This is a genomic window from Pseudomonas sp. B2M1-30 (assembly GCF_025447575.1).
Taxonomy (GTDB): domain Bacteria; phylum Pseudomonadota; class Gammaproteobacteria; order Pseudomonadales; family Pseudomonadaceae; genus Aquipseudomonas; species Aquipseudomonas botevensis.
This window is the reverse complement of the sequence record NZ_JAOEJT010000010.1, coordinates 167,402-224,125: the sequence shown is the minus strand read 5'-3', so window position 1 is coordinate 224,125 and position 56,724 is coordinate 167,402. Positions and strand designations below refer to the sequence as shown.

General features: G+C 56.0%; 55 protein-coding genes and 3 pseudogenes (2 of these 58 only partly in view). 35 read left to right on the top strand and 23 right to left on the bottom strand.

Annotated features, from left to right (window positions below):
- Positions 1–1,064 carry the 3' portion of an HlyD family type I secretion periplasmic adaptor subunit gene (locus tag N8H74_RS20170; RefSeq protein ID WP_262149759.1) on the top strand. It extends 298 nt beyond the left edge of the window, so 1,064 of the gene's 1,362 nt are visible here — the last part of the coding sequence; its start codon lies beyond the left edge, outside the window; its stop codon occupies positions 1,062–1,064.
- A 42-nt stretch (positions 1,065–1,106) separates the two neighbouring features.
- On the opposite strand, the gene N8H74_RS20165 is transcribed toward N8H74_RS20170, so the two are convergent.
- Together N8H74_RS20165 and N8H74_RS20160 are read right to left on the bottom strand one after the other, a co-directional pair.
- Positions 1,107–1,703: a DTW domain-containing protein gene (locus tag N8H74_RS20165; protein WP_262149757.1), complete on the bottom strand. Its 597-nt coding sequence runs from the start codon at positions 1,701–1,703 to the stop codon at positions 1,107–1,109.
- A gap of 13 nt (positions 1,704–1,716) precedes the next feature.
- The gene (locus N8H74_RS20160) at positions 1,717–2,613 is read right to left on the bottom strand and encodes a LysR family transcriptional regulator (RefSeq protein ID WP_217831330.1); all 897 of its coding nucleotides are present in this window, start codon (positions 2,611–2,613) and stop codon (positions 1,717–1,719) included.
- 277 nt (positions 2,614–2,890) lie between these two features.
- Here N8H74_RS20160 and speB point away from each other — a divergent pair, with 277 nt between their 5' ends.
- From speB to N8H74_RS20130, 6 genes are all read left to right on the top strand, one after another.
- Positions 2,891–3,841, top strand: a complete 951-nt coding sequence (gene speB / locus N8H74_RS20155) for an agmatinase (RefSeq protein ID WP_217831331.1) — start codon at positions 2,891–2,893, stop codon at positions 3,839–3,841.
- 10 nt (positions 3,842–3,851) lie between these two features.
- The gene (locus tag N8H74_RS20150; RefSeq protein ID WP_217831332.1) at positions 3,852–4,274 is read left to right on the top strand and encodes a nuclear transport factor 2 family protein; all 423 of its coding nucleotides are present in this window, start codon (positions 3,852–3,854) and stop codon (positions 4,272–4,274) included.
- Positions 4,275–4,329: 55 nt separating this feature from the next.
- On the top strand, positions 4,330–5,832 hold the full coding sequence (locus N8H74_RS20145) for a cytosine permease (RefSeq protein WP_262149754.1): 1,503 nt from the start codon (positions 4,330–4,332) through the stop codon (positions 5,830–5,832).
- A gap of 91 nt (positions 5,833–5,923) precedes the next feature.
- Positions 5,924–7,303 (top strand): sodium:solute symporter, encoded by a 1,380-nt coding sequence (locus N8H74_RS20140; protein WP_217831334.1) that lies wholly within the window; start codon positions 5,924–5,926, stop codon positions 7,301–7,303.
- 83 nt (positions 7,304–7,386) lie between these two features.
- Positions 7,387–8,112 carry an MBL fold metallo-hydrolase gene (locus tag N8H74_RS20135; RefSeq protein ID WP_262149751.1) on the top strand — a complete coding sequence of 242 codons (726 nt, stop codon included), beginning with the start codon at positions 7,387–7,389 and terminating at the stop codon, positions 8,110–8,112.
- Between the two features lie 44 nt (positions 8,113–8,156).
- On the top strand, positions 8,157–8,405 hold the full coding sequence (locus N8H74_RS20130) for an acyl carrier protein (RefSeq protein WP_262149749.1): 249 nt from the start codon (positions 8,157–8,159) through the stop codon (positions 8,403–8,405).
- A 108-nt stretch (positions 8,406–8,513) separates the two neighbouring features.
- Here N8H74_RS20130 and N8H74_RS20125 read toward each other — a convergent pair whose 3' ends face one another.
- Positions 8,514–8,642: a PA1414 family protein gene (locus N8H74_RS20125; RefSeq protein ID WP_007914492.1), complete on the bottom strand. Its 129-nt coding sequence runs from the start codon at positions 8,640–8,642 to the stop codon at positions 8,514–8,516.
- A gap of 142 nt (positions 8,643–8,784) precedes the next feature.
- Positions 8,785–9,678 (bottom strand): LysR family transcriptional regulator, encoded by an 894-nt coding sequence (locus tag N8H74_RS20120; protein ID WP_217831337.1) that lies wholly within the window; start codon positions 9,676–9,678, stop codon positions 8,785–8,787.
- Between the two features lie 104 nt (positions 9,679–9,782).
- Here N8H74_RS20120 and N8H74_RS20115 point away from each other — a divergent pair, with 104 nt between their 5' ends.
- On the top strand, positions 9,783–10,964 hold the full coding sequence (locus N8H74_RS20115; RefSeq protein ID WP_262149746.1) for an MFS transporter: 1,182 nt from the start codon (positions 9,783–9,785) through the stop codon (positions 10,962–10,964).
- Here the strand turns inward: N8H74_RS20115 and N8H74_RS20110 are convergent.
- The 3 genes from N8H74_RS20110 to N8H74_RS20100 form a co-directional block, all read right to left on the bottom strand.
- On the bottom strand, positions 10,909–11,841 hold the full coding sequence (locus N8H74_RS20110) for a DMT family transporter (RefSeq protein ID WP_262149744.1): 933 nt from the start codon (positions 11,839–11,841) through the stop codon (positions 10,909–10,911). The genes N8H74_RS20115 and N8H74_RS20110 overlap by 56 nt on opposite strands.
- A gap of 208 nt (positions 11,842–12,049) precedes the next feature.
- Complete coding sequence (locus N8H74_RS20105; RefSeq protein WP_262149742.1) at positions 12,050–12,454, bottom strand: DUF2177 family protein; 405 nt, start codon at positions 12,452–12,454, stop codon at positions 12,050–12,052.
- A gap of 44 nt (positions 12,455–12,498) precedes the next feature.
- Positions 12,499–13,335 carry a S1-like domain-containing RNA-binding protein gene (locus N8H74_RS20100; RefSeq protein WP_262149740.1) on the bottom strand — a complete coding sequence of 279 codons (837 nt, stop codon included), beginning with the start codon at positions 13,333–13,335 and terminating at the stop codon, positions 12,499–12,501.
- 358 nt (positions 13,336–13,693) lie between these two features.
- Here N8H74_RS20100 and N8H74_RS20095 point away from each other — a divergent pair, with 358 nt between their 5' ends.
- The 3 genes from N8H74_RS20095 to N8H74_RS20085 all read left to right on the top strand — a co-directional run bounded on the left by N8H74_RS20095 (position 13,694) and on the right by N8H74_RS20085 (position 15,739).
- Positions 13,694–13,873, top strand: coding sequence for a hypothetical protein (locus N8H74_RS20095; protein ID WP_217831342.1), 180 nt, complete (start codon positions 13,694–13,696; stop codon positions 13,871–13,873).
- Between the two features lie 205 nt (positions 13,874–14,078).
- Entirely contained in the window at positions 14,079–14,795 is a 717-nt protein-coding gene (locus tag N8H74_RS20090) for a TorF family putative porin (protein WP_262149738.1), read from the top strand.
- Positions 14,796–14,872: 77 nt separating this feature from the next.
- Entirely contained in the window at positions 14,873–15,739 is an 867-nt protein-coding gene (locus N8H74_RS20085) for a DUF6279 family lipoprotein (protein WP_262149737.1), read from the top strand.
- Positions 15,740–15,786: 47 nt separating this feature from the next.
- Here the strand turns inward: N8H74_RS20085 and N8H74_RS20080 are convergent, their stop codons facing one another.
- Positions 15,787–16,179, bottom strand: a complete 393-nt coding sequence (locus N8H74_RS20080) for a transcriptional regulator (protein ID WP_217831345.1) — start codon at positions 16,177–16,179, stop codon at positions 15,787–15,789.
- Positions 16,180–16,353: 174 nt separating this feature from the next.
- Between N8H74_RS20080 and N8H74_RS20075 the strand changes: the two genes are divergently transcribed.
- From N8H74_RS20075 to N8H74_RS20060, 4 genes are all read left to right on the top strand, one after another.
- Complete coding sequence (locus N8H74_RS20075; RefSeq protein ID WP_262149735.1) at positions 16,354–17,088, top strand: thioredoxin family protein; 735 nt, start codon at positions 16,354–16,356, stop codon at positions 17,086–17,088.
- A 112-nt stretch (positions 17,089–17,200) separates the two neighbouring features.
- Complete coding sequence (locus tag N8H74_RS20070) at positions 17,201–17,476, top strand: hypothetical protein (RefSeq protein WP_217831347.1); 276 nt, start codon at positions 17,201–17,203, stop codon at positions 17,474–17,476.
- A gap of 215 nt (positions 17,477–17,691) precedes the next feature.
- Complete coding sequence (locus tag N8H74_RS20065; protein WP_262149733.1) at positions 17,692–18,282, top strand: papain-like cysteine protease family protein; 591 nt, start codon at positions 17,692–17,694, stop codon at positions 18,280–18,282.
- A 12-nt stretch (positions 18,283–18,294) separates the two neighbouring features.
- On the top strand, positions 18,295–18,894 hold the full coding sequence (locus tag N8H74_RS20060; RefSeq protein ID WP_262149731.1) for a hypothetical protein: 600 nt from the start codon (positions 18,295–18,297) through the stop codon (positions 18,892–18,894).
- A gap of 62 nt (positions 18,895–18,956) precedes the next feature.
- Here N8H74_RS20060 and N8H74_RS20055 read toward each other — a convergent pair whose 3' ends face one another.
- Positions 18,957–20,309, bottom strand: a complete 1,353-nt coding sequence (locus tag N8H74_RS20055) for a DEAD/DEAH box helicase (protein ID WP_262149729.1) — start codon at positions 20,307–20,309, stop codon at positions 18,957–18,959.
- 191 nt (positions 20,310–20,500) lie between these two features.
- Here N8H74_RS20055 and N8H74_RS20050 point away from each other — a divergent pair.
- The 10 genes and pseudogenes from N8H74_RS20050 to N8H74_RS20005 form a co-directional block, all read left to right on the top strand.
- A pseudogene (locus N8H74_RS20050) lies at positions 20,501–21,205 on the top strand (mechanosensitive ion channel family protein); the annotation flags it as partial.
- Between the two features lie 411 nt (positions 21,206–21,616).
- Positions 21,617–22,150, top strand: coding sequence for a hypothetical protein (locus tag N8H74_RS20045; RefSeq protein ID WP_262149727.1), 534 nt, complete (start codon positions 21,617–21,619; stop codon positions 22,148–22,150).
- A gap of 1,137 nt (positions 22,151–23,287) precedes the next feature.
- Positions 23,288–24,493 carry a site-specific integrase gene (locus tag N8H74_RS20040; protein ID WP_262149725.1) on the top strand — a complete coding sequence of 402 codons (1,206 nt, stop codon included), beginning with the start codon at positions 23,288–23,290 and terminating at the stop codon, positions 24,491–24,493.
- Between the two features lies 1 nt (position 24,494).
- Positions 24,495–26,387, top strand: coding sequence for a hypothetical protein (locus tag N8H74_RS20035; RefSeq protein WP_262149723.1), 1,893 nt, complete (start codon positions 24,495–24,497; stop codon positions 26,385–26,387).
- Positions 26,384–28,432 carry a hypothetical protein gene (locus N8H74_RS20030; RefSeq protein ID WP_262149721.1) on the top strand — a complete coding sequence of 683 codons (2,049 nt, stop codon included), beginning with the start codon at positions 26,384–26,386 and terminating at the stop codon, positions 28,430–28,432. Before N8H74_RS20035 ends, N8H74_RS20030 begins: the two co-directional genes overlap by 4 nt.
- Positions 28,433–28,441: 9 nt before the next feature.
- On the top strand, positions 28,442–28,870 hold the full coding sequence (locus N8H74_RS20025; RefSeq protein WP_262149719.1) for a hypothetical protein: 429 nt from the start codon (positions 28,442–28,444) through the stop codon (positions 28,868–28,870).
- Positions 28,871–28,897: 27 nt separating this feature from the next.
- A complete protein-coding gene (locus tag N8H74_RS20020; protein WP_262149717.1) occupies positions 28,898–29,098 on the top strand; it encodes a hypothetical protein in 201 nt (66 codons plus the stop codon).
- Positions 29,099–29,904: 806 nt separating this feature from the next.
- Positions 29,905–34,374, top strand: a complete 4,470-nt coding sequence (locus N8H74_RS20015) for an ATP-binding protein (protein ID WP_262149715.1) — start codon at positions 29,905–29,907, stop codon at positions 34,372–34,374.
- A 324-nt stretch (positions 34,375–34,698) separates the two neighbouring features.
- A complete protein-coding gene (locus tag N8H74_RS20010; protein ID WP_262149713.1) occupies positions 34,699–35,004 on the top strand; it encodes a hypothetical protein in 306 nt (101 codons plus the stop codon).
- Positions 35,004–35,510: a hypothetical protein gene (locus N8H74_RS20005; protein ID WP_262149711.1), complete on the top strand. Its 507-nt coding sequence runs from the start codon at positions 35,004–35,006 to the stop codon at positions 35,508–35,510. The genes N8H74_RS20010 and N8H74_RS20005 overlap by 1 nt, the downstream gene beginning before the upstream one ends.
- Positions 35,511–35,569: 59 nt before the next feature.
- Here the strand turns inward: N8H74_RS20005 and N8H74_RS20000 are convergent, their stop codons facing one another.
- The 4 genes and pseudogenes from N8H74_RS20000 to N8H74_RS19985 all read right to left on the bottom strand — a co-directional run bounded on the left by N8H74_RS20000 (position 35,570) and on the right by N8H74_RS19985 (position 37,302).
- Positions 35,570–36,508 carry a hypothetical protein gene (locus tag N8H74_RS20000; protein ID WP_262149709.1) on the bottom strand — a complete coding sequence of 313 codons (939 nt, stop codon included), beginning with the start codon at positions 36,506–36,508 and terminating at the stop codon, positions 35,570–35,572.
- 120 nt (positions 36,509–36,628) lie between these two features.
- Positions 36,629–36,685: a hypothetical protein gene (locus N8H74_RS19995; RefSeq protein ID WP_262149777.1), complete on the bottom strand. Its 57-nt coding sequence runs from the start codon at positions 36,683–36,685 to the stop codon at positions 36,629–36,631.
- 20 nt (positions 36,686–36,705) lie between these two features.
- Positions 36,706–36,999, bottom strand: a pseudogene (locus N8H74_RS19990) (DNA polymerase V subunit UmuC); the annotation flags it as partial.
- Positions 36,986–37,302, bottom strand: a pseudogene (locus tag N8H74_RS19985) (S24 family peptidase). The pseudogenes N8H74_RS19985 and N8H74_RS19990, both read right to left, overlap by 14 nt.
- A gap of 544 nt (positions 37,303–37,846) precedes the next feature.
- Here N8H74_RS19985 and N8H74_RS19980 point away from each other — a divergent pair.
- From N8H74_RS19980 to N8H74_RS19960, 5 genes are all read left to right on the top strand, one after another.
- Entirely contained in the window at positions 37,847–38,677 is an 831-nt protein-coding gene (locus N8H74_RS19980) for a hypothetical protein (protein ID WP_262149707.1), read from the top strand.
- A gap of 69 nt (positions 38,678–38,746) precedes the next feature.
- Positions 38,747–38,881 carry a type II toxin-antitoxin system Phd/YefM family antitoxin gene (locus N8H74_RS19975; RefSeq protein ID WP_081322808.1) on the top strand — a complete coding sequence of 45 codons (135 nt, stop codon included), beginning with the start codon at positions 38,747–38,749 and terminating at the stop codon, positions 38,879–38,881.
- 406 nt (positions 38,882–39,287) lie between these two features.
- On the top strand, positions 39,288–39,557 hold the full coding sequence (locus tag N8H74_RS19970) for a hypothetical protein (protein WP_262149704.1): 270 nt from the start codon (positions 39,288–39,290) through the stop codon (positions 39,555–39,557).
- Between the two features lie 19 nt (positions 39,558–39,576).
- Positions 39,577–40,974 (top strand): hypothetical protein, encoded by a 1,398-nt coding sequence (locus N8H74_RS19965; RefSeq protein ID WP_262149703.1) that lies wholly within the window; start codon positions 39,577–39,579, stop codon positions 40,972–40,974.
- A gap of 59 nt (positions 40,975–41,033) precedes the next feature.
- The gene (locus N8H74_RS19960) at positions 41,034–41,840 is read left to right on the top strand and encodes a DUF4238 domain-containing protein (protein WP_262149701.1); all 807 of its coding nucleotides are present in this window, start codon (positions 41,034–41,036) and stop codon (positions 41,838–41,840) included.
- Between the two features lie 64 nt (positions 41,841–41,904).
- Here N8H74_RS19960 and N8H74_RS19955 read toward each other — a convergent pair whose 3' ends face one another.
- Positions 41,905–42,822 (bottom strand): CAAX protease, encoded by a 918-nt coding sequence (locus tag N8H74_RS19955; protein WP_262149698.1) that lies wholly within the window; start codon positions 42,820–42,822, stop codon positions 41,905–41,907.
- Between the two features lie 328 nt (positions 42,823–43,150).
- Here N8H74_RS19955 and N8H74_RS19950 point away from each other — a divergent pair, with 328 nt between their 5' ends.
- On the top strand, positions 43,151–43,723 hold the full coding sequence (locus N8H74_RS19950) for a hypothetical protein (RefSeq protein ID WP_262149696.1): 573 nt from the start codon (positions 43,151–43,153) through the stop codon (positions 43,721–43,723).
- Positions 43,724–43,830: 107 nt separating this feature from the next.
- Here N8H74_RS19950 and N8H74_RS19945 read toward each other — a convergent pair whose 3' ends face one another.
- The 3 genes from N8H74_RS19945 to N8H74_RS19935 all read right to left on the bottom strand — a co-directional run bounded on the left by N8H74_RS19945 (position 43,831) and on the right by N8H74_RS19935 (position 45,526).
- On the bottom strand, positions 43,831–44,829 hold the full coding sequence (locus N8H74_RS19945; protein ID WP_262149694.1) for a DUF4238 domain-containing protein: 999 nt from the start codon (positions 44,827–44,829) through the stop codon (positions 43,831–43,833).
- Between the two features lie 101 nt (positions 44,830–44,930).
- Entirely contained in the window at positions 44,931–45,140 is a 210-nt protein-coding gene (locus N8H74_RS19940; protein ID WP_262149692.1) for a hypothetical protein, read from the bottom strand.
- Entirely contained in the window at positions 45,140–45,526 is a 387-nt protein-coding gene (locus tag N8H74_RS19935; RefSeq protein WP_262149690.1) for a hypothetical protein, read from the bottom strand. The genes N8H74_RS19940 and N8H74_RS19935 overlap by 1 nt, the downstream gene beginning before the upstream one ends.
- Positions 45,527–45,937: 411 nt before the next feature.
- On the opposite strand from N8H74_RS19935, the gene N8H74_RS19930 reads away from it, so the two are divergent.
- Both N8H74_RS19930 and N8H74_RS19925 read left to right on the top strand, forming a co-directional pair.
- Positions 45,938–46,378: a 3'-5' exoribonuclease gene (locus N8H74_RS19930; protein ID WP_262149688.1), complete on the top strand. Its 441-nt coding sequence runs from the start codon at positions 45,938–45,940 to the stop codon at positions 46,376–46,378.
- 141 nt (positions 46,379–46,519) lie between these two features.
- On the top strand, positions 46,520–49,117 hold the full coding sequence (locus N8H74_RS19925) for a hypothetical protein (protein ID WP_262149687.1): 2,598 nt from the start codon (positions 46,520–46,522) through the stop codon (positions 49,115–49,117).
- 49 nt (positions 49,118–49,166) lie between these two features.
- Here N8H74_RS19925 and N8H74_RS19920 read toward each other — a convergent pair whose 3' ends face one another.
- Complete coding sequence (locus N8H74_RS19920) at positions 49,167–49,376, bottom strand: hypothetical protein (protein ID WP_262149685.1); 210 nt, start codon at positions 49,374–49,376, stop codon at positions 49,167–49,169.
- Positions 49,377–49,463: 87 nt separating this feature from the next.
- On the opposite strand from N8H74_RS19920, the gene N8H74_RS19915 reads away from it, so the two are divergent.
- Positions 49,464–50,081: a histidine phosphatase family protein gene (locus tag N8H74_RS19915; RefSeq protein ID WP_262149683.1), complete on the top strand. Its 618-nt coding sequence runs from the start codon at positions 49,464–49,466 to the stop codon at positions 50,079–50,081.
- Positions 50,082–50,149: 68 nt separating this feature from the next.
- On the opposite strand, the gene N8H74_RS19910 is transcribed toward N8H74_RS19915, so the two are convergent.
- Both N8H74_RS19910 and N8H74_RS19905 read right to left on the bottom strand, forming a co-directional pair.
- Positions 50,150–50,869 (bottom strand): DNA-binding protein, encoded by a 720-nt coding sequence (locus N8H74_RS19910; protein WP_262149681.1) that lies wholly within the window; start codon positions 50,867–50,869, stop codon positions 50,150–50,152.
- A gap of 20 nt (positions 50,870–50,889) precedes the next feature.
- On the bottom strand, positions 50,890–51,024 hold the full coding sequence (locus N8H74_RS19905) for a hypothetical protein (protein ID WP_262149680.1): 135 nt from the start codon (positions 51,022–51,024) through the stop codon (positions 50,890–50,892).
- Between the two features lie 790 nt (positions 51,025–51,814).
- Here N8H74_RS19905 and N8H74_RS19900 point away from each other — a divergent pair.
- A complete protein-coding gene (locus tag N8H74_RS19900) occupies positions 51,815–52,009 on the top strand; it encodes a hypothetical protein (protein ID WP_262149678.1) in 195 nt (64 codons plus the stop codon).
- A gap of 191 nt (positions 52,010–52,200) precedes the next feature.
- Here the strand turns inward: N8H74_RS19900 and N8H74_RS19895 are convergent, their stop codons facing one another.
- The 3 genes in view from N8H74_RS19895 to N8H74_RS19885 are tightly spaced (at most 4 nt apart) and all read right to left on the bottom strand, a layout consistent with a single transcriptional unit that may run on beyond the window.
- Positions 52,201–52,989: a YkgJ family cysteine cluster protein gene (locus tag N8H74_RS19895; RefSeq protein ID WP_262149676.1), complete on the bottom strand. Its 789-nt coding sequence runs from the start codon at positions 52,987–52,989 to the stop codon at positions 52,201–52,203.
- Positions 52,986–56,102, bottom strand: coding sequence for an efflux RND transporter permease subunit (locus N8H74_RS19890; protein WP_262149675.1), 3,117 nt, complete (start codon positions 56,100–56,102; stop codon positions 52,986–52,988). Before N8H74_RS19890 ends, N8H74_RS19895 begins: the two co-directional genes overlap by 4 nt.
- Positions 56,103–56,106: 4 nt before the next feature.
- Positions 56,107–56,724: the 3' portion of an efflux RND transporter periplasmic adaptor subunit gene (locus tag N8H74_RS19885; protein ID WP_279309373.1), read on the bottom strand. Its footprint extends 558 nt past the window's final position; only the last 618 of its 1,176 coding nucleotides appear in the window; its start codon lies off the right edge, out of view; the stop codon is at positions 56,107–56,109.

Below are 56,724 nucleotides of genomic sequence, written 5' to 3'. Positions count from 1 at the left end.
TGGTGAACAAGGGCGACACCCTGCTGCGCCTGGATGACACGCGGTTTCTGTCGAACAAGGGCGAGAGCGAGGCTGATCGTTATGCGTTGATGGCCCAGGTCGAACGCCTGTCGGCGGAGTCCGAAGGCCGGCCGATGAAGCTCTCGGACGAAGTCACCGGCAAGGCGCCGCAAGTGGCCGAAGACGAACGGGCGCTGTACGACCAGCGCCAGCGGCGGCTCGCCAGCGAGCAGCGCACCCTCAGCGAACAATTGCGGCAGAAGACGCAGGAGCTGGCGGAGTTTCGCTCCAAGCAGGGCCAATACAGTTCCAGCCTGGCGCTGCTGCAACAGGAAATGAACATGTCCGAACCGCTGATCAAGACCGGCGCGGTGTCGCCGGTGGAGATCCTGCGGCTCAAGCGCAGCGCGGTGGAAATCCGTGGTTCGCTGAACGCCACGACCCTGGCGATTCCCCGGGCCGAATCGGCGATCAACGAGATCAAGAGCAAGATCGACGAATCGGAACAGACCTTCCGCTCCGAGGCGGCCAAGGAGCTGAACGAGAAACGCACCGACCTGTCGAAAATCACCGCCTCGAGCATTGCCATCGACGACCGGGTCAGCCGCACCACCGTGACCTCGCCGGTGCATGGGGTGATCAAGCAATTGAAGGTCAACACCATCGGCGGCGTGGTGCAGCCGGGCAGCGACATGGTGGAAATCGTACCGCTGGAAGACAACCTGCTGATCGAAGCCAAGGTGCGTCCGCAGGACGTGGCGTTCCTCCATCCGGGGCAGCGGGCGATGGTCAAGTTCAGCGCCTACGACTACACGATCTACGGCGGCCTCAGCGCCAAACTCGAACTGATTGGCGCCGACACCATCACCGACGACAAGGGCAACAGTTTCTACCTGATCCAGGTGCGCACCGATAAAAACCACTTGGGCGGCGATGTGAAACCGCTGCTGATCATTCCGGGGATGGTGGCGACCGTGGACATCATCACAGGCGAGAAAAGTGTGCTGGATTACCTGCTCAAACCGGTACTGAAGGCGCGGACCGAGGCGATGCGCGAGCGCTAGGCTGCTTCGGGCTTGTCCGCGAAGCGGCCGGACGGGCAACGCTCATCGGTCGCCATGATTCTTCTGAAAAGTCTCCTCCCCCATCGCCGCAATCTGCCCCTCGATCAACGCCTCGAAGGGCTTGAGCAGCGGCTCGAACGATGCCGACGCCTCCAGCGTTTGCAACGCCTGCACAATCGCCTCGATGGTCGACAACGCCCCCGGCCCCGGCGCCTTGCGCAGCCGATAACGGGAAACCCCGCCCTGTGCCAGCGTCACCCGTGGCAAGGCCGCGAGCAGCGGGTTGAGGTGCAGCATCTTGCGCGCCTTGCGCCAGGTGCCGTCGGGGACAACCAGCAGCAGGGGTTCGTCGCTGGCGGTGTAAGCCTGCAGCGGCTGCGCGTCGTCGGCGGGAAACAACAGCCGCGCCCGATAACCGGGGCGATTCAACAGCGCCGGCAGATCCTCGAACACCTCCCCGACAATCAGTTCGGCATTGTTCAAACCGAGCGCCGCCAGACGCGCGGTGTTGAGCGCGTGATTGACCTCGCTCGGGTGCTGCAACAGCAAGATCCGGGTGCGGCTGTCGAGGCTCGGAATCAGCTCGCACAGGCAATGGCTTTGCGGGCGCAGGCAGCGAGGGCATTGGGGTCTGGACATGCGTGCGGTTCCTTTATCCAGCCTGGTTGAGCTGGGCCTTGAGCAAATCGCGGAAGGTCTGGATCAGCGGCTCGCGGCTGCGGCCACGGCGCATGATCATCGAAAACGGTGCCTGATAACCGAAGGTCGCCGGCAGCAGCACGCGCAAGTCGCCCTTGTCGGCCCAGGCCTGGGCGTAGTGTTCGGGCAGGTAGCCGATGTAGGCGCCGGACAGCACCAGAATCAGTTGCGCCTCCATGCTTTCCACGGTCGCGGCGCTGTGCTTGAAACCGTGCCGGGCCAGCTCCGCCTGGCTCCAGTAACCCCGCCCGACCATGCGCTGCTGGGTGATGACCTGCTCGGGGATCCGCCGCTCGTTGAACAGCGGATGACGATTGCTGCAATACAACCAGTGCTGTTCGCGGTAAAGCGGCATGTAGACCAGCCCGCTCATGCGCGTGGAAAACGCGCCGATGGCCAGGTCCAGGCGGTTGTCCTGCACGCCGAGTTGCAGTTCGTAAGGGCTCATCACCGACAGGTGCAAATGCACCGCCGGGTGTTCCTGGCTGTAGGCGCCGATGGCTTCGGCGAACGGCAGGGCCTTGTCGCTGACGGTGGAGTCGATCACCCCCAGGTTGAGCGTGCCGCGCAGTTCCCCCTTGAGGGCGGCGGCGTACTGCTCGAAACCTTCGAGTTCGGCCAGCAGGCGCAGGGTTTCCTGATGGAACAGCTCGCCCTTGCTGGTCAGGCTGAACCCGCCCCGTCCGCGATGGCACAGCACCAGACCGAGCGCGGCTTCGAGCTGGCTCATGTAGGTGCTGATCGCCGAGGTCGACAGGTTGAGTTCCTGTTGCGCGTTGGCGAAACCCTGATGGCGCACGACGCTGACGAAGATGCGCAAAAGTTTCAGGTCGGGTAAAGCGTTGGCCATGGGTGACTCCCGGCTGTAGAGATGTGTCGCTTGATAAGCCCCCCTCCCTCCGGGAGAGGGCCGGGGTGAGGGCGGCAATCTCCCGCCGAACGACATCTTGAGAAGCGCGAAGTCTATCCCGCGCCTCGCCATTAGTTTAGAAAAATCTGAACTAAGTTTTTGTCCGTAGCGATTCTTCCGCCCCACTACATTTCGCAGAATCGGCCCCACAGCGGTGCCCGACCTCCCGTGAACGGCGCGCCGACATAAATAAAACAAAGACGATGAGGCCTTACCCGTGGACAAGATTCTTCACCAACCACTGGGCGGCAACGAAATGCCGCGCTTCGGCGGCATCGCCACCATGCTCCGACTCCCCCACGTACCGACCGCTGCCGGCCTGGATGCTGCCTTTGTTGGCGTGCCGCTGGACATCGGCACTTCGCTGCGCCCCGGCACCCGCTTCGGGCCGCGCGACATCCGCACCGAATCGGTGATGATCCGCCCGTACAACATGGCCACCGGTGCTGCGCCGTTCGACTCGCTGTCGGTCGCCGACATCGGTGACGTGGCGATCAACACCTTCAATCTGCTCGACGCCGTGCGCATCATCGAAGAAGCCTACGACAACATCCTCGAGCACAACGTGATCCCGATGACCCTGGGTGGCGACCACACCATCACCCTGCCGATCCTGCGTGCCATCCACAAGAAGCACGGCAAGGTCGGTCTGGTGCACATCGACGCCCACGCTGATGTGAACGATCACATGTTCGGCGAGAAAATCGCCCACGGCACGACCTTCCGTCGCGCCGTCGAAGAAGGTCTTCTGGACTGCGACCGCGTGGTGCAGATTGGTCTGCGCGCCCAGGGTTACACCGCTGACGACTTCAACTGGAGCCGCGATCAGGGCTTCCGCGTGGTGCAGGCCGAAGAGTGCTGGCACAAGTCGCTGGAACCGCTGATGGCCGAAGTCCGCGAGAAAGTCGGCGGCGGCCCGGTGTACCTGAGCTTCGACATCGACGGCATCGACCCGGCCTGGGCGCCAGGCACCGGCACCCCGGAAATCGGTGGTCTGACGACCATTCAGGCGATTGAAATCGTGCGTGGCTGCCAGGGCCTCGACCTGATCGGCTGCGATCTGGTAGAAGTCTCGCCCGCTTACGACACCAGCGGCAACACCTCGCTGCTGGCCGCCAACCTGCTGTACGAAATGCTCTGCGTACTGCCAGGCGTGGTCCACCGCTGAGGGTCGGGTCATGAACGAACGTGATCAGGTTCTGAAAGCCGCCGCCGATCTGGTGTCAGCCTTCGCCCGCAATGATCGCGAAGCCTACTTCGGCGCGTTCAGCGCCGATGCGAGCTTCGTGTTCTACACCCTCGAACAGCCGTTGCTGTCGCGCGATGCCTATCAGGCGTTGTGGGACAGCTGGCGCGCCGAGGATGGCTTCGAGGTGCTGTCCTGCACCTCGAGCAACGCTTTCGTCAGCCTGCAGGGTGACGTGGCGATCTTCATCCATGACGTGGCCACCGAGCTACGCATGCAAGGGGAGCAACACTTCAGCCAGGAGCGCGAGACGATTGTTTTCAAGAAACAAGCGTCGAGCCTAGAACAACAAGGCCATTGGCTGGCCTGCCACGAACATTTGTCCGCAATGCCGGAAGGGCTGCCACCCCCTTAGCCAAAACAGGTGACGCTCACGCACGATGAGCGCGCCTTTATGATCGGAGCAGATCATGAATAACAACAACAACGACCAAAGCCTTACGCAGATTGAAACCCACGGGGTCGAACAGATCCCGGATCACGAACGCACCGCAGGCCCGACGGACTTGTTCCGGATGATCTTCGGTGGTTCCAATACCTTTGCCACCGCCGTGCTCGGCAGTTTCCCGGTGCTGTTCGGCCTGTCGTTTCAGGCGGGCGCGGCGGCGATCGTGCTGGGCGTGCTGCTGGGTTCGCTGATCCTCGCGCCGATGGGCCTGTTCGGCCCGCTCAACGGCACCAACAATGCCGTGTCGTCCGGTGCGCACTTCGGCGTCCACGGGCGAATCGTCGGTTCGTTCCTGTCGCTGCTGACCGCCATCGCCTTCTTCTCGCTCTCGGTGTGGAGTTCGGGGGATGCGCTGATCGGTGGTGCGAAACGTCTGGTGGGGCTGCCGGAAACCGATCTGACCCTGGGCCTGGCCTACGGTCTGTTCGCGGTGCTGGTGCTGACCGTGTGCATCTACGGCTTCCGCTTCCTGCTGTGGGTGAACAAGATCGCGGTGTGGAGCGCCAGCCTGCTGTTCCTGCTGGGCATCTTCGCCTTCGCCGGCCCCTTCGACGTGCATTACGCCGGCACCGTCAGCTTCGGTCAGCCGGGCTTCTGGGCGGCGTTCATCGGGGCGGCGCTGGTGGCCATGAGCAACCCGATTTCCTTCGGGGCGTTCCTCGGCGACTGGTCGCGCTACATCCCGCGTGACACCTCCAAGCAGCGCATCATGGCGGCGGTGGTGCTGTCGCAGATCGCCACGTTCATTCCGTTCCTGTTCGGCCTGACCACCGCCACCATCGTCGCGACCCAGGCGCCGGACTACATCGCCGCCAACAACTACGTCGGCGGCCTGCTGGCGGTATCGCCGAGCTGGTTCTTCCTGCCGGTGTGCCTGATTGCGGTGATCGGCGGCATGTCCACCGGCACCACTTCGCTGTATGGCACCGGGCTGGACATGTCCAGCGTGTTCCCACGGGTGCTGTCGCGGGTCAAGGCGACGCTGCTGATCGGCGTGCTGTCGATTGCCTTCATCTTCATCGGGCGCTTTGCGGCGAACCTGGTGCAGAGCGTGTCGACCTTTGCCGTGCTCATCATCACCTGCACCACCCCATGGATGGTGATCATGATCATCGGCCTGGTGGTACGTCGCGGCTTCTACTGCCCGGATGACCTGCAAGTGTTCACCCGTGGCGAACAGGGCGGACGCTACTGGTTCAACCACGGCTGGAACTGGCGCGGTCTGGGCGCATGGATCCCGAGCGCGGCGGTCGGCCTGTGCTTCGTCAACCTGCCGGGGCAGTTTGTCGGGCCGCTGGGCGAACTGGCCGGCGGGATCGACATCAGCCTGCTGGTGACCCTCGGCATGGCCTCGCTGGTGTACGTGATGCTGCTCAGCCTGTTCCCGGAACCGGCGGCGGTCTACGGCCCCAAGGGCTCGCGTAGCGAAGCCGCAGCAAAACCTGAACTGCGTCAGGCCGCCTGACACGGCTCCACCCTGTGGGAGCGAGCTTGCCCGCTCCCACAGGGAACTGAATTCAGCCTCACATAAAAAAGACAATCGGAGACACGCCATCATGGCTTTGGATTTATTCGTCGTCCTCATCTACGCCGCCGGCATGCTCTTGCTCGGCTATTTCGGCATGCGCAAGGCCAAGACCAACGAGGACTTTCTGGTCGCCGGGCGCAACCTCGGCCCGAGCCTGTACATGGGCACCATGGCCGCGACCGTCCTGGGTGGCGCGTCCACCGTCGGCACCGTCCGCCTGGGCTACGTGCACGGCATCTCCGGTTTCTGGCTGTGCGCCGCGCTGGGTTGCGGCATCGTCGCGCTGAACCTGTTCCTCGCCAAACCGCTGCTGAAACTGAAGATCTACACCGTCACCCAGGTGCTGGAAAAACGCTACAACCCGATGGCTCGCTCGGCGAGCGCGGCGATCATGCTGGCCTACGCGCTGATGATCGGCGTGACCTCGATCCTGGCCATCGGCACCGTGCTGCAAGTGTTGTTCGGTCTGCCGTTCTGGATCTCGGTACTGCTCGGCGGTGGCGTGGTGGTGGTGTATTCGGCCATCGGCGGCATGTGGTCGCTGACCCTGACCGACATCGTCCAGTTCATCATCAAGACCGTCGGCCTGATGTTCATCCTGTTGCCGATCTGCCTGTACCGCGTCGGCGGCTGGGACGAACTGGTGCTGAAGCTGCCGGCGGCGGCGTTCAACTTCACCACCATCGGCTGGGACACGATCATCACCTACTTCATGATCTACTTCTTCGGCATCCTGATCGGTCAGGACATCTGGCAACGGGTGTTTACCGTCAAGAACGAAAAAGTCGCCCAGTACGCCGGCAGCTTCGCCGGTATCTACTGCATCCTCTACGGCCTGGCCTGCGCCCTGATCGGCATGGCGGCCCACGTCCTGATCCCGGATCTGGACAACGTCAACAACGCCTTCGCCGCCATCGTCAAACTGTCGCTGCCGGACGGCATTCGCGGCCTGGTGATCGCCGCTGCGCTGGCGGCCATGATGTCCACCGCCAGTGCCGGCCTGCTCGCGGCGGCCACTACCCTGACCGAAGACCTGCTGCCGAAACTGCGCGGCGGCAAGCCGTCGAGCCTGGGCATCAACCGCCTGTTCACCCTGCTGACCGGTTTCGTCGTGCTGGGCATCGCCCTGGTGGTGAACGACGTGATCAGCGCCCTGACCCTGGCGTACAACCTGTTGGTGGGCGGCATGCTGATCCCGCTGATCGGTGCGATCTTCTGGAAACGCGCGACCACCGCCGGCGCCATCGCCAGCATGGGCCTGGGCTTCGCCACGGCGCTGCTGTTCATGGTCAAGGACGGCCTGGACGCCAACACCCCGATCTACTACAGCCTGGCCGTGGGCCTGGTGAGTTTCGTGGTGGTCAGCCTGTTCTCCCGCCGCCCGGCTTCGGTGGCGAGCGCGATCTAAGCTAACGTAACGACTTGATGCTTTCTTCGACGGGTGTGGCGTCGGTTGCCACACCCGTTTTTTTCGTCTGGAGAAAATGATTCATGAAGATCGTTTCCCGCGACCAGTGGTTCGAGGTGCAGCCCCTGAGCGACGGCATCCGCCTGATTCACGAGCCGTACATCCGCCCGTTCTACCGCTGCAACCTGTGGCACGTTCAGGGTCGCGACAAGGACTTGCTGCTCGACAGCGGCTCCGGGCTGGTCAGCCTGCGCGAGCAACTGCCGTGGCTGACCGAGCGGCCGTTGGTGGCGGTGGCCAGTCATTGCCATTTCGACCATATCGCCGGCCATCACGAATTCGCCGAACGCCTGGTGCATCCGGCGGAGGCCGACATCCTCGCCGCGCCCGACGGCGAGAACGACCTGAGCCGCGCCTTCGTCGGCGACGACATGTTCGAAGCCCACCCGGACTGCCCGCTGTGCTACGCCGAATATCGGGTCAAGGCCGCGCCGGCCAGCGGTTTCGTCGAGGATGGGGATGTGCTGGACCTGGGCAATCGCACGCTGCAAGTGCTGCACACGCCAGGGCACTCGCCGGGCGGGATCAGTCTGTACGAGGCGGCCAGCGAAACCCTGTTCAGCGGCGACATCATCTACGACGGGCCGTTGATCGAAGACGCCTACCACTCCAATCTGGATGACTACGCCGCCAGCCTTCGACGCTTGCAGGCGCTGCCGGTCCGTACCGTGCATGGCGGGCATTTCGGCAGTTTTTCCGGTGAGCATTTACGGACGATGATTGACGAGTGGTTGCGCCGACATCGTTGAGGCCTGCTGTACTCCAATCAGGCCCACCCTCCTGAAGAGCCGCCATGAGAAGAGCTGCCGTGCGTGCCGCCGTACACCGGTTCATCCAGCGTCTGCTGGACGGCCGTGAGTTCGATGACAGCACCAGCCTGGCGCAATTGGGACTGGAGAAAGCGGATATCGAGGATCTGATCTTTCATCTGGAAGATGAATTCGGACTGACGGCCTTCACCGCCGAAGAGGATCGCATGCTCAAGACCGCCCGGACCGCCAATGACTTGAGCCGCTTTCTGCTGGAAATCGGCCGCCATTGAAAAGCAAAAGATCGCAGCCTTCGGCGGCTCCCGCATCATTTCATGCAGGAGCCACCGAAGGCTGCGATCTCTTGGTCTTCAAATCGTCCGGGCCATGAGCCCGGGGCATCAGCGCCGACGCTGCTGACGGCGACGTTGTTCGTCATCCGTGCGAATCGGGACCGGTTGCAGAGGCGGTTCGATCAAGCCGAGGGCAACACCCAGATCGTGCAGCCAGTTTTGAATTTTCTCTTTCATCGTCATGCCCCCTTCAGGGTGGTGCTGAGCGGCCGGAATTCTGAGGTCGCTTCGCACTGATAATAGTCCGAAGTCCTACGCATTGCTCGGCGAAATCCGCAATGATCTGTTACTGAATTGATCCAAATCCCTGACCGATCGTTCAAGCTGTTTCCCGCACCTCTTCGCCAGCCACGGGATAGAGCGCCTGTTGCTGCTCGATCCACGCATTGAGGTTGGCGCCGACCATGCCCCGGCGCCACATGAGCCATGTTGTCGCACTCGCGAACGGCTCGGCCAACGGGTGTACCGCCACGCTTTCGCGCCCCGGCAGGCTGGCGAGCATCGATTCGGACATCAGCGCCACGCCGCTGCCGGCAATCACACAGGCGAGCATGCCCTGATACGACTCGATTTCCATCGCCCGGCCCATCGCCGCCTGATAGTGGGCAAACCACGACTCGAGGCGCGCACGATACGCGCAACCATGACGGAAGGTGAACACCGCTCGTCCCTCGACATCCCTGGCACTGAGAATCGGCGGATGATCGGCCTCGCTGATCAGCACCAGCCGTTCGTTGCACAGCGGTACACCGTCGATGCCGGCCAGTTGCGGCGGGCCGTCGACCAGTGCCGCATCGAGCCGTCCGGTAAGCAAACCTTCGAGCAACTCGCCGCTCGGCCCGGACTGCACTTGCAGGTTCACCGCCGGATAACGCTTGTGATAACGCGCCAGCAATGCCGGCAAATGGATCGCAGCGGTGCTGTACAACGTGCCGAGCACGAAATCCCCGGCCGGTTGCCCGCCCATCACCGCCGCGCTGGCCTGATCGCGCAGGGCGAACAGCTTGCCGGTGTAGTCCAGCAGGACTTTTCCCGCAGGCGACAACTGCAAACGCTGACGTTCACGGACGAACAGTTCGACGCCCAATTGCTCCTCAAGCTGTTTAAGCCGGGTCGACAGGTTCGACGGCACCCGATGCAGGCGTTCGGCGGCGCGGGTGATCGAGCCCTCCTCGGCCACGGCCTGGAAGATCCGCAGTTGGCTGAATTCCACCACCATTCTCCACAACAGAACAAGTTACTCACTATTATTCAATTTTAAGGAAAGTCAATCCGTCTTAGCCTGACGGTCATCGCTCCCCGAACGGAATGCAGACCATGTCCCCGCTGATTCGCTTATCCGCCAGCTTCATTGCCCTGATGATGGCCATGGGCATCGGGCGTTTCGCCCTCACCCCACAACTGCCGCACCTGCTCAGTGAGGGGCAGATCGACCTGACCGCCGCCGGTCTGATTGCAGCGGCCAACTACCTGGGCTACCTGCTCGGCGCGGTGGACGCGATGTTTTCCCGTCGACCCGAGCAAGTGCAACGACGTCTGCATGGCGGTTTATGGCTGTGCGTGCTGCTGACGCTGGGGTCGTTCTGGGCCAGCGGGTTCTGGTCGCACTTGTTGCTGCGTTTCGGCACCGGGGTGGCGAGCGCCTGGGTGCTGGTGATGATTACCGCGCTGAGCCAGCCGCTGGCTGCAGCGGCGGGTCGTCCACGTTTGGGTGCCTTGGTGTTTGCCGGGCCGGGACTGGGGATTTTTCTCACGGGGTTGCTGGCGCTGGTCTCACATCTGTTGCAGCAGACGTCCGCGACCCTGTGGCTGATCTACGCCGCCGTGGCGCTGGTGATGTTGCTGGGGATCGTGCGGATCCTTCCGCAACCGGTGGCCGCCGCACCGCTTGCCGCTGCGGCCGTGAGCCCGTCGAATCGCGGGATTCCGCGTCTGGCGGTGGTGTATGCACTGTACGGCGTGGGCTACATCATCCCCGCCACGTTCCTGTCACAGATGGCCAACGCGCAGTTTCACGGGCAATGGCAGGCCGATCTGTTCTGGCCGTGCTTTGGCCTGGGTGCCGCGATCGGTGTGCTGCTGGTGAGTCTGCGCCGGCACGATCCGGATACCACCCGTCACTGGCTGATGGCGACGTTGTGGCTGCAAGCGGCGGGCGTGTTTGCCTGCTTGCTCGGCAGCGGCCTCGGTCTGGCATTGGGCGTGATGCTGTGCGGCACGCCGTTCCTGGCCTGCATGCAACTGGTGATGCAGCGCTCGCGGGAGCTGGCGCCCCACGCCACCCAGCGCAACGCCGGGCTGCTGACCGCGTGCTTCGCGGTCGGCCAGCTCAGCGGCCCGCTGCTGGCAGCGCTGAGCAGTCACTTCAGCGGTGGCTTGCAACCGGCGCTGGTGATCGCTGGCAGCGGCCTGCTGATTGCCGGTGGCCTGGCGTGGAAACCGCTTACGGCTGGCCGAGCGCTTTGCGCAAGCGTCGACGCACCCACTGTTCCGCGCTGACAAAGGTGATGCCGAGCAACACCAGCACGGCACCGATGATGAAGTTCACGCTCAGGTCTTCACCGAGCAGCACCACGCCGAACGTGACGCCGAACATCGGCGTCATGAACGAAAACACCGCGAGGTTGGCGGCCAGGTAACGGCGCAGCAGCCAGAACCACGTCAGGTAGCTGAAGAACGACACCACCAGCCCCTGAAACAACACACTGGCCACCGCCACGCTGGTCAGGCTGACATGAGTGACCTGGCCGCTGAGCAGCGCAATCAGCAACAGGCCGAGGAAGCCGACGATCAGTTGATAGAACAGGGTCAGGGTCACCGGTGCCTCCGACAGCCGCGAGGCTCGCACCACCACGGTGGTCGCGCCCCAACTGGCGCCCGCGAGGACACCGAGGGCGTCGCCCAGCAGCATGCGGCGGTCGAGGTTGTCCCAGGAAACGCCACCGGCGAAGGCGATGGCGATCCCGATGAACGCGAGGATGATCCCCAGCCATTGCACCGGTCGCAGGCGCTCGCTCGGCAAAAGAAAATGCACCCCCAGCGCAGTGAAAATCGGCGCGGTGTAGAGGAACACCGACATATGCGCCGCCGTGGTCAGTTGCAAGCCTTCCGAGATAAAGAAGAACTCCAGACCGAACAGCGCACCGGCCAGCAGGCCACCGCGCCAGGTGGCGCCGACCTGATCCCAGCCGCCCTTCCAGCAGATGAGCAATCCTACAAGCAACGCGGAAATCCCCGACCGCCCCGCCGCCTGCATCACCGGCGCGATGTCGGTTGCCGCCCACTTGATCATCACCTGCTGCACGCCCCAGATCAGGCACAGGCCGATCATCACCTGCAAGGCAAACCCGTCGGCATTGCGCCGGTCAGCGCTCACCGCAACACCTCGAACACAAACAACATGGCAGTTTTCCAAAAGATAAAAGCAAAGCCCCGGATCGTTGTCCGGGGCGAATAGTCACGCCGTGAATTATCAACCAGTCGGACAGAAAAAACCGTCTGGAAAAAGACCTCGAATAGTTCTCCTGCGCCAAGGAGGAATGATGGACGGCTACGCCATCCATCATGAGCACAGGGCGCCCGAACTACCGATCGCCCTTGGCAACCCGACTGGCCGCAAGAAAACCCACCGTACACGCCACCGCCGTGGCCAGGGTTCCCCACGCCCAATCCATCAGCGACACCTGAAATGACCAGCCATGCAATGTCGCCCAATTGGTCAGGTCATAGGTGCCGTACGCCACCAACCCCAAAAGCGCTCCCATCCGCGCAGCGTGCTGCCAGGTCGGTGCAGGCACCACCACAAACACCGCGCAACCGAAGACGTACAGGCAATAAAAAACCGCTGCCGGAACCAGCAGCGGTTTTTCGAGCATCAGCGAACCGAGCAGCTCGCGATAGGTAGGCGCCATCAATACGCCGAGCCAGAGACCATCGAGGATCAAAAATGTCACCAGCGTGGCGACATAGGCAATCAACGCTTTTTTCATTGGCCCGACCTCAGTGTGCCCATGCACGATGGGCAACGGCGGACTCAGGTCAGTTCAATGCGATCAGCGTGAATGACAATCTGGCCGCTCTTGTACAGCGCGCCGATGGCCTTCTTGAAGTTGCCCTTGCTGACACCGAACAGACTGCTGATCAACGCCGGATCGCTCTTGTCGCTGACGGCCAGCGTGCCGTTGCTTTCGCGCAACTTGGCGAGAATCTTCGAGTTCAGACTGCTCGCCGCTTCCTGGCCGACCGGTTGCAGGCTCAGGCTGATCTTGCCGTCGCCGCGAACTTCCTTGATGAAACCTTTCTCGCGCATGCCCGAACGCATGAACTTGAAGATCTCGTTCTTGTGGATCAAACCCCAGTGCTTGTTGTTGATGATCGCCTTGAAACCCATGTCGGTGGCTTCGGCCACCAACAGATCGACTTCCTGCCCCTGGCTGTAGCTGGCCGGGGTCTTGTCGAGGTAGCGATCCAGGCGCGAAGTGGCGGTGATGCGGCGGGTGTGTTTGTCGAGGTAAACATGCACCACGCAATAATCGCCGGCCTTCAACTGGCGTTTTTCTTCGGAAAACGGCAGTAACAGGTCTTTCGGCAGCCCCCAGTCGAGGAAGATACCGATGCTGTTGACTTCAACAACTTTCAGACTGGCAAACTCACCGACCTGAACTTTCGGCTTTTCGGTCGTCGCGATAAGTTTGTCATCGCTGTCCAGATAAACAAAAACGTTGAGCCAGTCTTCATCTTCGCTGGGAATATCTTTAGGGATATAACGGTTGGGCAAAAGAATTTCGCCTTCGGCACCGCCATCCAGATATAAACCGAAGTTAGTGTGTTTAACCACTTGCAAACTGTTGTAACGCCCGACTAAAGCCATTTCCAATACCCTCATTGCGTGGGCGGCATTCTACCCGTTTTTGCCCACGAGGTTCGCCGGCCGAAGCCCCGTTCGGGAAAATCGGCGCAACGCCCTGATTTTTCCTGGCCCGGCGCAACACGCTCACCATTCGTCAGACCATCACCGCGCCCGCCGCCGGTTTGCACGCAGCGCAATCAAGCGCAAATCAGGCCGATGTTCTTATTTAAAACAGCAGCTTAGCGGGACATTTCGAATAATTGATCGAACATCATCCAGCAAAGCACCGGGTTATTGCGGCGGACATCCGCCAAGCAATTACCGAGTCATTCCTGTACGATGCCTGGCCGAATTACTTTTCCAAAGGTTATTGGCCGCCATGCGTGTAAAAGCATCCACCCAGAAAGCAAAGCCAGCTCCAGCCGTTGAAACCAGCGAATCGATCAACGATCAGATCGCCGCGTTCCTCAAGTCCGGCGGCGAGATCCAGCAGATTGCCAAGGGCGTCAGTGGCCAGACTTTCGCGCCATCCCGGCAGATCAGCCTGGGCAAGAAGTAACACCCCGCAACACTCCCGTCCAAAGACGCTTTGAGCTTCGAAGCGTCTGGATCGGCACCCTCCCCGTCCCACCCGTGTTTAATCAATCCGTTGAAAATCGACGAACGGCCTCCGATGCCGATCATTCGCCGGTATCCTTGCACGCGTCTGGATCAAGCGTTTCAGCCGGCTCACCCGCCAGCCCTCGCTGCTCATGGAGTGACGCATGTTCAAACCCTCCCGTTTATTGCTCGTTGGCCTGCTGGTCTACCCGACGGCGCACGCGCAGGTTTTCCAGCGCGAACTCGGCGACTTCGACCTCAAGCTCGGCACCACGCCCAGCCGCAGCATGGCCCAGGGGTTAGTCAAACCTTCGGCGGTCGGCTCGTTTCATGGCGGCCTCGACCTGAGTCACGACAGCGGACTGTATGTCGGCCAATGGGCGCCAAGCATGGGCATCACCCCAGGCAAGAACCTCGAAATCGATTCCTACGTCGGCTTTAAACAGCCTTTCGACCAAACCCTCGGCTACGAAGTCGGGATGATCCAGTACAGCTATCCCCGCGTGGACACCCCCGACAGCCAGGAACTGTTCGGCGGCCTGACCCTGCTCGGCAGCCGTTTCGGCATCGCCCTGAGCAATGACCCGGACAAACAGAACAGCACGCTGTTCGCCGACCTCGGCGGCAACCAGCCGTTCGGCATCGGGATCAGCATGAAATACACCACCCACCAGTTGAATACGCCGGCTGCGGTGGACGGCGGTTACGTCAGCAGTTTCAACGATTGGTCTGTGAAATTGTCCCGGCCGTTCATGGGCATCGACCTCGATCTGATCTACAGCAACTCGAACCTGAGCGGCAGCGACTGCTCGGCCTATTCCGGGCACAACAGCCAGTGCGACGGCCTCGTCACCCTCAAGGCCGAACGCGCGTTCTATTGATTGGCTGAACTGCCGGGTTCATCCTGCGTTCACATGAGAATCAGATCCCGAAGCCAGGCTTTCGCAAGGATTCGCCCATGTCTCGCTGGTTCAAACAGATTGCCACCCTGCTGATCTTCACCCTCGCCCTCGGCGCCTGCAGTCGCGTCGGCCTGGCCTATCGCAACCTCGACGTGATCATTCCCTGGACCCTCAGCGACTACCTGGACATGAACGGCGAACAGAAAGGCTGGTTCAACGAACGTCTCAAGGAACACCTGAGCTGGCACTGCACCACGCAGTTGCCGGGCTATCTCGACTGGCTGGATCGCCTGCAAACCATGGTCCAGAACAATCAGGTGACTGACGCCGCCCTTCAGGCGCGCACCGTCGAAGCCAAACAGGCCATCGCCGAAACCGCCCGGGAAATCACCCCGTCCGCCATCGAGTTGCTGCAAGGGCTGGATGACAAGCAAGTCGCCGAAATGAACGACGCCTTTGCCAAGGATCTGCGCAAACGCCAGCAGGAATACCTGAAACCACCGTTGTTCGAACAAGTGGCCGAGCGTGGCGCACGCATGGATAAACGCCTGAACGACTGGCTGGGGCCGTTGAGCGTTTCGCAAGAACAACGGGTGATGGCCTGGTCGACAGCCCTGGGGGATCAGAACACCCAATGGATTGCCAACCGCGCGCATTGGCAGAAGCAGTTCAGCGCAGCAGTGGCGCAACGCAAAAGTGCCGAATTCCCACAACGGATCGAGACGCTTCTGGTTGATCGCGAGAGTTTATGGACAGCGGACTACCGCAAGGCCTACGCCAACACCGAAGCCCAGGCGCGTTCGCTGTTCGTTGATCTGGTCGCACAAAGCACGCCGGAACAGCGCCAGCGGTTATTGAAGAAGATCGACGGGGTGCGCAAGGACTTCAATGATTTGAAGTGTCTGAAGGCTGCGCAGAAGTGATCTTCATTGTGGGAGCGAGCCCGCTCCCACAAGCGTTAATCCGGGCTTCAGGCAATCTGCGCCTTGGATGCCACCTCATCGAAAGTCAATTCATCCAGCGCGTCTTCCTGCTCGTCCAGCACCTGCCGGGGATGGTCATTGCCGGGAATGCTGCTGTCAATCAGGCTCAGCAGGCTCGCACCACGCGGGGTCAGAATGAAGTTCTCGCCGGTGCCGCCTTCATCTTCCGGTCTTGGCTCGATGTAGCCGCGCAGCAGCAGTAATTTTTCGTACTCGCAAGCCAGCGTTTTCAGATGATCCAGATTGCCAACGGACTCGCCCGCCGCTGCTTTTTCCGCAGCGTGCTGTTCGGCGTAGGGCCGGGGCGTGAAGCTGTGGCCGGCGCTGTTCTGCGCTTCGTGCAGCAGGCGTTCAATCAAATCCCAGTTGTAAGTCGTCATCCTGATTCAACCTCCGGTGCGCAGGGTTAATGGCGCGTTCATAGGTTGTGACCCGGCCGGTTCCCAGCCGTTCAGCCGCATTGCGCGCTGCAACCGACCGGCGGTCTGTCGATTTCCCCGGCGGTTGAACGACTAGTCTGGGAAGACGGTTTCAACCCCGCAGGAGAAATCATCATGAAGATTCAGAATCATCCGGTGGTATCGCGCGAAGAATGGCTCGCCGCCCGCCAACAACACCTGGCCGACGAAAAAGCCTTCACCCGCGAACGTGATCGCCTCAGCGCCAAACGCCGCACCCTGCCGTGGGTGAAAGTCGACAAGGACTATCGCTTCCACGGGCCGCACGGCGAACTGAAACTGGCCGACCTGTTCGGCCAACACAGCCAACTGGTCGTTTACCACTTCATGTTCGCCAAGGACTGGGAGGAAGGCTGCCAGGGCTGCTCCTTTCTCGCCGACCACATCGACGGCGCCAACCTGCACCTGGCTCATCACGACATCGCGGTAGTGGCGGTTTCCCACGCACCATTCGCCGAATTCCAGGCGTTCAAACAGCGGATGGGCTGGAAATTCGACTGGGTGTCGTCAGACGGTTCCGATTTCAACTACGACTTTGGCGTCTGCGCCCGGGCTGAAGACGCCGAGGCCGGCAAGGCTACCTACAACTACGAAAAGACCGACAGCGCCGAGGAAGAAATGCCGGGGCTGAGCGTGTTTTATCGCAATGAGGCGGGCGAAATTTTCCATACCTATTCAACCTATGCCCGTGGATTGGACATGCTGGTCGGCGCCTACAACTACCTCGACCTCACGCCCAAGGGCCGTAATGAGGACGAGATCATGGAGTGGGTGCGGCATCATGATCGGTATGAGGGGCAGACGAAATCCAGTTGCTGCCATGGCGAGTGATCGAGCGTCCGTGGGGGCAGGCTCGCCTGCCCTCACAATGACGCGCTGAACTTTTCACCTGCTCGAACCCTCAACCGGTTAACCCGCCTTAACCGGAACTGAGGCCCATCCCATGAAAACCTTGCTCAAGCTGACCCTCGCCGCCACCCTCGCCTGCGCCCTGCCCGTATGGGCCTGCACGCCGGAAGAAGCCACCGCCAAACGGGAGCAACTGGCCAAGGAAGTCGCGAAACTCACGGAACAGAATCCGGCCAAGGCCAAGGAAATCAACGATGAGTTGCAGAAGATGGACCTGGGCACCGCGAGCGCCGACCTGCCGGACAAATGCCAGTTGATTGACCAACGGCTGAAAGAGTTGGGCACGGCCGAAAAGAAAGCCGAGGGTTAACACCGGAATCAGGAAATCGCGGCCCTCGTGCGCTCTCGAAGGTCGCGTTTTTTTGCCCTTGAAAATGCACAAATGCATTTATTTATTTGCACAAACGCATATCCATGACTAGGGTTAGATTGAGCCCGATAACGGAAACATCCTACAGATCGACGGCTCTGCAATAGGAAGTAACCCACAAGCTGGACGCTTGTTTCACTCATGGAGGATTGAAAATGTTAACCACTGATACAACCCCGTTCACCGGCAATACCCTGCCAAGGTGCCTGACCGGTCATCTGCTCGACCCGCAACTGGTTGAAGTCGAAAACCACGCCGTGGCGGCGGCCCCCGTCCAGGCCGCAGCAAGCCTCAACTTCAGCATGCAGCGACAAACCCAGAGCAACTGGTGCTGGGCGGCGGTTTCCGCTTCGGTCGGCAATTATTTCGGCACCGGGTCCTGGACCCAGTGCGGTGTCGCCAGTTCGGCGCTGGATCGCAACTGCTGCAACCAGCCGGGGCCGTGCAACGTCTACGGTTATCTGGATCAGGCGTTGCGAATCACCCGCAGCTACAACGGCATGGGTCAGGGTTCGCTGTCGATGTCGGCCATCCAGAACCAGATCAACATGGGCCGTCCGGTCTGTCTGCGTTGTGCCTGGTACGGTGGCGGCGCGCATTTCCTGGCGATCTACGGCACCAACGGCAATTACGTGCTGGTCGCGGATTCGATTTACGGCTACTCGACCCGCGCGCTGAACTCGTTCCCCGGTTCCTACAACGGCGGCGGCACCTGGACTACCACTTACTTCACCCAGAAAAACTAGGAGGGCGACATCATGCAACTGACTTATCCAAAGGCGCCTTCCAACGGCGTACAGACCTTGCGTCCGGCCCTGCAAGCCGCGCTGCAAACCCGGGGTTTTGGCATCAACCGCCAGTTCGCCAGCGCCGCACCCGGCAAGATCAGCCTCAGCGAGGCCTATCGCGGTTACTCGCTCAGCCTGGAAGACGTGAGCCAGGGCAAGGGGCTGCAGGCCGCCAAGGTCGGCGACTGGCACTATCTGGTGTTTGCCGATGGGGTGACTATCGCCGATGCGCAACTGGCCGATGTGCATGGCCAGGTCGAGTTCTCGTCGCTGAACCACGGCAACATGGCCGCCGCGACAGTGGATGCGCTGAAACTCGCGGAGCAGTCGCCGCAACTGCAAGGCAAAACCGTCGAGTTGCGGGTGCTGTTTGTGCCGGCGCTGCACGTCGTCGCGATCTGGCTCCACGCCGACAGTGAAGATGTGCTGATCCCGATCGAGCCGACACCCAACGAGCTGGCGACCACCCAGCTGTACAGTGAAGCCGCCCTGCTCGCGCAGCTAAAACCAACGGCGGATCAGACCCGGCAACGCTTCGCGGCGGACACCACCGGGCTGTTGGGGAGCTGACAAACCTCCGGCGATAAAAAAACCCGGACATTGTCCGGGTTTTTCATGGCCGCCTGAAAGACTTACTCAGCCGCAGGCTCTGCCGGCTTGCGGCGCTTGAGCGGCGCCATGCCGTCGCTGCTCACCAGGGAGTCAGCCTTCGGGCGGTTGGTGCTCTTGCGCTTGTTCGGCGTCTTGGCGGCGACTTTTTTCTTGTCGCCTTTCTTGTCGCCCTTGCCGTCGGTCTTTTTCTTCTTCGCGCCAACGGCTTTACCCGAAGCCTTGACCTTTTTCGGTCCGCCGTAGGTGCCTTTGACTTCCTTGATGGTGCGGCGCTCGAAGCTCTGCTTGAGGTAGCGCTCGATGCTCGACATCAGGTTCCAGTCGCCGTGGCAGATCAACGAGATCGCCAGGCCTTCGGCGCCGGCACGACCGGTACGGCCGATGCGGTGAACGTATTCGTCGCCGCTGCGTGGCATGTCGAAGTTGATCACCAGATCCAGACCGTCGACGTCCAGGCCACGGGCCGCGACGTCGGTCGCCACGAGGATCTTCACCCCGCCCTGCTTCAGACGGTCGATCGCCAGTTTGCGATCCTTCTGGTCTTTCTCGCCGTGCAGCACGAACGCCTTGTATTCCTGCGCCACCAGGCGACCGTAAATGCGGTCGGCCATGACCCGGGTGTTGGTGAAGATGATGGCCTTCTGGTAGGTCTCGTTGGCCAGCAGCCAGTTCACAATCTGTTCTTTGTGCTGGTTGTGATCGGCGGTGATGATCTGCTGACGGGTGGTTTCGTTCAGTTGGCTGACCGCGTTGAGCTGCAAGTGCTCAGGGTTGTTCAGCACCTTGGCGACCATCTCGCGCAGGCCGGCACCGCCGGTGGTGGCTGAGAACAGCATGGTCTGCTGACGGTTCGGGCACTCATCGACCAGACGTTGCACGTCTTCGGCAAAACCCATGTCGAGCATGCGGTCGGCTTCGTCGAGCACCAGCACTTCGACTTCCTTGAGGTCGAGGTTGCCGGCGTTGAGTTGCTCGATCATCCGCCCTGGCGTGCCGATCAGGATGTCCGGCACCTTGCGCAGCATCGCGGCCTGGACCTTGAAGTCTTCACCGCCGGTGATCAGGCCAGACTTGATGAAGGTGAACTGCGAAAAGCGCTCGACTTCCTTCAGGGTCTGCTGAGCCAGCTCGCGGGTCGGCAGCAGGATCAGGGTCTTGATGCTGACGCGGATCTTGGCCGGGCCGATCAGCCGGTTGAGGATCGGCAGGACAAAAGCGGCGGTCTTGCCGCTACCGGTTTGCGCCGTCACCCGCAGGTCACGCCCCTGGAGCGCCAGCGGAATGGCCGCTGCTTGCACAGGCGTTGGCTCGACAAATTTCAGCTCGGCCACGGCTTTGAGCAGGCGTTCGTGCAGGGCGAATTGGGAAAACACGGGTGCTACCTCGAAGATATGCAAAAAATCAGCTGCATAGGTTACCGGTTTCGAGCGCTCAGGCCGAGTTTCTTTATTCAAACGGTGGCAATCCGTGGCTTTTTTGTTGCTCGATTTGTCTTCAACGGTAATACGCAGCGTCTTAAATGCTCTAATCGCCCATCGCGCCTTACAGAAGAATCGTTTCTCCCATGGATATCAAACAGCTCTGGCTCAACGCCCAAGACCTCTGGGGTGCCCTCGAACAGCACCCGTTCCTGCAAGCCGGCCTGGCGCTGATCCTGCTTCTGGTGATCGCGCTGGTACTCGGACGAGTGGCGCGCTACCTGATCCTTCACGTCAGCCGCATCCTCGGCCGCCAGCCGGCGCTGCACTGGATCAACGACTTTCGCCATAACAAAGTGTTTCAGCGCCTGGCGCAGATCACCCCGTCGCTGGTGATCCAGTTCGGCCTGCATCTGGTGCCGGAACTGAGCAAGACCGCGACGGTGTTCCTCGGCAACGTCGCGCTGGCGTTCACCATTCTGTTCCTGATGCTCTCGGTCAGCGCCCTGCTCAACGCCATGCTCGACATCTACGCGCGCACCGAACACGCGCGCACCCGCTCGATCAAGGGCTACGTGCAACTGGCGAAAATGGTGCTGTATGTGTTCGGCGCGATCATCATCGTCGCCACGTTGATCGACCGCTCGCCGCTGTTGCTGCTGTCGGGTCTGGGTGCGATGTCGGCGGTGATCCTGTTGGTCTACAAGGACACCCTGCTGTCGTTCGTCGCCAGCGTGCAGTTGACCAGCAACGACATGCTGCGGGTCGGCGACTGGATCGAAATGCCCCAGGTCGGTGCCGACGGCGACGTGGTGGACATCACCCTGCACACGGTCAAGGTGCAGAACTACGCGTGAGTTGAAGGCTAATTCGACGTATCGTGAGCTCCCAGCAATATTGACAGCAACAAGCCTCCTCGTAGGGAACGCAGGCGAGGCGATCTAGGCCCTCCTCCTCATTTCGAGCCGTGCGGCGCAGCCCCGCTCTCACCTCTCGAAACCGTCTTCGCTTGCTCCAGAATCGTGTGTGGATTTCGACATTGAGTGGCAGGCATCCGGATGGCGGTTATCAACGGGTAAAGGTGGACGATGCCTCGGTCAGGTTCATGCTGCAGACAAGGCGTGGCGCCGGCGACCGAACGATAACGGCGAGGTGGGAGGCGCACCCTTGACGCCTTGATGGAGGCGCCTCGACCATCTGTGCCACACTATTGACACCATGTAGAATCTCCCGCCTCCCTTTACCACCTAAGGAAATTCGCGGTGCCTACAACCTGGCTTGAGATTGTCGATACAGCAGTGAAGATCGGCCTGGGTGCATTAGTTACTGGCGTAGCGACGCATCTCAACAATGGCCGAAGCCACGCTAGAACTGTAGAGAAAGAGCGCCATGCGAAGAACGTGGAGATGCTAGAAAGCGTGGCCCTCAGCATCGAGGAGGCCACCCACGTGTTGCTGAAGCACTGGGCGCATATCACTGACTGGGCCAGAATCAAAGAAAGGGGGGATGCCCCTTCAGCAGAGAAGGTCAAGCTGATTGGCGAATACCGCCTTGAGCTTTTCAACCTGTTCAAGGGCCTGACCAATAGTGAGGGTCGGTTGCTACTGATGGGGCATGCCACTCAACAGTTGCTGCTGCGAGAGTATGGCCAAGTGATTTCTGACTACTACCGTTTCGCACATGTGAGTAACGACCAGGTGACGGTCGCGGAGCTCGATGGCTGGCGTAAAAAAATCATCGATAGCCGCTTAGATCTCTATTCCACGCTGAATACTGCGTACCGCAATCAAGGGTAAAGACTGCGCAAACAGGGCATCCTTCCCTCACTGCGGTTAGCATGCTCATCCCTCTTGCCACTCTTGCCGCCCCGTTAGCTTGCGCAGTAATAAGGGTGGGCCTGCCACAGCTTCACACTCAGCCCACCCAGCATCACGCCGTCTCGCCACTCGACCCCTCCTCGAGTAACTTGGCGCGAGCGCTACCAGCAATGTATAGGCTCACGATCAGCGAATTGCTGCAACTAGGTGCGCAGGCCCTGGCCTCTGAGTAGCCCTGCTGGGCCATACCTCTCCAACTCTATTGCTGCAGGCCCGTTCATCCAGATAAGCCTCAGTCCAGCCCCCTCTCGAGGCGACAGCGTTTACTTGCAGGCCAGTTCCATCCTCTCCCGACAACCAATCAGCAAGCCCGCACGCGCTTCAGATCGATGCCGAGCCGCCATGCGGGATGAAAAAACTGATCAAAAAACGCCCAGCAGCCATTTTTTTTGACCACCCGTCATTTTTTTCCACCAATTTTTAAAGCTATGTCAATTCATCAATAAACAGCGCCTCGACAGCATTTTTTTGCAATTCTTGGTAACAATTTTAAGAAATCCGAAAACTGCTCGAACTCACCTAACACGGCGTTTGGTAAGCATACCAGTCAGATCTGACGGCGCTCTTCAAGCCTAATACTGAACTATTGACACATGGCAAATAATATAAAAGCCGTGCACAGCTCCCACCGCCAAAAATAATATTAATAAACGTCAATTTTCGAAAAATAAAAGGCGAAGGCCTGCCTAATACGCGGCATCCAGCCGGACGCCTGCCACAAAACCAACTTAAAAAAACAAAAAACAACTCAAAAACAAATGACAATATTAGACCAATTAAAAAACAGGCGTTTGAGCATTCGACAAAACCACCTCTTGCAAAACTTTCGACACTCGATATTCTGCCCGCCCACTGAAACGGGGATCGGAACTTTAAACCTGACTCTCCTCCTGAAGTCAGACCTGCGAGAGCAACATGTACACAACTGTAGATTTGAAAGGGCTCACACCTTTCATCAAAAGCGACAAAGTACCCATAGAGGCCATGGTCTCCGTCCCAACTGAACCGCCCTTGATTTACGCGGTTTCGTACCAAGACGAAGATAGGATCGAAGGTATGAAGATCATTCTTCAGCCTGACGGAAAGCCTTGGGTAGAAGGCAACCTCTATCTCCTCTGGCGGGCCAAGGAGTACCCCAGGGTCGCTGCAGAAACTTTAGGTGCTGAGGCTGCGAACCTAAAAGAATTCATGAATGTGATGCTAGACCACAATCTAGATTACCTTGATTTCAAAGGCAGAGAGTTTGAAAGGCCGACGTATCGCTTCAAAGCACATTACAAGTTAGACATCGCACGAAAAGAGATAGATGCCGAAAGCGTCAACAACAAGATCCGCGCCGTCATCCGATTTTATCGATGGCTAATTAGGTACCGGAATTTCCTACCTGCAAAGCCACCTTGGAAAGAGAAGATAGTTCACATATCGAGACTTGACCGTCACGGTTTCGCCAGATCCAGAGAAATCATCACCACAGACCTAACCTTCCCCAAAAACAAAGACGAGTCAAGTGATTTCATTTATGACGGCGGGAAGCTCAGGCCACTCGATAAATTTGAGCAAGACGCGGTGATTAAAGCACTTCTCCTCGCAAGCAACATAGAAATGCTGCTCTTATTCATCCTGGCCCTTTTCTCAGGCATGAGAATCCAAACAGCACTGACCATACGTATCGGCGATGTAATTGAAGCCAGTGCAGATGATACTGACACATACTCGATCAGCGCAGGCAAAGATACTCTGGTAGATGCCAAGTATGGCAAAACACAGAAGATTAAGGTTCCTGGCTGGGTGCATCATCGGCTTTTCACCTACCTGCAATCCGAACGTTACCAAAAGCGAAAAGCTCTAGCGTTAGAACGGGATGAATCTGAGCAATATGTTTTCCTGAGCAGAACTGGAAAACCTCTGTATGTAAGTCACCTAGATAAAGACAAGTACAAGAGTCACGAAAAAGGCTCTACGGTAAGAAAGTTCATCAAACACACGTTAGTACCACTGCTTAAAGCACACGGCCATAACTTCACATTCAGCTTTCACGACCTCAGGGCTTCATTCGGTATGAATTTGGTAGATGAACGCAGGGAACTCCTCGCTCAAGGAAAAATCGGCTATCTGGAACTGATCGACTACGTTGCTAAGCGCCTGCACCACTCAAACCGCAAAACCACCATGAGTTACTTAGACTACCGAAAAGTCAATGAAATGGTGCACGAAGCGGACACAGACTATCAACGACACATTATGAGCCTTGTGGAGAACTGAAATGGACTACAGGCCCTATTGCGAAATTCGCCTTGACGTCCAGGTCAACCACGCCGAGCTTCTTACTGAAGTTCACGACGTACTGGCAAGAAATCCAATCGAATCGATTCTAGTGCGGTTCAACCATCGACACGCCTTTGATTTTGGGGCTATCTGCTTTGGTGAGCGTTATGGTGCAAGAGCAAGAAGGGAGGTGCATGTAACGACTCACCTCCCGAAGCGGCTAGCGAGGATGAAAAACCTGGCAAGTCACATCATGACCATGAGCCTCACTACAGCTGCTCTTAGCTCGGGTTACTCCGCAGTTGCGGACTGGGCGCTCATGGTCAAGTGGTGCGAAGCAAACGGATTCGAGAATTTTCTTGATGATTCAGACGCATACCATAAAGCATTGGTAGCGTTTAGTGAGCATCTAAACACTGACAACAGGGCATACGTGACGCGCAGACGTATGCAAACTGTATGCAGGACATGCGGCGAGAAAATGTTTCCGGAAGAAAACTTCCTCTTCACAAGACTACCTTTGATTGAACGCCCTGAAGGCAAAACCAAGAAGCTTATAGAGCCGCCTAGTTCAGACGCAGTGAAATACCACCTGCAGACATGTGAACCACTCTTCACTGGACTGACGGATTTCTTGATCAAAGATGAAGCAATGCCATGCAAATTAAAGGTAAAAGATGGTTATGCATGGATACTACCAGACGACCGCTATCCGCTAATAACCGACAAAATACTTGCTAAAGGCGGCAAGATTACTACTGAGTCTTGCTACTTTGACTATAGCCAGGCACGCCTGAGAACTTTTGAAGAGTTTCAAAGTCGCTCAAGCTCGAAAAAATTCACACACTATTGTATTGCAAAAGACCAATATGAATCCAGGCTCAAACTCGCCAACTCCACCAAGGATGTCAAGTATCGTGCATCCCTTGCGAGAATTGCTCACGACAGCTTTGTTTCCATGTTCGTCGCAGCAACAGCCATCAATGAATCACCTCTGCGCGAAATACCTTGGGATCCAGACTTCGAAATCGCTAACACTGAAGAAATTGGGGTCAGATCAATCAAATTTCGAGCCAACAACAAAGAAGTCATTGTTCGAGTTAAGGCTAGCTTCATCAAACACTTTCGGAAATACATCACCCTAAGAGATCACCTGTGCCAGGGGTCTGACCACCCGTATCTATTTATAGGGTTTGATGGGAACACCCTGTCGAATTACAGAATTCTCGATACAAATATTCTTAGGCGACTTCACAACCGCGTTAGTAGATTGATCGACCCAGATATCCCATGCCTTAGCTATCAAAGCTTCAGAAACTACAAGGACAGTTATGTGGCGAAAAACCATGGCCACGAAGCTTCTCGAATTCTGCTTGGGCACAGTGAGCGGACGCAAAGGGCCAGCTACTTAAAAACCAATGAGCAAAGTGCGGTCGATCAGATCGGAAAATTCCATGCGATAGTCAACGAGTTTTTTGGAAGCCCACACCCATGTGCTACCCCAGTTGGTGGATGCATGAGTGAAGGCTCACCACTGAAAAGTGAAAACTCCAATATCACCGCAGCACCGGACTGCAAGAGCAAAGTCGGTTGTTTGAATTGCGTACATCACAAGGTTCACGCAAATCGCGAGGACGCCTGGAAACTGCTCAGCTTAGAGTTTATAACCAAAGAAATGATCCACTCAAGTGCTAGCCTAGAGCATTTTAATTTGATCCACGGCCCGACTTTAGAACAGATCCAGGGGCTTCTAAATGAAATGCTGGCCGTCAATCCATCGCTTAGCGAAACCCTCAAAGAATTGCAGGTAGAAGTTTATGAAAATAACACTTTGACCGACTACTGGCAGCGACACCTAGAACGAATCGTCCGATTAAAGATCATTGTATGAACAAAATCCTAAACAGCTCTGAAACCTATTCCCACGACATTAATAGCCTTGTCGACAACGCCGACAACCTTGCAGCAAATGTTGAGATTCGTCCATTCAACAGAACCCTCTTGCATGGCGAGCTCAGTAAGCCAACTGTAAGTGTGGCTTATGTTGGAATGAATCTGGAAAATTTGAAAAGCACCTGCATCATCAGCCACAGTCGAACAGGAGTGGCGATCCTACTGGCAGACATGTATTGGGACTTCCCACGATTGGAGCTTGTGCCAACAGATTTGACCTCATTTAATTTCGAACTTTACAGGTCGGATGGAAAATTCAACGCCTCTAACATTCTTACCTCGCAAACTCTTCTGGCGACAAATATTTTCTCGCCTAGTCGTCGAGGAACAGCGCTGAGGGTCTCAACTATTAAAATGGCATTTAACGCGCTTCGTTTCCTGACTAAACGTGCCGACGAAAAAGACATCACAATCCAGGAGCTGATTTCTTCGCCTGAACATATGGACTTCGTAGAGGGAATCACAGCTAGCAGCGCGTCTAGCCTAACAACAATGGTTACCGATTACCCTAAGCTGACCTCCAATGCGCTTAACTTAAAACCCCACAAGCTTTTCTTCAAGGTTTTGCGCAAGCGAAATGGAGAAAGATATAATACCGAAAAACAAACGCCGGTCATCCCAAGCCGAATTCTTCATGCTCGCTACCATCATTACAACGATATCGTTCTGGATTTCATCAAGCACGGGGACATGATCGAAGCGCTTTCGCAAAAATTGGCGGAGGATCCTCTTTATGGTCGAGGCTCTTCCAAGGTTCACAGGCTTGAGACGAAAGTCAACTACGAGCTTGCGACAGAAATAAAGCGACCGGATTTTTCACAAGCGATTAGAGATCACAATCTTCAAGACTTCTGTAAGAAATATAACATCCGACAAGCTGGAAGTCTGGCACGGCAACTCGCACTGGTTCAACACAGCGCTAAATGCTTGGTGCATATCTACACGCTCGTCAGAGATCACGAAGCAAAACTTCTTGAGGATGAGTGCGTTCAGCAAGCGGAGGGTTGGAACTCTAAAGGCGTGTACCTGATGGGCATTTCAACCAAACTAACAGGAAAGGCGAAAGACACAGCTTGGATTGCCAACGAGCTGATCTCTGAACCTATTAAATGCCTTCAAATCATTAAATCGATAATTGCTCCTCATGTCCCTGTAGGTACCAAGGGCGGTGATTGCCTGCTTCTCACTCCAAGCTTCTTACCGTACTGCGGTCACGACCCTGGCGACACAGTCATCATCAGAGATTTTACCCGGCATGAGAAATACCTGCCTCCGATCCTTATTGAGGAGTCTGACATCCTTGAACTGGAAGCTATTGACCCACTTGCAGACTGGCGCTCAGACCGAAAATTCAAGGTAGGCAAACCGTGGAAAATTGCATCTCACCAATTCCGCAGGACAATGGCCGTCTTCGGAGCTCAAAGCCAGGTACTGGATATCCCTGAACTCAAGAGGCTTCTTATTCATCTGACTGAGTCCATGAGTATTTATTACCAACGTGGCTGCTCTGCGGGTGGGTACAACATGAAGCTAAGAAGCCCTGAGCTTGACAAGGAATTCAAAAACGCCATGAACGACGCTCAGTGGATTTCGTACCTCAATGACGTCCTTTACTCGACCGAAAAGCTGCACGGCGGGCACGGCGAGCGTGTTACGACCAAGAGCAAGGCGAATGACCCTGACCGGATTATCTACCGGCAAACCGCCGAGGAAACAATGAAAAAAGCCAAGAATGGCCTGATTTCCTACCAACGTACTCCCCTAGGCGGATGCGCCAGTAGCAAACCATGCAATGACCGAGCCCATGGCAATTTCACGAACTGTTTTGGATGCGCAAGCTCAGTGCTCAAGGTGAGTAATGTTAAGTCGGTCATTGAAAATGCCCAGATCGATCTCATGGATCTGGATCCGACATCGTTCGAATACCGGATGGAGCAACGCAACATCCAGGACTACGAAACCATCCTTAGCCACCTGAACTAATTTACATCTATGAATAGCAATGTTAAAGGCGTAGGCCTGCAAGAGCTCTACGACGCCCTACTCCGCCTGGTTAACAACAATCCGAAGCGAGTGAAAAAAGGCACCAAGATCTCGCTCCGCAGCGTTGCTCTTGAAGCAGGCAAGGATCCGAGCCTTATCAGGAAGGATCGCGAGATCTACGCACACCTGATCGCGGATATCGAACATTACGCCGCAATTCAGAAGGAAAAAAATTCCAAAAAGAGTGGCCAGGTCGCCGAACTCAAAGCTCGTATTGCTCATCTCCGTAGTGAAACGGAGCGTTTTGAGGGTCTGTGGAAAGCCGCCCTGGCCCGCGAACTGTTCCTTCTGGAACAGATTGAAAGTTATGAGCAACGCTGGAAGAAGTACACGAACGTTGTTGATTTTGTGCCGAACGGCTCTCCTGTGAGCCACTAACCCCCACCAAATTTGTGGAGAAACAATATGAAAGACCTCAAGACACTCTCTATCACGCCTGTAGATATCTTGAAGAAACAATTCTTTTCCCACGAAATGCAGGAAATGACTGAATACTATTCAAAAGCCACCATAGGTGGATGTGGCCGCTATTCTAGTATACGCCAAGAGTTCTTTCCGGAGTTGCTTGAGTGCCTGCCCTGCAAGAACAGCATTTTGAAAAAATAACTGCTATCACCACTATCCAATCCAGGGGTCTTTGACCCCTGTCTGAAAGAGAACCTACCGTGAGACCACTAGCACTCCTTGACCGAATCCACAGATGGCTATTTCCAGATAAGCGATCCGAATGGGAGCAGAAACAAGAGCGTACCTTCATAGAAGCCCTTAACCAACTCAAAAACTACTCTGTGACTGAGCAAGGCGGCATTTCGATGGATCCTGACGAGATCAGGGATTACGTCATTGCTCGCCGGCAGGAGCTTAAGCACCTGGTTGATCCCAGGCATCGAGAAGCACCTGTGGGCGACAGTACAAGTCATGCATCAGGGGCGTGTGTTGAGCTGGTTTCTTGGCGGCGCTGCAGCGATCAGGCCGCGATCCGTTACGTGTGCCTGCAGGCACTTGATGGCCGTGGGTTCAGCGTTGCGTCTACACGCTATTTTTCGGCTGGGGATTCTGATTTATCAGGGCATGATGAGCAGCACCGGGTAGCTCGGCAATTGATGGAAGTGAGCAGCGAACTGCCATTGGGGTGGCACCCTTCAGTTGAAGCAGCGCTAGAGGCTCACGACAGAGCCATCTGAGCCTTGGGGATTGGGCGCGCTCGCAGGGCCTGCTGGCGTGAACCGAGCCCAGGCGGAGGCCCAGTCTGGGCACTTCGGGCGTCCATTGGGCACACTACTCATGCGATTCAAAACTTCCCTCACCGGCCTCGCTACCATCAATGGTCAAGCACTGCGCCCTCCTGCCAAAACGGATAGACTCGTTTCAAGGCAATGTGCCACCCACCGAATTTGGCTACGGATAACCGCATGGATTACACACGTATCAGGGGCAAGGACTCAGGTAAGCACCTAGCCTTCGAGGAACTCGTTTGCCAGTTAGCTCGACGTGAGCCTCAGGTCGCTGGCGCTGAGTTCAGGCGAGTGAACGGTTCAGGTGGGGATGGTGGTATAGAGGCCTACTGGGTGCTGCCAGGCGGCGCTGAGATTGGCTACCAAGCCAAATACTATCTGAAGTCTAGTGAGATCAACTGGACAAACTTGGATGACTCTGTGCGGCAGGCGCTCAAGACTCATCCCAACCTCACTGCGTATATCGTGGCATTACCCTGCGACTTGACCGATAGAACGGGCAAGCAGGTCAACGGTAAAACTGGCTGGGATAACTGGACAGCTAGAAAGGCCAAATGGGAGGCGCTAGTACCGGATGGGCGATGTGTGCAATTCGTGCCCTGGACGGCATTTGAGTTGACTGATCGGCTGATTCAGCCTTCTGCTGAAGGGCTAAGAAGATATTGGTTCGGGGATGTTGAGTTTTCCGCCCAATGGTTCGCTGATAACTTAGAGATCGCGGTCACATCTCTGGAAGAAAGGTATCATTCCGATGATCATGTTGAAGTTTCATCGGAGCGGCTATTCAAGGTAAAGCTTCGAAGTTTCGAAATAATTCAAGAGGTCAGCGACATTTTTGGAGCGATCTCGTCTGCAGGTGGCATTGGTGATGGTCAAGCCAAGGTGGGCGAGACCGAGCAAGAGTCTATTGAATTTATTGAAAACGGTATAGGGAGATTACTTCAGTTTCAGTCGCGCTTTGATGATGATCCATGGCGCGCATGGCCTGTTAGAGATACGTTAGAAGTAACAGATCAAGTCCTCGATGCAGTAAATCAACTCAATATTCGTTTTTGGCGCACCAGTCGAGATGACTCACATAGAGAGTCGAAGCTTGAGGCCTTAGCAAGCGCCATCAGAGCATTGCGAGGTTTCCTCAGGAGACGAGATGTCGCGTCCGAGACAAAAAAAAGCATACTTTTGTACGGGAAAGCCGGAAGTGGCAAGTCGCATTTATTAGGCCGTATTGCTGAGGAAGCAATTAACACTGGTGCTTCTGCTATTTTGATTCTAGGGCAACAGCTCACTAAAGATGATATATGGAATCAAATAATGCGGCGGGTTGGTGTCACAGACGCGACTCCTGATACGTTCCTTCAGGCGCTCAGCGCGTCCGCTGAAGCCTCGAAACGTCGCGGTTTGATCTTGATCGACGCTATAAATGAAGGGCCAGGATATAAACTCTGGCGGCATGAGCTAGCCGGGTTCATCGCAAGGGTGGAAAAATTTCCAAACTTGGTCGTTGTCTTCAGCTGCAGGACGGAATACAAGGCCTATGTTGTACCTGAGTCGGTCGAGCAATGGGTTTCAGCAGTCGAGGTTCGTGGGTTTGTAACATCTTACGAACAGGCTAGAGCTGCAAGGATGTACCTCGGTAAACGAGGGATTTCGCAGCCAGATACTCCATGGCTAGCAGTAGAGTTCGTCAACCCGTTGTTTCTGAGGAGTGCATGTATAGCACTCAAGAAAGCAAATCAAAAGTGGTTCCCGAAAGGTCTAATCGGAACTAGGAAGGTATTTTCCTTCTATATTGAAAATATTGCAAAGAATCTAGGAGCTGGTCGCGATGGTAGCGATGATCTCGTTAAGCCCACTTTTGCAACCTTGACAGCTGTCGCTTCATTGATGGCAGCAAACCGTTCGGATTTTATCGAGAGGGGTTTAGCGACAAAAATCGCGGCTGATAAATTTTCAGCTTTTCCTGCTCCAAATGAAGTTAGCTGGTTCGATATTCTTACTAGAAACGGGCTATTTAGGTTGGATCCTCATCCTGACTTCCCTGATCCCGATGATTTTGACAATCCTGACGAGGTTGTCCGCTTTAGCTTTCAGAGGTTGCAGGATTACTTGATGGCAGCTGCTTTGCTGGCCGCGATTGAAGACCCTGTGCATGCTTTGGCCGAGGGAATTCTGGAGTTTGTTCATGATGGCGAAGGACTGGACTGGGAGTGGAACGGGCTGACCCAAGCACTCTCGGTGCAGTTACCCGAACGGTTTGGAATTGAGCTCATCGATGCTTTGCCAGGTGAGCTGGACATTTGGATCAATGACGAGCCTGCGAGAGATGCATTCATTGAAAGCCTGCGATGGCGAAGTAATGAAGCTTTCAATGAACGCACACGGGAGATCTATGAAACCTTCCTGGATTTCGATGAGGATTACTTTGAGATCCTGATCCAAGTGAGCGCGAGCGCAGGCCATCCTTGGAATGCATTGGCTCTGCATCAGACTCTGTCCAGCCTCACCATGCCAGAGCGCGATGCATTCTGGACGCGCAAGGTGAACTCGCTCGCCACAGACGATGACAGTGTTACTCAGCGACTTATCGAATGGTGTGCTTTTGAGCAAAGTGAACACACATCCTCTGATATTCAATACCTGTCTGCTCTCACGATGGCTTGGTTAACCACAAGTACCTACCGTGAAATTAGAGACAAAGCAACCAAAGCGCTATCCTCCTTGATGCGGCATAACATTGGCCTCTACGAGAAGCTCTGTGGAGATTTTGCAGATGTCGATGATTTATACGTCCATGAGCGAATTCACTCTGCGGCGTATGGGGCATGTTGCGTAGATCCTGACCGACGTCGTGTTCGTATTTTTTCCAGGGTTGCGTACCAAACAGTATTTGATCGTGATCGCGTACCTGCATCCATCCTGCTACGCGATTCCGCCTTGGGCATTGTCCATCTAGCGCAATATCAGGATGCCCTAGATGATGTAATAGATCTTTCAAAAGTAATGCCGCCTTATAAATCAAACCCCATCCTTTTAGCGGTCACTGAAGAGGAGCTCAAGGCTGTAGCTAAAAAAGCTGGCGGCTCTGAAATTCTTTCTTCATGTGGAGAGTGGGGCGGGGATTTCGGTGATTATGAAATCCGACCGCGTGTTACTTCTTTTGTTGATGTCCTATTGTCTGCTTCAGAACCGCTTACTAATGATGAGCGATATGATTTATTTATAGAGGAGGTGATAAGCTGCTCAGAGGATCGAGTCAGGTGCTTCAAGCTATTGCAAGATACTAAGCCAAATCGATTCAGAGATCTCAGGGCACGTCGTAGCCAACAGGAAATAAAGGAAGCAGCTGCGACCTTTAAACAGGTTGAGAGCTTACTTTTATTTAATCTAAATGAGGATGAAAAGCGTAGATACTTTGAAGAGTTCAGGGTGAGTTTTGACACCAACCAGGACGAGCCAGAAAGGGTGACTCACATCGATGTTCCCTCCGCTCAGCGCTGGATTGCCAAGCGAGCCTATGATTATGGCTGGACGAAAAAGCTGTTCCCTGATGATCGAAGTTATCATCATAACCATGGTCGTGAACGACCAGCCGGTGAGCGAATCGGCAAAAAGTACCAATGGCTCGCGCTTGATGAATTGCTGTGCAGTCTTGCGGACAACTATTGGATGGCTGAGAAAAAGAGTCACGGTTCTCGTCGGTACACTGGCCCTCTCGATATAGGCTTTCATAGAGACATTGATCCTACCATTCTGCTATCCGAAGAGTCTGAACCCAATTTGGGTGACCAAATTGAACACCATAAGATTCACCTGCAGCCAGTTGCTGAGCCCGAAGTGGGTAAGTGGCCCTTCTGGGAAGACCCCTCGACATGCATGCCCAACTACATCACCCGGTCGGATCTTGCGGGGAAGAGCTGGGTCGTCCTGCATGAACATCGTTCGGTGTCAGATCGTTATGACGACGACAGTAGGCGGCAGCATGGCTTAAGAACCCAGGAGTGGCGCTTCCTGCTTCCGGTTATCGTCAAAAAGCAGGACTCGGATGCACTAAGGGGCTTTATAAGGAAGCAGGAAAACATTCGGGTGGATGAATGGTCGACTCGAAACGCCACAGATGATGGCTACCTGTTAGAGGCCCCATGGCGATCAACCTGGGCTCAGTTTCAGTGGGAAACGCAGCATTTCAGCGAGTCAGCCGAGATTGCCGTGGCATTCCCATGCTTCCGTTATCACTGGGAGTCCCACTTGGATGCCTCTATGCCTGAAGGTGCTCATGCGCTTTTGCCCGCACCCTGGCTCGCGCATCGTCTGGGCCTGAGGCCCATGAGTGACAACCGCAATGCTTATGTGGATAGCGCTGGGGCAGTTCGTTTTGTGTGTGGTAGGAGCCCCGGTGACGGTTCGTATGCATTCATTGACCAAGAGCTCTTCCAGGCTTTCCTTGATGAGGACGGGCTCGACTACATTTGGGTATTTGTCGCAGAACGTGCTGCGTGGCCAGGTGGTGAAAATGAGCATGCTTCTCGCCGACGTTCAGAGGGTGTGATCTGGATTGAAGAAGGCAAGCTACACATGGATCACAGGAACGATGACTGGGCCCGGGGAGCATCTGAACGATTTTTACCTGGCTCTGACTTCGCGGACTGAGCATCTTCACTACCCTGCCAAGGGCAGGCCCTCGATTGGCCTGTCCTGACAGACCCATTCGTTCAAGCGCACCACACCTTCGAAGCTGAGCTGTCGGGCGCCTGAGCTTTTGGCTCACATTCAGGCTTCACGCACCTAACCCTGCTAAAGGCTATTGCGTTAGTCATGGTGCATTCAACGCGTGCCGCAGATGCTGGCATTCCAGCATGACTAGCGGTATAAAGCATGCCCTGATCGGAGGCCGGAGCACTCTGTTACCGTCGAAGCTCGCTTAGGGGCGCCCTCCAGAACGGCGCATCTAGGGTATCTCAAGGAGATCTGTCAATGGCGTCACAAAGTGATAAAGCTAGAGAGTATTTTAACTGGTTACTTGAGGCAAAAAACTTAGGCCCCGTTTTCGAAAAGATTGAGCGTGACCTAAATCAGCTGGTTTACACCTCAAATCGGCAGAGAATTGAAAGAAAAACTAAGCTCGACATTCTTGATGAGCTCGAGCAGCTTGTTAGGCAAGAGCCTAGCCTTGAAGATAATAATAAATATGTAATTTCCGAGTCTATTCGCGGCACTGCAGCTTCGAATAATAGCGATGTTCTTGATGTCATCAGTGCGATGAAAAAGCGAGCAGGTTGATGGAAATTAAATTGAGTGATGTAATTGCCGCTATTAGCATGATTGTTTCTGTGGGTGCTGTGTACTTTGCGAGGGCTTCTAGTAAGAATGCAAATTTAATTGCACAAGAAAATCTGAATTTGCAGAGCGCCATGGTTGAAACAGGCATCAGTCAATCAATTGAGGGGGCGAAAGCAAAAATAAATGAAGTGTCTGTGGTTATGGTTCCTCTAGTTGTGAAGGAAAATGCTGATAATATCTCAATTGAGGAAGCCGCTAACCTCGTGCTATTCAGAAAAATCATGGCATCTGCTGAGCAGTCCCTTGTGAATCATTACGATTTCGCCTGTTCAAAGTACATTGATGGCAAAGTTGACAAGATTCGATTTAAAAAGTCATATAGGACTGAAATTAGACAGCTTGTGGAGAGTCAGGATTTCCAGGAGCATTTCAATCCTGTTACGAGCACGTATAAACCAATTCTAATGGTTTACAAGGAGTGGGAGGATCTTGAAAGTCAGTCGTAATTGAATTTTCTTCGCTGTTTGGGCTTTCGAGTCTCGTAATTGCCAGTTTTGTTTGTTTATTATAATTTTCCGCAATAGCGTAAAATTTTGGATTTTATGTTTTTATACTTGCTGTTATTTATGGTGTCTTTTTCGGTAAATCCAGACAGCCAGCTTTCATACTCCTCATCTTTTGGTATCATTCCTTCCTCTGTCCCCTTTGACCAGTCTGCGCTTGTAATAGACGGGGCCGCGCCGCCAAATATCTCTTTATGTTTTTTAGCCAGCCGAGCGCCATGTTTCTCCAGGTCTTGGAATAGTTTTACTCCAAAGAATATCGAGCTATCTGTGTGAAGAGCTAGCGCCTCAATATAACCGCCACACTCACCATTACACTGATCTGGTGCATATGGAATGCCGAAATACATGTGGTGTGCTTGTGCGCCAGGCGGCAAGTCGCCAACCTTGATTCGCTCCATAAAGTCATTCCGCTTTGATATTCTGTAGTTTAGACTTTCCAAAGCTTCAGCCAGCGTTGATAGTGCAGCCAATGCCCGTCCTGTCGCAGAAAGCTTACCCATCACAATATCTTTAAGTGCTCCTATAGGAGGGGTTAACTCTTGAAGTGAAAGAAAGTTGGCTTGTAGCTCAAATGGGGCCTGGGGGATGCCGACTCTATTGTTGGCCTTGTAAGTCTCAAATCGCTGACAGTCATTGTCATACGAATCTTTTAACGGCTTGATGTGCTGTTTTTTTAAGGCGTAAGAGACGTTGACTACAGATGCAGTGACTACTAAGGCAGAGTTTACTGCTCGTATTTCCTTTTTGAGCTCATCTCGGAGCTTGCTTCGCTCAGCGTTGCGCTGTGCTGCCCATGCACCGAAATAAGCCCCAGCAAGAGCACCGAAGACCGTCACAAAAAAAGACGAGTCACCGAGATTTTGAATACTCTCAAACCTGGCCAGCCAGGGGGTTGTGCTCCAAAATACGCCACCTACTGGCTCCCACAGATCTGTCATTTTTTACTCCAACTCTGACTAACTTATTGTGGCGATAGTAGCGGTAGCCACTAAAATCGGGCAAATCAAATTCATAGCCTTCAGCAACTGGCGTACTTAAGCAATCTGTGATCGCCCCTTTTACCGACAGTACACCGTCCAGAGTTCGTCCATTTTGGTCGTGAAGCTTTGGCTCATCATCTCCCGTCGCATGCCCCAGGCACCATTGACTCGATAACGGTCATGACGCGTTGGGACATGTCGCCGTACAGCTCGTAATTGGACGAGCACGCCACTATGCCGTGCTTGCGGAGCTTGTCCTTGATCTGAAAAAAGGGCTCACCCATTTTGATCCAGGGCTTGGCGCCAGCTGAGCGAGCGATTACACAGCCGTCGTTGTTGCTCAGGACGACGACGGACTTGTGCCGCAGGTCGAGCCGGAATACTCGCTCACAGCTGGCGTAGAAGCTGTTGCAATCGATGAGGACAAAGACGCGGTCAGAGCTTTGCATGGCTGCGCACGCTGTAGGTCACAACACCCCAGATCTCAAGCTCTTCACCTTCCAGCAAGTACCTAGAGGGGTAGCGTGGTTTTTCAGACCGTAGCACCACTTGACTGCCCTCACGAGCGAGGCGCTTACACAGTGGCTCACAGTTCACCACCGCGATCACGATGTGGCCTGGCTCTGGCGGCACGGAGCGGTCGACCAAGACGAGGTCACCAGAGTAGATGCCGGCTCCAATCATGCTGTCACCATCGACCTGACGAGGTAGATATGCGGTGCTCGAATGTCGAACAGCTCGTCGAGGGAAATTCATTTCTCCATGTGGTCTGCAGCAGGGGAGGGAAAGCCTGCAGGTACTTGAAATGAGTACAGAGGGAGCTCTGTGGTACTGGGATCGAGTGGGCCAAGGATGGTGAACATGACGATATGTGTCTAACTGTATATGCATACAGTTAAGCGTTTCATGGGAGGTTGGTCAATCCAATCCGAGGTGCAGGAGATGGCCGGCGTCAGCGTCGTGAAAGATTGCGCGTTTGGACGTGCCCCCGGCGGGGTACGGCTGTCGTGAACCAAACCCCGGCTTCGCCCGGTTTTGGCCCTGTCGGGCGTCCATCCACACGCCTCTGGCCCCTCCCTGGGTCGGCGCGCTCCGCCTGCGTGGACTATTGCGGAGCGAATTTGCCTGACCTATGATCAGGGGCAGGCGGTGATGGTCGCCTGGCGCCTGTTTCGCGAAGCAATAGCCCATCGTAGATACACCCTTTCGTTTTACATCGGCATGTCCCTAACCAGGCGCTGCCCGGTGAACAGGCAATCGGTAACCAAAGCGTCGAATGGTTTTGGAGACTTTGCTATGTCCGATTTTTCCCCTCTCAGCATCATCAAATCGCAAGCCAAGCAGCATGCTCGTGAACACGACATGAAGCTTTCTGCTGCCCAAGAAGCGCTTGCGCGTCAGGCAGGGTTCGAGGAGTACCACGAGCTCGTTGTCGTCGCCCGGCGAAACCCCACGGATCCTCGGCTGATGCTCGCCGCCTTTGGCGTGCGTGACTTCAAGGACGCCCTCCACGAGGACGATGTGTTCTCCGAGCTGGATCAAGAGCTGGAGGATCTGCTTTCCGGCCCCATGGCCGAGACCAACGCCAACGAGTTCGCTATCGACGAATACGAGGTAGAGTCAGCCGCCTATGACGATGCGACTGGTGTGCTTAGGTTGGACATGTCAATCACCTGGAAAGGTAAGCAGGATCCTGATCGGGTCTACTACGGTACGGCTTTCTTCCTCCAGGCGGAGATTGATCTGATTCGGCGGGATGGCAAGTGGTCGCTCGGGGAAGACGGTGTTTCCATCACCGGCAGCGAAACGGATGCAGACCGTGATCGCAGGACTGAATGGGAGTACATGGCGCAGCAGCAGGCCCCCGAAGCCGAGGAGAACCGTCCCCGGAGTAGCATGGCGCAAGCGCTGGCGAGTGAGCTCCGGATATCCCTGGAGGATGCCGAGCTTCTGGCAGATGCCGAAGTTACCGCGCACACCTCTGATGACGGGATGATCTACAGCTACTCTGTGGACGTTGAGTCGTATGCCGAGGGAGCTTTGCGGGATGATCTGCTGGCCCGCTTCGGCACCTTGGAGTTCGAGCTGGACGTCAACTTCTTCGACGACATCCATCCTGAAATGTGAGTGAACTGGGGGTGGCGGCTGAAGAGCTGACCACCTTCAACTCCGTTCTGCGAGAGTGAGGGCTTCAGAATGCAGGTGATCAGCGCAACGCAGGCGAGGCGGCGTTTCCGGAGGATCATGAAGCTCCTCCAGCAGGGGCACTCGTTTGTGATCACCAAGAACGGCAAGCCGGCCTGTAGACTTGTGCCGCCCGAGGTTCCGTGACATGCGCACGGTGTGGGGAAAAATCCGCAAAGAAATCCGAAAAAACCAGGAGACTTCCTCGCTGTAAGCCAGGCGTGGCGAGGGCTCTAGGGATTTCTTGAATCCGCAAGCTTGCTGGCTCGGCCCTGCGGGCACAGCTGTCGTGAACCAAACCCCGGCTGCGCCCGGTTTTGGCCCTGCGGGCTTCCATCCTCAAGCCTCTGGCCCTTCGTGGGCCGGCGCGCTCCGCTTGCGCTTTGCCCACAAATCTCAGGGTAGCAAGCTTCCAGAACGGCTGTGGCGCAAGGGCTGAGGCAGCACTCGAATCATGCGAAAAAATTAAATCGGATTCCTTGAGCGAAGGCGAATGGCGGTTTGGACGACACTGGCGTCGCAATTCCAACCAACCGAAACGCCGAGGTAATTCATGTTCAAGAAAACCCTTTCCTTTGCCTGGACAGCAGGTAGCGACTCCTATCATCTCCAGCAAGCGCGCCAGAGCCACTCGGAGCCCGAGTACCTGAACGCCCTTGCTCAGGCGATCCAGGATGTGAAGCCGGGCACCTGCTTCCGTGACGCCATGCGCCAAGCCATCACGGTGGATGAGTACACTGTGGGCGTGCTCGGCGGCCAGGAGCTGGGCAAGCGCACTCGAGCAATCCTCGAAGCGCAATCTGAAGCGATTCCTGCCTTCTAACAAAATCCGGTGAAGACCAATGCATGACAAGGGAGCCCAGAAGCTCGCTGATGGAGAGCTGGCTCGGAAGAGCCGCGCTATCCAGAGCCTCAAAGAAATTCTTGGCCTTGATGAGGGCGCCTACCAGGCGTACCTCGACAGCCTGAATGAAGCTGAGCGAGCGACCTACGAAACTGAGCTTAAAGCGTACATCGAGACATGCACGATTATGTCCGGTGAATACTTGCAGTGGTCGAGCCAACTGCTGCTTGTCGCTCCAGAGGGCGTGGAGTCAGAGAGTAGCTACCAGTCGAGCCTGATAGCTCCGATGGGCGCCGTCCTGCTGAACGCCCTGGAGAAGAACAATGCCATAGCGGTTCCGCAGCATCTTCGTGACGCAGCGGCCCAAATTGAGAGGCTGGCGGACGCCAAACGCCGGTTCCTCACTGAGCTATATGGGCGCTTGCGTGACGATGAAAGGCAGAGCTATGGCGACTTGCTGGAAGCCTGCGATCCCCTGCTCTGCTCGATGCCAGACCTCAAACTTTATGAGACACACCAAAGGCTCATTCTGGCATGGAAATTCCTATCACAACTTCTGATCAAGCCTCTGGACGGTGTGCCTGATAACGAGATCGAAGCTGCTGCCAACAAGGCACATAAACGTATTACCGAGCTTTCCAGCAACGCCCTACGCCCCCTGCTTGAGGCTGCAGCAACCACGACAAAGGACTCGCTCTCTGCAAGGCTGCTGCTGGCCAGCATGGTGAATCGCTCTCACTGGGAAATTCTCGAGTACGAGCGCTTGGAGCAGATAGCCACCCAGAGCCTTTCTAGGCTAACCCGTGGCCTTAAACAGAAAGGGAACCGCCGCATTCCTGCTTACCTTGAAAAAGCAGACTTCAAAGACTGGCTGTTAATGCAACTCTCACAGGACAGGTTCCCCGGCGAAGAAGCCTGGCGCACCCTGAAACGACAGCACCTGGAGCGCTTCTACTTCCAAGCCACCTGGGTACTCGATTGGGAAAAGCTGAACGGCGTGGAGCACAGCGTGAAGGAAGGCGCCCTACTCAACATGTGCGCGCTGCACTTTGCTTGGAGCTACTGCACCCGCGAAAAGCATGACCTCAGAGTGCCAGACGTCAAAGATGTCGACCTCGTGAATGGGCGCGAGATCGAGACCGATGAGCAGGTGCCTTTGACCCGCATCATGTACCAACAGCGGCAGCTAAATACGATGCTCTTGAGCTACCAACATTTCGAGCTCAACCCACAAAAACTGGAGGCGTACACTAGGTGCAACAGGGATGGCCGACGTCAACAAATGCAGTTCATCCGCTCGAATCTACACAACCTTTCCCTGTCGCAGTGGAAAAGCCTTACCAGCGACGCATGGGAGGTACTCGATAACCTGTTGCAAAAGCATGGCGCGCTTTAATCACAATGCGGCGGGCGAATAGCTACACGTCGACTCCGAAAAAATAATGGGCCCCTAGCATGTACCAAAAAGACCACTCTCCTCACCAAGCTCCCAGCGAAACATTTGATGAAAACGGCAATCTCGTCAGAAACCCGAACAGAATCACGGTCAATCAGCACGTAATTCCCCAAGCCCACCTGAAAGAATGGCTGGGAGATGAGAACCTCCTCACCATCCACAAAAAGGGGGGTGGCGACCCCATAGCACGCTCGCCCAAGAGCGCCTTTGTAGTTGCTAGGCTATGGGATCAGCCTGCCGAGCAGGGAATGATCAAGTCGACCGAAGACAATTACTTAAAGCAGATAGATGGTTTCCGTAGGAGCGGGAGCATCGAGAGATCTCCCATCGTCACCGAGTATTTCGTCATGTTGGCAGCACGGGCTTACTGCGTAGCCAAAGAAAGGCCGCTCTACGACTCGATCATGGAGCCGCCGCCATGCATACCCTCGCAAGCACAGCTTGAAAAAGATGAGATTGAGCAGGTAAATGACACCGTCCGAATCTTCAATGGAACTGGTGACCCACATGCTACAGCCCGCATGGTTGTGGGTGTGGCGCTCACACAGTTCTTCATCAGGGGGCGCGAGCTGCTGAAGGACACTGTATGGGTGCCTTTCACGACGACAGGGGAGAAATTCATTCTGCCCGATTCGAACGTAGCCCTGTACGAAAAGCGCTTCATGGCACTGCCCGTGAGCCCGGAGCTTGTGCTGCTTGACGAGAAGCTGCTCGCCAAGCTCCAAGAGGCCGGCCAACTTACACCGGAGTACCTCAACAAGCGCTTCCTGGAGTCTTCGGTGCGCTACTACGTTGCCCCCAAGTGACCCCGTAGGCCCTATACGCTTCGCCCGCAGCCAGAGCAGGTACGCTCTGGCTGCTCTCAGTGCATTAGGCAGGATGGAGGGTGTATACCTGCTTGCGCCTCCCATACACCGCAATCTGAACCACTTCATTCCCGGAACTGGCAGCCTCGGCGACCTTGAGAAGCTTGGCCATGCTGTTGACCGTGCTGGTCTTGCACTGGTATTTGAAGCGCTCGATCTCGGCGACAGAACAGGCCCGATAGGCAGTACGGATCACGCCGCTTTTCTCAAGAAGGTCAATTTTCTCTGGCGAGATCCAGGAAATCATCTCGGTGATTTTGCCGATCTTCTCGTGCAGGTGGGTCACCGCCTGCTGCTCATTAGCGACACCGAACCGCTTCCAGGCGGGCTCGTGATGGAACACGCGATTACGGAAGTTTCGGACAAGTGAGACGCGATCCTTGCAGTGAAGCAGCATGTTCGCGCTGGTAGGCCACGTGCCTCTGAACACCTGACCCAGGTTCTTCGGCCAAATCAGGTTGTTCCCCATGTACTCGTTCTCCAGGATGAACTCCCAGGTCGAGAATTCGGTTTTGGAGACGATTTCATGATGGTCTGGTACGCCCTTGAACTGCTTACCGGTGCGCTTCGAGCGCTCCCGCTGGGCGGCAGAGAAAGCGGACGAAAAATTCTTGGCCAGGTGCTCCACAGGGTATGGGCCTTGGGCGATGCCAGGAACGAAGCTCTTGTACTGCAGTACCCCCTTTTTCCACCAAAATTTGCCAAGATCTGCAGTCAGAGCCGTATCGACCGCGTTTCTGAGAGTGACCTCTGCTGCGCTCAGAAGAGGGTAAAGGGCGGAGCAAACGTGCGAGTTCCACAGGTAGGCCCCCACCAGCTCGGCGTCATTACTGGTCGAAAATACCTTGCTGTAGCTGGCGATTCGGTTAGAGCTGATGAGCTGGTCGATCAGCTGGGGTCTATACTGGACAGTGTGCGGCATGCTCGGCTTCCTTTCAGCGAGGCGCCTGTATAAAGGGGGGTTGACATGGGTGTCAACCACTCATAAGATTCACGCACAGGTTGGCACTGAGCTCCAATGAGCGAAAGCTTACGACTCTTTGCAAAGACCACGAAACACCCGCCCCGGCCTCGAGCCGGGGTTTTCGTTTCTGGGATACACATCACCTCGTTCTCTCTCACATCTCCTACCTCCTCCTGGCCATTTACGCCCCTCCCGCTGGCCTCCTCGTGACGTCCATTCCCTGAGCATCAGCCGCTGCGCTACCATCGAGAACTACCCGTTCAGCCAGCTTCCAGGGAGGGAACACATGCCGAGCGTTTGGTCGAAGCTGCCAGAGATCATTTGCGCCTGGATTGGTCTGGCAATCGGCCTGTTCCTGATGCCGATATTCTTCCTGCCTGCCTTCCTGTTCGGCTGGATCATGTGGGACTGGGCTTCGCCGGCAGCGATCTACTCGTTCATCTACGACAAGACCTTCATAACCGCCGCTGGGGTAGCCCTGCTGTTGCTCCTGATCTGGACGGAGGGGTTCAAGGCATCGCTGGATGAGGCACCTGCTCTGGCCAAATTCCAGTACGAGACGCCGAACCCTGGTTGGCTATGGCGCTACTACCTTCGCCGGAACAAGGATCTCATCGAGGCCTACTGGCGCGTCTACAACTTCGAGGTGAAGGAAGACTCGCTTGCGGTGTACCTACAGCAGTACATGCCCGAGGTGTATCGGCGCCACACCCAGGCGATGTCTTTCTTCCATGAGTGGTTGACGCTTCAGCATGTCAGCGGCCATTACCGGAGCGGCCACGTTCGATACACGCGTAACAGGCCGGTGAATGTGAGGTCGCACTACGTGAACGATCACTCGAGATCAAGACGTCGTTGACGGGCGCATGAACATCAAGAGGTCGAGATGCAGGTGCTCAGCTCAACGCCGGCGGGCAGACGCACGGTGAACATGGTGATTTGAATCCGCGTGAACTCGGCACGAGTTCAGACTGAGTCATCTTTAAAAGGTATCCACTTTGGCTTGGCTACTCGTGATCCAAAAACGAATCTACCTATTGATACTGTCTGGGTGCCACTCTCCAGCAAGGAGCGGTCGAACACCGGAGACAGCGCACTATGCGCCTGAATAATTTCCTCCTGTCCTAGACTTTGGGCAATGACAGCTCCATAGCCAAAGCGACAGGTTTGGGTGTTTACATAATTCACCCATTCAACGCCTGGTATCTCTCCATGCAAGAGCCCCTGCGTGCAGTAGTCCTCTCGGTATTCTTTAGTACCAAACAACATCATGTTGGGACTGATGGGGAACTGGATCGCTATTGGCCCGTCAGGGGAAATGGTATAGGGATTCTGGCTTTCCATTGGGATTGATGGGTCGTACCAAACGACTGGATTGTCGCTTGTGAGAAACGGCAGGGCTGAAGTGTTATGAATAATGGCAAAACCAACAGTATCAAAAAGCTCCCCGATTTTTTTTATAAGGCCAGGCATCGCATGAATGCTTTGATGAGGATCTATGGACACCTCGACCTTGTCGAGGATGTCTTCGAAGCCTTGGGGTGGTGGTGGAAGCTTTCCGTTCCTCACCAGAGCTTTCATCGTGTCCTTAACGGTTGCCGCCAACCCCGCCTCAAAAGCATCTCGCGCCGCAGGCACTCGAGCCCGCTGTAACGCAACAAACTGGATGAAGGGTTCAATGTCATCATTTATGGACTCTTTCCTAGCCAACCTTTCAACGAGGGCCGGCCATGCGGACTCTACTTCACAAAAGATATCCTCAAGGGTGTTATTGTCCTGGCCGCCTTCGGGCAGCGGTTGCGAATAATAATAGCGCTCAAATTGCGTTGTATCAGGTTTGGCAGGGAGCGCCCGCCCAGGGTTGTCTTTACGATAAACGAAAACTTGGCCCCCCTGATTCGTGAACGCTTTGAGATACGCTTTGGGGACAAAGTGATGGCGTTTTTTTTGCTGAGTTGAATTCACTGCTCACCTAGAGACAAGAAAGAAAACGATGCTCACCGAATGCTACCCAGCACAGGTTGGTCGAAAAACCATGCAGCTTCACACAGGGTGACCTGCAGAGATTACTGTACTGTCTCCCCAAGCGTGCCGGCCTTGTGCAACTGGTAGTCGATGACGGTTTGATACAGGTGCTCAGCCTCGAGGCGGAGCCTTTCAATCTCCCCTGCTGGTCGCCCCTCCTCCACCGCTTTCTGGTGGGCCCGGACGGCTTGGAGAGCCTGCTGCAAGAGCGGCTCGCCGGCCTCTGCCATGCCCAGGATCGTTCTCTTCATCACGACCTCTTACTGCGATGGGCACTCAGGTGCTCAAGCTCCTGGTGCCACACGGCCACGAACTTCTCGAAATCGCGCAGATAGGGCCCCTCTGCCAGGCGGGTAGAGCCAGCACTTGCCGCTTGGAAGCGCTGCAGCCATGGCTCGGGGATGCTGTCCTCGACGACCAGCTGAACGCCGTTGTGGAGCTTCGTGGTGACGACATCGACGAGCTCCTGGGCCGGGAGCTGATCACCGCCCACGACTCCCAGCAGGGCCTGGTCAACCTCCTCAAGTTCAGCCAGCAACGTTTCAGCGCGAGCGTCTCCGGGCTGCAGGTCGGCAAGCGCCCACAGGGCTCTGCGCCTCGCGATCTCCAGGCTCCGCAGTCGATGATCAATCGTCACATCACTTCTCCATGCCGCAGGTGGGCATCACAAGCCAAGTTCGACTTCTAACTGCGATCCCCTCATAGCTCGCGTGAGCTCATCTCTCGGCAGTCTTTCCAGAATCCCATCGGCGAGGTCGCTTGCATGCCGGGCGTACAACGTGACAACTCCAGGTATAGGCATGCGATCTGGAACGAAGGCCCCGACTCGCAGCTGGGCAATTTTCAGTATATTCACGACAGGTGCAGGTAGCGTGTCGGTGGATAGGTGCTCGACGGTTGGCCGGGAGGGCGTGCTGGCACCGTCCCACAGCTCTACAATCGTTTCCAACAGCTTTTCTGGGCCAAGATACGCCAAGGCGATTTCCCAGAGGCAGCCTTCCTAAGACAGCTTCAGGCGGGCCCTAGTCATAGCAGAGGTTCCAATTACGTGAGGCTCTTTCTAGATTGTGAATTCAGCCAGCTCACCGCCCAGGCGAAGCTGATCTCTCTGGCTCTGGTCGGCCAGGATGGCCGGGAATTCTACGTTGAAGTGGTCGACGCTTGGCGAGAAGAAGACTGCAGTGAGTTCGTGAAGGAGATTGTGCTGCCACAGCTCTGGGGCGGTGAGTACGCCATGCCGATTATTGAGGCCAGAGCAGCGCTCCTGCGGTTCCTGGCAACCTACGACGAAGAGCTCGAGGTTGTCACAGACGCACCTATATACGACTGGGAGCTGTTTTGCGAGCTCGCCTATGACGATGGAAAGTGGCCTAGGAATGTCAGGAATTTCCCCACTGATGCCACGACTTTGCCAGCGATGAATGATGGGGAAGAACTGCCTCACCACGCCCTGATGGACGCCAGAATCATCGCCAGCATGTTCAGCTAAAGGACGCATCCTGACTGGTGAGAGGGCCGGCCTCAGCTTGGGGCAGTTTGGAAATCTTTTGCAATCAGCTTGCAAGCCAATTAATAGCAATATGCCACACCCCACCTACGCTTAATGATTTTAGGCTATTGGGGAGGAGCTATGTCTACGATTGAAGCTGGGCCGGTTGCGGCTGACGATTTTGAAATCTGGCTGAACACTCGGCCCAAGTGGCTGCAAACAGCAGCCCGCTTAATGATCGACTCCAAACGGCGTCCGAACGAAGCAGAAACCAACGAACTGGTACGGCTTTGCAAGCTCGAGGCGAAGGGAGTAACTGATCCAGGCTTCCTCACGGTTGTTCCTGGCACTCTCTCTGAAGCAGCCAACAAGCCTATGCTGCGAATCGATGAAATTCTGGAAGTGCATGGACTGAACGCCATCAAGGCCGGCGCAAAGCTTCCTATGGGCAACAGCAACCTCACGGTGGTTTACGGGCAGAATGGGACGGGTAAAAGTGGCTATGCCCGACTGCTGAAACAAATCTGTGGATCGCGCTCAAAGGACGAAATCCGCAGCAACGTTTTCGACCCCACTCCTACCGAATGTCGTGCCCAGTTCAAAATTTCGGTCGACGGCAAAGAAGATCTCGTCCACTGGGACGTACCGAGCGGGCCACATGTAGCCCTGCGACATGCCCAGGTGTTCGACACCAAGTCAGCGCAGCTGTACATGGGCCAGACAGAGGCATGCTACGAGCCGAGCCGAATGAAATTTGTATCAGCGCTCATCGCCACAGCAGACTCTGTTCGGCTGAAGCTCGAGGCAGAAAAGGAAGCGCTCACAAAAGCTCTTCCAGTAATTCCTGAAACGCTGAAGGGAACTGCCGAAGCCAAGTGGCTTATCGGCCTCAAGGGCACGACATCGCCAGCAACCGTTGATAAAGAATGCCTGTACTCGGAAGCCCTCGACCGCGAGCGAATTGATAGCGAAGGCCTGCTCGCCGAGAAGGACATTGCTGGTCGTCTGCAAGCCATTGGAAAAGAAAAAACGGCGCTCGCGAGCATCGAAAAGACGATGAAGTCTCTCCTGGATGGCCTTTCCGAAGAAGCAGCCCTCGAGCTGTCACAGTTGAAAGCAAATGCTGTACAGGCGCGAAAAACCTCTGAGGAAGCTGCCACTGCAGTATTCGGAAAGGCAGAGCTGGAGGGGGTTGGTAGCACGACGTGGCAGCAGATGTGGGAGCAGGCACGCGCCTATTCCACCGTCATAGCCTATCCACAAGAAACGTTTCCGAATACATCGGCTGACGCACGCTGCGTGCTCTGCCATCAGCAGCTCGATGCAGCCGCAAAGGTAAGAATGGCCGAATTTGAAGGGTTCGTAACGCATGGACTCGAGACAGCTGCCAAAGCAGCGGAGAATGGCTTCAACGAGCGGAAAGCCCGGCTACCTGTCCTGCCTGCTCAAGCGGGTTGGGTCGTGCAGGTGTCGACGCTCGGCTTCGAAGAGGCTGACGCGATTGCCACTTATGGCCAACTCAAAGCACGCTCAGAACACATTGGCCTTGGCCAGCAGATAGCTGATGTTCAAGCATTCGACTGGACTCACATCAATGCTGCCATCAAGACGAAATCTGAGGCGCTGAATGAGGAAGAGCAGAGTCTGTCAGCCCTTCAGAAGGATGAACACCGGCAAAAAATGCAGCATCGCGTTCTTCAGCTTCAAATGAAGCAATGGCTCTCGCAAAACAAAGCATCAATCCTTGCAGAAAAAGCCAGGCTGACTTCAGTTGCTGAGCTGGAAAAAGCTAGAACCTCGGCTTCAACGTCCCAGCTCACGATCAAAAAGAACGACCTCGGTAAAACCGAGCTGAATGCCGGTTACCAAGCTAGGTTCATCGACGAGCTGAGTCAATTGGGTGGCAAGCGCATCCCCGTCGCTCCACAAAGCAAATCTGGAGGTAAGGGTAAGATCACCTTCGGCCTGAACCTTGTGGGAGCTCATGGGACTCATGGGCCAGAGTTCATCTTGAGCGAGGGTGAGACTCGGATCGCATCGCTCGCCGCGTTCCTTGCCGATACCACAGGTTCGAACCAACTGGCCCCCTTCATCTTCGATGACCCGATCTCATCCCTTGATCAAGATTTTGAGGAGAAGGTCGTCGAGCGCTTAGTCACGCTTGCGGCCACAAGGCAGGTCATCATCTTCACACACCGGCTTTCGCTCGTGGCCTTGGTAGAAGCGGTGACTGACAAGTGGAGCAAGATGCCAGAAATGCCCACCGTGAAACCGACGATCACTTCACTTCGACGGATGGACAAGTGCGCCGGCATCGTGGCGACCCAAAGTGCCAGAGACTTGAAACCCGAGAAAGCAGTTCGTGGACTCATAGACCATACGATCACACGATTGAAAAAAATACAGGCGGACGCCGACGTGGAGGCCTACGAGATCCACGCCAAAAGCGCCTGTAGCGACTTCCGGATCATCGTTGAGCGCACCGTGGAGTTCATCCTGCTTGCAGATGTGATCGGTCGATTCCGACGTGCGATCAACACCCAAAACAAGCTTCACAAGGTTGCGAAGGTAACCAACGCGGATTGTGTATTCATCGACGACTTGATGACCAGGTACTCAGTCTTTGAGCACTCACAGTCGGATGAGCTGCCAAGCAATGCCTTGGAGCTCGACGTCTTCGAGACCGATGTGACTGCTTTGAATGACTGGCTCAAGGAGTTTGGGTCGAGAGCAGCTTAAGGGTCGCCAGGAGGAAGCTCGCTTGCCCAGCTCGCTGGGCTTTCTCCTGCTAATGACCTATCTCAACGGGCCCACCCAGGGCTCGAAGTTGATAATCAGTGACGGCTTGAAAACGATGCTCAGCCATCAGCCGCAGACGTTCCAACTCTATCCCAACGACTCCAGCAGCTTCGGCCTGATGGTAGACCTTTAACGCTTCCACAGCCTCGGTGTACAGGGGGTGGTCAGGCATCAGCACCTTGCTCAGATCTTTCTTCACGGCCTCTCCCATCTATCATGGCAATCCCACTCGCTGCCATGCCAGCATGGCGCAATCCAAGAAACGCGAGTCAGGGAAGAATAGTCGATGAAGAATGTCAGGCTGATACGCCACGGCGAGAGCGCCGCTAACGCTGGCGAGCCTACTAGGGATCACGCGAGCATCCCTTTGACGGCAAAAGGCCTGGAGCAAGCTCGTATGGTCGCTCAGTCAATCACCCGCGCCCCAGGCCTCATCCTGGCCTCACCGTTCTTGCGCGCCCAAGCTACCGCGCTAGCCACTACGGCCATCTATCCAGATGCAGCTTTCGAGACGTGGCCAGTTCACGAATTCACCTACCTGGCACCTGTACGCTGTGTAGACACAACGCTCGCGCAGCGGCGGGGTTGGGTCGAGGCTTACTGGGAGAGATCAGACCCTGCCTTTTCGGATGGTGAAGGTGCTGAGTCCTTCATCGACCTAGTGACCAGGGTTCAGGCATTTCTCAAGCGGCTGGCGGAGCAGCCGGCCACTGATATTGTTGTGTTTTCGCACGGGCAAGTCATGAACACCGTGCGCTGGCTCCTCGAGAAGAGACCTCAAGAGATCGACAGTGGCGCAATGCTGGATTGGCGTCAGTACGAGATCGCGAACCATGTCCCGCACTGTCAGGGATTCTCTCTCATCTGGGTTACAGGCGCGAAAGATTGGGCTCTCGCACGATGAAGCTTCAATCGCAAATCTCAGCATTTTGCTGAGCTTTTGTTCACGCCCTTTTCGCTTTCATTACCTGGCTAAATCGTCCTGGCTGGCACTTTGGTAGGGCCGGTCGGCCTAGATGATGCCGTCGTTTTAGGGGAGAAAGTCAGCTCTCCATTGCCTCGAAGGAAGTATTTATTCGCTTCCTTCCTGTGGCTTCCTTTCTCGGATTGCTCGCGATCAATTTTCGTCACTAGGCCTGTGCTCACCAAGAACGAGTTGGCTGGCGGTATCTGTTTCTCAGCTACCCCAGTCTTGGTATTGATCGTTTCAAAGGAGCACATGCTGTAGTACGAGTAGTTATCCCGGTTCGCAGCGTAAAACAAGAACAGCTTCAGAGCATCGAGCTCGCACTTGGCCCGCTTGTGAAAATGCTTGAATGGCTCGATGTACTCGAATCGCTTGTTGTACAAGGCGCGTGCAGGGAGCTTGCACCAGCGCCCACTCTGATCGTAGTCAGGAAAAATGTAGAGATTGTTGCGCCCTTCCTTCTCGACCACGATCCGCTCAGCTTCGACCAATCCCTCCACACCTGCAGCGACAAGCGCCCGACTCAACCCCGTGACGACTGACAGGCGGTTGTAGGTGTCCTCACATGTCAGCAAGCACCTTTCACCCCGCCACAGCTCTTGAGACCGAGTCAGCATCGTCACATACAGCTGGAGGGCTGCAATAGCGGTGGATCCTCGAACAGTTGAACGAGGGCCCCAGCCAAAAACCTTCAATCCGTCCTCATGCAGCCAGATAGCGGGCATACGAACCCATGGGAGCACCCTCATTTGATGACCCCCAGCATGCCAATCACGATGAATCCTGCCAGAACGGCCATGGAGAGGATCAGCGGCACCAGTTTGTCGGCCCGGTCGGCAAGCTTGTGCAGCGAGTCCACCAGCTTTTTCATAGCGTTCATTTTGGAACCTCGATTATTCGATGAACGCAGTCTGCCCCTACTTCACTCGTGTATCTAGAAACAGGTGACTCAGAAAAATCACAAAAATCCTATAAAAATCCTTTTAAAACAATATCTTAAGATATTTGTAACCAGTCTTCCGAAAGGGAAAATCAGTTCATGAAAGGCGATTACAGACGTTTTTCGTGCGATTTTGGACTGACTGCCGAACCGGCCTAGAGCTTCTTCTAAGCCTCACCTTGTCTGAAAAATCATCAAGCAGCATGCGCTGCTTTGACCATGCGAGAAGTCCTTTTTATTTGTTCCCGAGATGCCGAAGGAAGCGAGCTTCTATTTCACGGAGCCCAGCGTTCGGAGCGCAGCGTATCAGCGGAGCTTAGACAGGCGCTTTCGCTTGCCCCAATAGCCATCCAAAGGAATTGGCCTTCATCCGAGATGTCTCCCTAGGCCTCCACTGACACCCTATGTAGGACGCGGAATGGCGCTTTCTATCTGCCCCTTCGCTACACGCCCTGCACCTATGACCTTTTCGAGCTGCCCGCATAGATTTCTCAGTTCCCAAATCAGGCTCTGAGGATTGTCAAAATCGTGCAAACCCCGCCCGATGACACAGCTTGGAGCCTGTGAAAATTGCGCTCGCAGCTGGTCGTGACAGCACGATCAGCAGTTCACACAGCAAGCGAGGCCATGATGGCGATGCAACCGAAAAAAAATCTCGATTTACCCTGGTCGAAAAAAATTCTGCCGTTACACCAATTGTTGTCCCCGAAAAAAAGGAGGTGGGCAACTGATGGGTAAGAACATATTGAAGCGCGCCCTGATTGATATCGTCGTAGGCGTGGTAATCGGGCACATCCTGGCATTGAGTACAGGCTATGGTGACGTGCCATCGATACATCATGAGACTGAGCCGAAACTGATGTATGTGGAACGCCAAGCGCCGGCATCTGCCGGCTACCTGGGCATGGTGACACGACGCTGGTAGCCAGGATCACCTGGCTTCACCGTAGACGCTGGATGCCTGAGTGCCGCGATCACTTTGCTCACAAGAGAATGATCGCGCCCCCCACGGAGGAAGAGGGGTTGTTCCTCGTCGATTGGGCTGAGCAATTTCGCCTGGTTGGGGATTTCTCGTCGAACTAGAGTCGTATCCCTATTCGCTCGGGTAGCACCAATCTAGCCTGGCGCCACGAGCGCCACAAACTGCTGAGCATTGTTGTCTGGTTGAACGAGCAATTTGGCATCCTGATTCAGCAGTAGACGTTTCGATACCTCACCGGCGACCTGGATGGCCCAGTTCGACTCGATGACAAATTGGCCTCGAACTACAACCGAAATGGCAGCCAGAAAATCACTTACTCGAGGACTGTGGATGACAAAGCCATCGTCCTTCAGTGCGGTAACCCCAAGACCAAGTGCATTGCAGATCTGTAGCTTCAGATGCGCCTCGTCCACGTCTGCCCGATAAGATCGGTCAACGAGGTCTACGAGCGAAGAAGGTCTCGAACCGTCTGAAGCTATGATCGCTTCTCCATACGCCCAGGCCTCCTCAGGACAATCCTTGTTCGCCGCACGAAGCACAATGAATGGATTGATTTCTGATGGATAGATCCGGCAGACCAGAGGCCTCACGTCGTAGATCTGACAGAGGTCGTCATCTCCAAGGTTCGGACAACCCGCGAGAACATCCGCTGCAAAAATTGGGATTATGCGGATCGGCAACCTCCCAGAGATTGCCTTCGCTGAACGACTCTTGGCGTGGGCATTTCGTGCGTCATCACCACCATGGGTGGGCTCACTCAACGCCTCGCAGATGATCGCTATTTGATGGCCACGCTTCAGCCATGCAATCGCCTCATCAAGACTTAAAGCGACGTATCGGCCCCGGCAGCAAGCACCACACCCAGTGCAGTGGAAGCGAACTTCAGGCGAGGTTGCCGTCTTCGGCGTCGACTCGATGCTCACTGCGCTACCTCCGCCGCCACACTAGAACGCCGCCGAAATCTGGACAGCACCCAGACAAAGAAAATTGGTACGAAGAGAACACCAAGGAAAGTTGCGGAGACCATTCCGCCAATCACGCCGACGCCAATCGCACGCTGGCTCGCAGCTCCCGCGCCTGTTGCAATAGCGAGAGGCACCACCCCCAAGATGAACGCAAGCGACGTCATGATGATCGGGCGGAATCTGAGCCGCGCAGCTTGCAACGCAGCGTCTTTAATGGAATGGCCTTGTACCAACAAGTCCTTGGCAAACTCGACGATCAGGATCGCGTTCTTCGAGGCAAGGCCAATGATGGTGATCAGCCCCACTTTGAAATAGACGTCATTGGGCATGCCGAGTGCTGTCACCGCGAGCACAGACCCTAGAGCACCGACTGGCACAATGAGCATGACGGAGATGGGAATGGCCCAGCTTTCGTACAGAGCAACCAAAAGCAGGAATACCACCATGAACGACAGAGCGAAAAGCGCAGGTGCCTGCGAGCCGGCAGAGCGCTCCTGGTAGGACAGCGCCGTCCACTCATACCCGATACCTTCAGGCAACGTTGCGATGATGCGCTCCAGCTCCTGCATGGCCTGGCCCGTGCTGTAACCGGGCGCGGCATCACCAGAAATTCGGATAGCTGGGTAGCCGTTGTAACGAGCGAGTTGTACAGCACCGTTTTCCCACACGGTGGTTGCAAATGCAGACAGCGGAACCATCTGGCCTGCAGAGTTCGGTACGTTAAGTCGCAGTATGCTTTCCGGGGTCATGCGCTCTCCCTGGTCAGCCTGTACGACGACACGCTGGAGCCGCCCCACGTTCGCGAAGTCCGCTACGGTTGCAGAGCCAAAGGCCGTGGAGATAGCAGTACGGATGGTGTCGAAGCCCACTCCCATCGCCTCAGCTTTTACCCGATCAATGTCCAGGCGCAGTTCAGGTGAGTCATCCAAGCCCTCCATCATCGCGTATGCGAAAACCGGTGAGCTGCTGGCCTCAGCCAGTAACTTGTCACGTGCAGCCAGCAGTGCCGCTCTCCCTAAACCACCTCGATCCTGAAGTCGCAGAGCAAAGCCACCCGCGTTCCCTAGGCCCTCAACTGGAGGCGGATCTACCGCCATCACTCGCCCATCAGACAGATAGGAAAAATGCTCGTTGAACGCCGCCACCTCTTGGGAAGCCGAGCTATCTCGAGTGCCCCAATCCTTCAGCGTAGGGAACGCCAGACCCGCATTCTGACCGGTGCCGGAGAAGCTGAATCCCAACACAATGAAGGTGTCTTGGGTCGCTTGCCGAGAACGGAAATACTGCTCCATCTCGCCGGCAACGTTCGCTGTACGCGAGTAAGTGGCACCAGGTGGAAGCTGGATGTCCACCATATAAAACCCTTGGTCTTCGACCGGCACAAAGGCCTGCGGCAACCGGAGGTATGAGTATCCGAGGCCTACAATGATCACCAAATAGATCAGCATGTAGCGGCCCGTGCGTTGCACCAAGCGAGAGTTGAGAAGCTCGAATCGGTGGGTGAGCCGGGAGAAGGAACGATTGAATGCGCCGAAGAAGCCTTTCTTCTCTGCGTGGTGTCCTTTCGGAATCGGCTTCAGCAAAGTGGCACAGAGTGCTGGTGTAAACGTCAGGGCCAAGAAGCCTGAGAACAGCACTGAGACTACGAGCGAGAGCGAGAACTGCCGATAGATCACGCCAACGGAGCCGCTCATAAACGCGAGTGGTAGGAAGACCGAGGCAAGCGCAAGGGTGATACCCACAATGGCGCCGGAGACCTGCCCCATGGCCTTGATCGTAGCCTCTCGGGGAGATAGTCCCTCCTCCGCCATAATCCGCTCAACGTTCTCCACCACCACGATGGCATCGTCGACCAGGATGCCGATAGCCAGCACCATGCCGAACATGGTCATCATGTTCACGGAAAACCCTAACGCGAGCATGACCGCCAAAGTACCTGCAAGGCAGACTGGCACCACGATTGTCGGCACCAGGGTGTAGCGCAGGTTCTGGAGGAACAAGAACATCACAAGGAACACCAACACCACAGCCTCGACGAGGGTGTGAAGTACCTTTTCGATGGCAACGTCCACAAACAGTGACGAGTCGTAAGGCACCGAGTACCCGATGTCGGAAGGAAAGCCCTTCGATAGCTCCGCTAAGCGCGCCTTGACAGCTTCAGCGGTCTGCAGAGCATTTGCACCAGGTGCCAGCTGCACTGCAGCGCCTGCTGCCGGACGACCGTTGTCGAGGGTGTCAAAGTTGTAGTTCTGCCTGCCAATCTCCAAGCGAGCCACATCCGCAAGGGTGACCTTGGAGCCATCAGGGTTCGCTCGCAGCACGATGCGACCAAACTCCTCAGGCGTATCGAGCATCCCTTTTACAGCGATAGTCGCGCTCAGCTCTTGATCAGCTGTACCTGGGCGGCCCCCAAAGCTGCCTGCAGGCACCTGTCCGTTCTGGGCGGCGATGGCCGCGTTCACATCAGCAACGGACAGCCCATACCCCAAGAGTTTTTGAGGATCGATCCAGACCCGCATTGCCGCCTCGGCAGCGAAGAACTGAACCCGCCCAACCCCTGGAATACGCCGGATCTCGTTGTTCACATTTCGAGCCGCGTAATCTGCCTGGCGAACCACATCCCCAGTTGCGCCGTTCTTGTTGGTCAAGGTGTACATCAGCAGGAAGCCAGAGTTGGCCTGCTCTACCTGAAGGCCCTGCTGAGTAACCTCAGCTGGCAGACGGGCCTGGGCATTTTGAATGCGGTTCTGAACATCCACCTGAGCAAGGGCAGGATCTGTACCTGGTTTGAAGACGACATTGATTTCCGCAGTGCCAGCCGATGTGCTCGAGGAGTCGTAATAGAGGAGCCCTTTCGCCCCGTTCAGCTCTTCTTCGATGATGCTGGTGACTGACTCCGACACCGTGGCAGCGGATGCTCCTGGGTAGGTGGCGTTGATAGTAATTTGGGGCGGCGCCACTGCTGGGAACTGGGCCACTGGCAAAGACGGGATGGAGAGAAGACCTGCCATGACGATGAAGATCGCCACGACCCACGCGAAGTTTGGACGGTCGATGAAGAATCTGGACATGACGTTACCCCTGCGGCCCGGCAGTGACGTCGGTCACAGTGACTTTTGCACCTGGAGACGCAGCGCCGCCAACAACCACTCGATCAGCAGGGTTCAAGCCCTCTCGGATTTGCCAAAGCTTCCCTTGCATCACCCCAGTCTGTACTTCTCGAACCTCTACAGTGTCGGCTGCACCCACAACCAAGACTCGGGCTTGGCCCCCCGGTGTTCTCTGAACGGCTCGCTGCGGTACGAGGATCGCCTCGGGTTGAACGCCTTGATGGACACGCACACGGACGTACATGCCAGGCAGCAGCATGCCATTTTTGTTTGGCAACTCACCTCGCAGCGATACCTCACCAGTACCGCGATCAACGGTGATATCAGAGAACAAAAGCCTCCCATCCTGCTTCTTCTCTGTACCTTCAATGGTCACCGAAATAGGTGCGGCTGATGCGTCACCAACCAGGGTGCCGGCTGCCAATGCGTCTCGCATACGAAGCACATCTGCCACCGGCTGCCTGAAGTCCGCATAGATAGGATCAAGCTGCTGAATCATGGCCATCTGTGTAGCCTCGTTTTGTCCAACGAGCGCCCCTTCCGTCACCATTGCTCTGCCAATGCGGCCCGTGATCGGGGCGCG

What these genes read in the sequence shown, in the direction of transcription:
- N8H74_RS20135 (WP_262149751.1), top strand. Translation starts at nt 7,387, where the DNA reads ATGAAGATCGTTTCCCGCGACCAGTGGTTCGAGGTGCAGCCCCTGAGC.
- N8H74_RS20140 (WP_217831334.1), top strand. Translation starts at nt 5,924, where the DNA reads ATGGCTTTGGATTTATTCGTCGTCCTCATCTACGCCGCCGGCATGCTC.
- N8H74_RS20160 (WP_217831330.1), bottom strand. Translation starts at nt 2,613, where the DNA reads ATGGCCAACGCTTTACCCGACCTGAAACTTTTGCGCATCTTCGTCAGC.
- N8H74_RS20100 (WP_262149740.1), bottom strand. Translation starts at nt 13,335, where the DNA reads ATGGCTTTAGTCGGGCGTTACAACAGTTTGCAAGTGGTTAAACACACT.
- N8H74_RS19890 (WP_262149675.1), bottom strand. Translation starts at nt 56,102, where the DNA reads ATGTCCAGATTCTTCATCGACCGTCCAAACTTCGCGTGGGTCGTGGCG.
- N8H74_RS19965 (WP_262149703.1), top strand. Translation starts at nt 39,577, where the DNA reads ATGCATGACAAGGGAGCCCAGAAGCTCGCTGATGGAGAGCTGGCTCGG.
- N8H74_RS20130 (WP_262149749.1), top strand. Translation starts at nt 8,157, where the DNA reads ATGAGAAGAGCTGCCGTGCGTGCCGCCGTACACCGGTTCATCCAGCGT.
- N8H74_RS20015 (WP_262149715.1), top strand. Translation starts at nt 29,905, where the DNA reads ATGGATTACACACGTATCAGGGGCAAGGACTCAGGTAAGCACCTAGCC.
- N8H74_RS20095 (WP_217831342.1), top strand. Translation starts at nt 13,694, where the DNA reads ATGCGTGTAAAAGCATCCACCCAGAAAGCAAAGCCAGCTCCAGCCGTT.
- N8H74_RS20145 (WP_262149754.1), top strand. Translation starts at nt 4,330, where the DNA reads ATGAATAACAACAACAACGACCAAAGCCTTACGCAGATTGAAACCCAC.
- N8H74_RS20060 (WP_262149731.1), top strand. Translation starts at nt 18,295, where the DNA reads ATGCAACTGACTTATCCAAAGGCGCCTTCCAACGGCGTACAGACCTTG.
- N8H74_RS19915 (WP_262149683.1), top strand. Translation starts at nt 49,464, where the DNA reads ATGAAGAATGTCAGGCTGATACGCCACGGCGAGAGCGCCGCTAACGCT.
- N8H74_RS19950 (WP_262149696.1), top strand. Translation starts at nt 43,151, where the DNA reads ATGCCGAGCGTTTGGTCGAAGCTGCCAGAGATCATTTGCGCCTGGATT.
- N8H74_RS20000 (WP_262149709.1), bottom strand. Translation starts at nt 36,508, where the DNA reads ATGACAGATCTGTGGGAGCCAGTAGGTGGCGTATTTTGGAGCACAACC.
- N8H74_RS20070 (WP_217831347.1), top strand. Translation starts at nt 17,201, where the DNA reads ATGAAAACCTTGCTCAAGCTGACCCTCGCCGCCACCCTCGCCTGCGCC.
- N8H74_RS20115 (WP_262149746.1), top strand. Translation starts at nt 9,783, where the DNA reads ATGTCCCCGCTGATTCGCTTATCCGCCAGCTTCATTGCCCTGATGATG.
- N8H74_RS20090 (WP_262149738.1), top strand. Translation starts at nt 14,079, where the DNA reads ATGTTCAAACCCTCCCGTTTATTGCTCGTTGGCCTGCTGGTCTACCCG.
- N8H74_RS20005 (WP_262149711.1), top strand. Translation starts at nt 35,004, where the DNA reads ATGGAAATTAAATTGAGTGATGTAATTGCCGCTATTAGCATGATTGTT.
- N8H74_RS19940 (WP_262149692.1), bottom strand. Translation starts at nt 45,140, where the DNA reads ATGAAGAGAACGATCCTGGGCATGGCAGAGGCCGGCGAGCCGCTCTTG.
- N8H74_RS20020 (WP_262149717.1), top strand. Translation starts at nt 28,898, where the DNA reads ATGAAAGACCTCAAGACACTCTCTATCACGCCTGTAGATATCTTGAAG.
- N8H74_RS19910 (WP_262149681.1), bottom strand. Translation starts at nt 50,869, where the DNA reads ATGCCCGCTATCTGGCTGCATGAGGACGGATTGAAGGTTTTTGGCTGG.
- N8H74_RS20040 (WP_262149725.1), top strand. Translation starts at nt 23,288, where the DNA reads ATGAAGATCATTCTTCAGCCTGACGGAAAGCCTTGGGTAGAAGGCAAC.
- N8H74_RS20085 (WP_262149737.1), top strand. Translation starts at nt 14,873, where the DNA reads ATGTCTCGCTGGTTCAAACAGATTGCCACCCTGCTGATCTTCACCCTC.
- N8H74_RS19955 (WP_262149698.1), bottom strand. Translation starts at nt 42,822, where the DNA reads ATGCCGCACACTGTCCAGTATAGACCCCAGCTGATCGACCAGCTCATC.
- N8H74_RS20150 (WP_217831332.1), top strand. Translation starts at nt 3,852, where the DNA reads ATGAACGAACGTGATCAGGTTCTGAAAGCCGCCGCCGATCTGGTGTCA.
- N8H74_RS20165 (WP_262149757.1), bottom strand. Translation starts at nt 1,703, where the DNA reads ATGTCCAGACCCCAATGCCCTCGCTGCCTGCGCCCGCAAAGCCATTGC.
- N8H74_RS20105 (WP_262149742.1), bottom strand. Translation starts at nt 12,454, where the DNA reads ATGAAAAAAGCGTTGATTGCCTATGTCGCCACGCTGGTGACATTTTTG.
- N8H74_RS20065 (WP_262149733.1), top strand. Translation starts at nt 17,692, where the DNA reads ATGTTAACCACTGATACAACCCCGTTCACCGGCAATACCCTGCCAAGG.
- N8H74_RS20010 (WP_262149713.1), top strand. Translation starts at nt 34,699, where the DNA reads ATGGCGTCACAAAGTGATAAAGCTAGAGAGTATTTTAACTGGTTACTT.
- N8H74_RS19905 (WP_262149680.1), bottom strand. Translation starts at nt 51,024, where the DNA reads ATGAACGCTATGAAAAAGCTGGTGGACTCGCTGCACAAGCTTGCCGAC.
- N8H74_RS19980 (WP_262149707.1), top strand. Translation starts at nt 37,847, where the DNA reads ATGTCCGATTTTTCCCCTCTCAGCATCATCAAATCGCAAGCCAAGCAG.
- N8H74_RS19970 (WP_262149704.1), top strand. Translation starts at nt 39,288, where the DNA reads ATGTTCAAGAAAACCCTTTCCTTTGCCTGGACAGCAGGTAGCGACTCC.
- N8H74_RS20125 (WP_007914492.1), bottom strand. Translation starts at nt 8,642, where the DNA reads ATGAAAGAGAAAATTCAAAACTGGCTGCACGATCTGGGTGTTGCCCTC.
- N8H74_RS20025 (WP_262149719.1), top strand. Translation starts at nt 28,442, where the DNA reads ATGAATAGCAATGTTAAAGGCGTAGGCCTGCAAGAGCTCTACGACGCC.
- N8H74_RS19925 (WP_262149687.1), top strand. Translation starts at nt 46,520, where the DNA reads ATGTCTACGATTGAAGCTGGGCCGGTTGCGGCTGACGATTTTGAAATC.
- N8H74_RS19960 (WP_262149701.1), top strand. Translation starts at nt 41,034, where the DNA reads ATGTACCAAAAAGACCACTCTCCTCACCAAGCTCCCAGCGAAACATTT.
- N8H74_RS19900 (WP_262149678.1), top strand. Translation starts at nt 51,815, where the DNA reads ATGGGTAAGAACATATTGAAGCGCGCCCTGATTGATATCGTCGTAGGC.
- N8H74_RS20080 (WP_217831345.1), bottom strand. Translation starts at nt 16,179, where the DNA reads ATGACGACTTACAACTGGGATTTGATTGAACGCCTGCTGCACGAAGCG.
- N8H74_RS20075 (WP_262149735.1), top strand. Translation starts at nt 16,354, where the DNA reads ATGAAGATTCAGAATCATCCGGTGGTATCGCGCGAAGAATGGCTCGCC.
- N8H74_RS20035 (WP_262149723.1), top strand. Translation starts at nt 24,495, where the DNA reads ATGGACTACAGGCCCTATTGCGAAATTCGCCTTGACGTCCAGGTCAAC.
- N8H74_RS19975 (WP_081322808.1), top strand. Translation starts at nt 38,747, where the DNA reads ATGCAGGTGATCAGCGCAACGCAGGCGAGGCGGCGTTTCCGGAGGATC.
- N8H74_RS20030 (WP_262149721.1), top strand. Translation starts at nt 26,384, where the DNA reads ATGAACAAAATCCTAAACAGCTCTGAAACCTATTCCCACGACATTAAT.